This window comes from Microcoleus sp. CAWBG58, from assembly GCF_020883045.1.
Taxonomy (GTDB): domain Bacteria; phylum Cyanobacteriota; class Cyanobacteriia; order Cyanobacteriales; family Microcoleaceae; genus Microcoleus.
The window spans coordinates 2,909-52,265 of the sequence record NZ_JAHRFA010000025.1 but is presented as its reverse complement, the minus strand read 5'-3'; the positions used below and the strand labels follow the sequence as shown (position 1 = coordinate 52,265).

23 protein-coding genes and 1 tRNA gene are annotated in these 49,357 nt (G+C 45.0%); 11 read left to right on the top strand and 13 right to left on the bottom strand.

The genetic code is table 11. The features are described 5' to 3' along the window. Positions 1-576: 576 nt before the first annotated feature. Positions 577-1,314, top strand: a complete 738-nt coding sequence (locus QZ918_RS13440; RefSeq protein WP_527250407.1) for an ABC transporter permease — start codon at positions 577-579, stop codon at positions 1,312-1,314. A gap of 228 nt (positions 1,315-1,542) precedes the next feature. Here QZ918_RS13440 and QZ918_RS13435 read toward each other — a convergent pair whose 3' ends face one another. The 6 genes from QZ918_RS13435 to QZ918_RS13410 all read right to left on the bottom strand — a co-directional run bounded on the left by QZ918_RS13435 (position 1,543) and on the right by QZ918_RS13410 (position 21,987). Further along, positions 1,543-2,583, bottom strand: a complete 1,041-nt coding sequence (locus QZ918_RS13435; RefSeq protein WP_293151984.1) for a methyltransferase — start codon at positions 2,581-2,583, stop codon at positions 1,543-1,545. 201 nt (positions 2,584-2,784) lie between these two features. Further along, complete coding sequence (locus tag QZ918_RS13430; RefSeq protein ID WP_293151981.1) at positions 2,785-3,375, bottom strand: REP-associated tyrosine transposase; 591 nt, start codon at positions 3,373-3,375, stop codon at positions 2,785-2,787. Positions 3,376-3,586: 211 nt separating this feature from the next. Further along, positions 3,587-7,438: a type I polyketide synthase gene (locus QZ918_RS13425; protein WP_293335812.1), complete on the bottom strand. Its 3,852-nt coding sequence runs from the start codon at positions 7,436-7,438 to the stop codon at positions 3,587-3,589. Positions 7,439-7,699: 261 nt separating this feature from the next. Next, positions 7,700-13,183 (bottom strand): non-ribosomal peptide synthetase, encoded by a 5,484-nt coding sequence (locus QZ918_RS13420; RefSeq protein WP_293335809.1) that lies wholly within the window; start codon positions 13,181-13,183, stop codon positions 7,700-7,702. 567 nt (positions 13,184-13,750) lie between these two features. Beyond that, positions 13,751-19,423, bottom strand: a complete 5,673-nt coding sequence (locus QZ918_RS13415) for a trifunctional serine/threonine-protein kinase/ATP-binding protein/sensor histidine kinase (protein WP_293335806.1) — start codon at positions 19,421-19,423, stop codon at positions 13,751-13,753. 974 nt (positions 19,424-20,397) lie between these two features. Continuing rightward, positions 20,398-21,987 carry a glycoside hydrolase family 57 protein gene (locus tag QZ918_RS13410; RefSeq protein ID WP_293335803.1) on the bottom strand — a complete coding sequence of 530 codons (1,590 nt, stop codon included), beginning with the start codon at positions 21,985-21,987 and terminating at the stop codon, positions 20,398-20,400. A gap of 207 nt (positions 21,988-22,194) precedes the next feature. Between QZ918_RS13410 and QZ918_RS13405 the strand changes: the two genes are divergently transcribed. Beyond that, positions 22,195-23,412, top strand: coding sequence for an RNA-guided endonuclease InsQ/TnpB family protein (locus QZ918_RS13405; protein ID WP_293335800.1), 1,218 nt, complete (start codon positions 22,195-22,197; stop codon positions 23,410-23,412). A gap of 163 nt (positions 23,413-23,575) precedes the next feature. Here the strand turns inward: QZ918_RS13405 and QZ918_RS13400 are convergent, their stop codons facing one another. Further along, positions 23,576-26,746 carry an EAL domain-containing protein gene (locus tag QZ918_RS13400; RefSeq protein WP_293335797.1) on the bottom strand — a complete coding sequence of 1,057 codons (3,171 nt, stop codon included), beginning with the start codon at positions 26,744-26,746 and terminating at the stop codon, positions 23,576-23,578. Between the two features lie 326 nt (positions 26,747-27,072). Then, complete coding sequence (locus QZ918_RS13395) at positions 27,073-30,369, bottom strand: PAS domain-containing sensor histidine kinase (RefSeq protein ID WP_293335794.1); 3,297 nt, start codon at positions 30,367-30,369, stop codon at positions 27,073-27,075. A 358-nt stretch (positions 30,370-30,727) separates the two neighbouring features. On the opposite strand from QZ918_RS13395, the gene QZ918_RS13390 reads away from it, so the two are divergent. The 6 genes from QZ918_RS13390 to QZ918_RS13365 all read left to right on the top strand — a co-directional run bounded on the left by QZ918_RS13390 (position 30,728) and on the right by QZ918_RS13365 (position 37,818). Beyond that, on the top strand, positions 30,728-30,922 hold the full coding sequence (locus tag QZ918_RS13390) for a hypothetical protein (RefSeq protein WP_293335792.1): 195 nt from the start codon (positions 30,728-30,730) through the stop codon (positions 30,920-30,922). A 175-nt stretch (positions 30,923-31,097) separates the two neighbouring features. Then, positions 31,098-32,600 carry an Asp-tRNA(Asn)/Glu-tRNA(Gln) amidotransferase subunit GatB gene (gene gatB, locus QZ918_RS13385; RefSeq protein WP_293335789.1) on the top strand — a complete coding sequence of 501 codons (1,503 nt, stop codon included), beginning with the start codon at positions 31,098-31,100 and terminating at the stop codon, positions 32,598-32,600. Between the two features lie 1,252 nt (positions 32,601-33,852). Next, positions 33,853-35,019: a pentapeptide repeat-containing protein gene (locus QZ918_RS13380; RefSeq protein WP_293335786.1), complete on the top strand. Its 1,167-nt coding sequence runs from the start codon at positions 33,853-33,855 to the stop codon at positions 35,017-35,019. A 38-nt stretch (positions 35,020-35,057) separates the two neighbouring features. Beyond that, positions 35,058-35,642: a Uma2 family endonuclease gene (locus QZ918_RS13375; RefSeq protein ID WP_293151946.1), complete on the top strand. Its 585-nt coding sequence runs from the start codon at positions 35,058-35,060 to the stop codon at positions 35,640-35,642. Continuing rightward, positions 35,635-36,378: a Uma2 family endonuclease gene (locus QZ918_RS13370; RefSeq protein ID WP_293335783.1), complete on the top strand. Its 744-nt coding sequence runs from the start codon at positions 35,635-35,637 to the stop codon at positions 36,376-36,378. The genes QZ918_RS13375 and QZ918_RS13370 overlap by 8 nt, the downstream gene beginning before the upstream one ends. 231 nt (positions 36,379-36,609) lie before the next feature. Beyond that, positions 36,610-37,818, top strand: coding sequence for a pentapeptide repeat-containing protein (locus tag QZ918_RS13365; protein WP_293335780.1), 1,209 nt, complete (start codon positions 36,610-36,612; stop codon positions 37,816-37,818). Positions 37,819-37,971: 153 nt separating this feature from the next. On the opposite strand, the gene dpdE is transcribed toward QZ918_RS13365, so the two are convergent. The 3 genes from dpdE to trhO form a co-directional block, all read right to left on the bottom strand. After that, positions 37,972-41,307 (bottom strand): protein DpdE, encoded by a 3,336-nt coding sequence (gene dpdE, locus QZ918_RS13360; protein WP_293335777.1) that lies wholly within the window; start codon positions 41,305-41,307, stop codon positions 37,972-37,974. A 523-nt stretch (positions 41,308-41,830) separates the two neighbouring features. Then, positions 41,831-42,502 carry a glutathione S-transferase gene (locus QZ918_RS13355; protein ID WP_293335774.1) on the bottom strand — a complete coding sequence of 224 codons (672 nt, stop codon included), beginning with the start codon at positions 42,500-42,502 and terminating at the stop codon, positions 41,831-41,833. A gap of 302 nt (positions 42,503-42,804) precedes the next feature. Next, positions 42,805-43,752: an oxygen-dependent tRNA uridine(34) hydroxylase TrhO gene (gene trhO / locus QZ918_RS13350; RefSeq protein WP_293335771.1), complete on the bottom strand. Its 948-nt coding sequence runs from the start codon at positions 43,750-43,752 to the stop codon at positions 42,805-42,807. 227 nt (positions 43,753-43,979) lie between these two features. Between trhO and QZ918_RS13345 the strand changes: the two genes are divergently transcribed. Then, entirely contained in the window at positions 43,980-45,194 is a 1,215-nt protein-coding gene (locus tag QZ918_RS13345; protein ID WP_293335768.1) for a tyrosine-type recombinase/integrase, read from the top strand. An 86-nt stretch (positions 45,195-45,280) separates the two neighbouring features. On the opposite strand, the gene QZ918_RS13340 is transcribed toward QZ918_RS13345, so the two are convergent. Next, positions 45,281-45,352: transfer RNA gene (locus tag QZ918_RS13340), tRNA-Gly, on the bottom strand. A gap of 261 nt (positions 45,353-45,613) precedes the next feature. Continuing rightward, positions 45,614-48,658 carry an efflux RND transporter permease subunit gene (locus QZ918_RS13335; protein ID WP_293335868.1) on the bottom strand — a complete coding sequence of 1,015 codons (3,045 nt, stop codon included), beginning with the start codon at positions 48,656-48,658 and terminating at the stop codon, positions 45,614-45,616. On the opposite strand from QZ918_RS13335, the gene QZ918_RS13330 reads away from it, so the two are divergent. Together QZ918_RS13330 and QZ918_RS13325 are read left to right on the top strand one after the other, a co-directional pair. After that, positions 48,600-48,806 (top strand): hypothetical protein, encoded by a 207-nt coding sequence (locus tag QZ918_RS13330; protein ID WP_293335874.1) that lies wholly within the window; start codon positions 48,600-48,602, stop codon positions 48,804-48,806. The genes QZ918_RS13335 and QZ918_RS13330 overlap by 59 nt on opposite strands. Before the next feature lie 274 nt (positions 48,807-49,080). Beyond that, a complete protein-coding gene (locus QZ918_RS13325) occupies positions 49,081-49,257 on the top strand; it encodes a hypothetical protein (protein ID WP_293335765.1) in 177 nt (58 codons plus the stop codon). Positions 49,258-49,357: the final 100 nt, after the last annotated feature.

Genomic DNA, 49,357 nt, shown 5'->3' with positions numbered 1-49,357 from the left:
TTAGAACAGTGCAGCAGCCTCGATTATTTGGCAGCTTAACCTGATAATGATCGAGATGTAAAATCGTGTCCGCTCAATTACCCGCAATACAAAAGGTTTGTAGTGAGGACTTTAGTCCTCTCCAAATGCGGACTAAAGTCCTCACTACAAACCAATCTTAGTACGATCGTTAGAACAGTGCAGCAGCCTCGATTATTTGGCAGCTTAACCTGATAATGATCGAGATGTAAAATCGTGTCCGCTCAATTACCCGCAATACAAAAGGTTTGTAGTGAGGACTTTAGTCCTCTCCAAATGCGGACTAAAGTCCTCACTACAAACCAATCTTAGTACGATCATTCGATCGGACATGATATAATATTTATTCCCGTTAATTGACAGGACTCGATATCAATTCTGCAAATCACCGAATAGCCGGGGTTTGAAGCCTTTACTCAGGTCGGCAGATTGTGATAAGAACGGAGTTTAAATCTCCGTTCTTATCACTTCGCTGTCAACTGTCAACTGTCAACTGTCAACTGTTTAACTCGCCCAACCATGAAACAAACCTCAATTAAAACTCTACTAACAGACACAATGACCGTGTTTTGGGGAGAATGGCTAGATTTGCGAGTCCGAATCCTGCCAATTGCCGCTGCTGGTTTAACATCCCCATTAATTTACATTCTAGCTTTTGGTTTCGGATTGGGCAGTTCCATGCCTAAACCGGCAATTGGTGGCAATTATCTAGAATTCATGCTGCCGGGAATGGTTGCACTTTCATCGATGACAGTAAGTTTTACAGGCGCAGTATTTTCTATTTGTGGCGAACGCCTTTTTAGTAAAACATTTGAGGAATTGCTACTGCTGCCGGTACACCCCCTAGCTTTGCACGCAGGCAAAATGCTAGCCGGAATACTGCGGGGACTGCTAACTTCGGTTTCCGTGATTTTAGTAGCAGTTGTGTTTACTCAAAAGCTAGTATTTTTGCATCCGCTATTTTTGTTAGTGATAATTCTCAACTCCGCTGTATTTGCGGGCCTGGGAGTGATAGTGGGTTTAAACGTAAAATCTCTCGAATCAGTCGGATTGTACAACAATTTTCTGATAACTCCGATGTCATTTTTAGGTGCGACTTTTTTCGATCCCACGTCGCTACCGATCGCCCTAAAAGGCATAGTTTATCTGTTACCGTTAACTTATGCCAGCATTGGATTGAGGGCTGCTGCCTACGATATCGGCAAGTTTCCTTGGTACAGCGTACCTGTTTTGTTGGTGGCTGCGATCGCCTTTTCTGCGATCGGCGCCCGCCAGTTTTCTACCCAACAAGACTGAAGGAAGTCCGCACTCAAATCATCTCCCATCAATTACCCATTTCATTTGTCCGCAAGCGGTCTCAACCACTCAATCCTCACAGGAGTAGCTAACTAGGATTGAATATTACCAGAAAGAATTGGTTGAAAGTCGCAACCCTTGGGCGTAGAAATTAAAATCAGACTATTCATTACTCCAATCCTCTGACTTTTAGGTAGAGGTAGCTTTTAAACTGTCAACTGTCAACTGTCAACTGTCAACTGTTGAAGCCTCGATCGCACTTGCAGGGCCTTTTGTGGCGATCGTATCAGTCACCTTAAAGCCAGCAGAGGAAAGCAAATGATAAAATTCATCTTCCCTCCGCATAAAAGTACCGCCTATCACAAACAAAGTTAGGCTACCCATACCAATAAAAGGGGACATTTTGCCTGAAGGCAGCATAAAATCAACAATCAGCAGGCGATCGTTAGCTGTCATAGCTTCATAGCAACTTTTAAGAATTGTAATAGCACGCTCATCATCCCAATTGAGGAGCACACGAGAGAGTAAGTAAAGATCCCCACCACCCGGCACCGCCTCAAAAAAGCTGCCTCCAACGACTTGACACCTATCTGCAACTCCAGCCGCGTGCAAAACCTGAGGTGCATCCACAATCACATCTTCGCGATCGAACAAAATAGCTTGCATTTGGGGATTAGCATTTAGAATAACAGCCGTGAGAGTTCCAATGCCCCCTCCAACATCCACAAGCATCTTAAACCCAGAAAAATCATAAGCTTCAAGCACCGGAAGCAGCCACTCCCTTGTTGTCTCCTTCATCCACTCATTGAAATTTATAGCCGCCTCAGAATTCTGCGTCAAATAGCTATAAAAACTCATCTTAAAAGTATGTTCAAAAGCCGTTTCTCCCGTCTTTATACTGTACAATAAATTCCCCCATCCCTGATATAGTTCATCACCCATTGCCAGAACTGTACCTCGTAAAGAATCAGAAGTACCAGTCAAGAGATGCTTGCCCAAAGCATTCAAGCAAAATTTGTCATTATCTTCCATAGAAAACACACCAACACTTACCAGCATACGCATCAGGTGATAAATACCCTGAGAATTTACACCAGCAGCTTCCGCAAGTTCATCAGCAGTCTTAGAACCATCACTCAGAATATCTGCTATTTCAAGTTTAGCCGCTACAAAAAGAGCCTGGGATTTTTTAAATCCATACATCATTTCTAGTAACACTGACGATGATTTTTCGTTTTCAGCTTGGGTATTTTCTGTGTATAAAACCATTATTTCTCCAATTATAAGTATTTGGTATGTTGTTGGGCTTCAGCCCCAAGAGCTCTTTGGTATGTTGTTGGGCTTCAGCCCCAAGAATTCTTTGGTATGTTGTTGGGATGCGAGCCCTAAGAGCGCTGAAGCGCAACTACGTACCTCAGAGCGCTGAAGCGCAACTACGTACCTCAGAGCGCTGAAGCGCAACTACGTACCTTAATCATCCCATCCTTTTCCATAATCTCTTACCGGATATTCTGTCCATGCACTTCTTAGCCACTCTCTTCCTTGATACTCTAAATACCAATGTACGCTACTTGCTGACCAATCATAAGGAGATTTTGCCCAGCCATGTTTGACAGGATTGTAATTGATATAATTAATAGTTGTATAATAATGCCTTTCGGAACGAATAGCGCGATCGCTAAACGAACACCACACTTTACCTGTAAAATTATCCTCCCTATTCCATTGTCGAGCCAACGGGCCGTGAATCGAACGAAATAGCATACTTAATCGTCGCATATTAACATGATGGACTAAGAGATGATAATGATTTGGTAAAACTACCCAAGCATTAATTTCGATACCATCGGAAATAAACTTCTCAAAAATTGAATCTAAAAGTTGGTGACGGCGTTCCTGAGTATTAATCCGAGATTTATGCTCAAAACAACTAACTGTAAGATGATAAAATTCAAAATCTCGCACTGGATGAGGTGGAGAATGAGCAGGATATCCCTTAGCCAACCTTTCATTAACAATTTGCACCCGTTGTTCTAAAGTCAATTTCCGATATTCATACATAAAAGGTACGTTGTTGGGCTTTAGCCCTCAAAAGGTACGTTGTTGGGCTTCAGCCCTCCGAAAGGCACGTTGTTGGGCTTTAGCCCTCCGAAAGGCACGTTGTTGGGCTTTAGCCCTCCGAAAGGCACGTTGTTGGGCTTGGGAGCTCCGAAAGGCACGTTGTTGTGCTTCAGAGATCCGAAAGAGGGCTAAAGCCCAACAACGTACCTACCTAATCAATAAATCCTCTAAGTTGTTCGGCCATAACCTGAACATGAGGAGGGTAATTCATAGTAATATGATTTCCCGGTACCTCTCGAACCTCTATCCCTCCCCCAGCCACATCAATCCATGGCAATTCAGGATTTTTAGGATTAACTTCATTTTGTTCGCTAGCACGAAAAAAGATAATTCGACCCGGATAAGCTTGAGGGATGTAATTTCGCATAGCTTGACCGTGTACTTTAAACAGATGAAGAAACTCACGAATTTCAGGCAATCCAAAATCGGGAGGAACTACCCTATTAGCAATCTTTACTTGCTCCAAAAAGTAGAGAAGTTGGTCATCTGGCTCAAGCTGTTGGAGGACATCCAAAGAAAGAGACAGATCGAAACCAACACCTAGTATATAAACCAGAATAGCTGTATCATCTTCTCTCGCTAAAACAGGCATTTGACCGGGGCCAGGAGTATCTATCAGAGTTAGCAATGCTACTTTTTGACCGATCGCATTCAGTTGTTGCGCCATCTCAAAAGCAACCGTGCCACCAAAGGAAGAACCTCCTAGGAAATAGGGCCCTTCAGGTTGGCGAATCCGCAGCGCTTCGATATAGCGAGTCGCCATTTCCTCAACAGTAGTACAGGCATCTGTTTCATCAACCGCAGCAGGTGCTTGTATTCCCACAATAGGCCGCTCTGAAGCGAGATAACGTGCCAAATCCCGATAAATGTAAACGTGTCCGCCTACCGGATGCACTAAAAACAAAGGTTGTTTCAAACTCCCCCGCCGAATCTCCACTAATAAGGACTCAGAAGCTGACTGGGATTGCCGATTATCGCTCGCAGACAACCCGGAATCATCTTTAATTAATTCAGCCAAAGCTGCAATAGTTGATGATTGTAACAGGCTGTGGGGAGACAAGTTTTGTTGCAGTTTTTCGTTTAACTTAGTTATTAGTTGAACTGCTAATAATGAATCCCCTCCTAAATCAAAAAAGTCATCATCAATTCCCACTTGCTCAATTCCCAGAAATTCTTGCCATATCGCAGCAATAGTTTGCTCAGTTTCATCTCTAGGAACACTATAAGTATTTTGTAGATTCGGCCGAGAATGGAGTTGTGCTGAATCTACATTTGGGGAATTGTCATCGGGTAAAGATCCAATTTGAATCGGTTGCTCGATTCCTGGTGCTTCAATCCAGTAACGTTGGCGCTCAAACGGATAGGTTGGCAATGGGAGACGATAACGCTGCTCATCAGCATAAAATTGAGACCAATCTATTTGTACTCCTCCTAACCAGAGTTGACCCAATGTAGTAAGTAAGAAAGCTACATCTGAGTTTTGGTCTTGCGGATGGCGCAATGAAGAAAGTATAATCTGTTGAGATGGCTTATTTTGGTGTTGTTTTGCTAGCGCGTTCAATGTCCGTCCGGGGCCCACTTCTAGCAATATTTGATTGGGCTGGTTTAATAGCTGTTGTAAACCCTCTGCAAACCTTACTGTTTGACGCAGGTGTTGAGCATAATAACTGGGGCTTGTTGCCTCCCCTGCTGTAATCCAATTCCCAGTAACATTGGATATGTAGGGAATTTTTGGTGATTTGAGCTTGACTTTTTTCACCTCTTCGGTAAATGGCTCTAAAATTGGCTCCATCATTTGTGAATGAAAGGCATGGGATGTGTGCAACCTGCGACACTCTACACCTTTTTCTTTTAGTTTTTGTTCCAATTCATCTACGGCATCGATGGCACCTGAAATCACGCTTAGAGATGCTCCATTGATCGCAGCTAGATCCAGCTTATTGCCGAGTAAGGGTTTGACTTGCTGTTCTGTAAGTGGCACTGCCAGCATGGAACCAGCAGGCAGTTGTTGCATCAATTTACCTCGTGCAGCTACCAAGGATAAGCCCTCTTCCAAGGAGAATACACCAGCCAAACAAGCTGCTACATATTCGCCAATGCTATGACCAATCGTTGCTTGAGGATGCACTCCCCAAGACATCCACAATTTAGCTAAAGCATATTCGATCGCAAATAATGCAGGTTGTGCGATCGCAGTCTGTGTTAGTTGGTTGGTAGCTGCTGCTTCTGCTTCTGCTGCGCTTGGATAAATTACGTGGCGCAAGTCAAGGCCCAAGTAAGGTTTCAGTATTTCCGAACATAGATCCATCTGTTCGCGAAATGTTGGTTCAACTTGATAAACCTCCAAGCTCATATTGATGTACTGCGAACCCTGTCCTGAAAACATAAATACGACAGGTGGATTTTTGGACTCTTGGAAGTTGGTAAAAACTCGTTTTGACTCGAGATTCTCAAGGGCCGTAAAACCATCTTGACTGTCATTGCAAACCACTATGCGTCGATGGTTAAAAGCCTTGCGACCGACTTGCAGCGTGTAAGCCACATCAGCCAAATTTACATCGGTGTTTTGTTTTAAATACTTGCTTAAGTTGGCAGTAGCACTATCAAGTGCCGAGCTAGTTTTTGCCGACAAAACTAACAGTTGCGACGGGCGAGATTCTCCTGATGCTTCTACAAGAGGCGCTTCTTCAAGAACTACATGAGCATTTGTTCCACCAATGCCAAAAGAACTAACTCCAGCACGACGGGGTGATTTACCTGCTTTCCATTCGGAAAGTTGGGTATTGACATAAAAAGGACTGTTGGCAAAATCAATCTGAGGATTTGGCTGTTCAAAATGCAAGCTAGGGGGTATTAGCTGGTGTTTGAGAGCTTGGACAGTTTTAATTAAGCCAGCGACACCAGCCGCAGTATCTAAATGTCCGATATTGGTTTTTGCCGAACCGATCGCACAAAAGCCTTTTTTCTTAGTTTCTACAGAGAAAGCTTGCGTCAGTGCAGCGATTTCGATCGGATCGCCGAGGGGTGTTCCAGTTCCGTGAGCTTCTATATAGGTGACGGTTTCAGGGGGAATCTCGGCTAGTGCTAAGGCATCTGCGATCGCCTGCGCCTGACCGTCTATACTAGGAGCTGTGTAGCCAGCTTTCACAGCACCATCATTATTAATAGCGCAACCTTTGATTACCGCATGAATGCAATCTCCATCTGCGATCGCCTCCTCTAATCTTTTCAAAACCACAATTCCCACACCGCTACCGCTAACAGTTCCCTGTGCACTAGCATCAAAAGCTCTACAGTGCCCGTCTGGAGAAAGAATCATGCCCTCTTTATAAAAATAGCCTGTCTTTTGATTGACACCTATAGACACGCCACCAGCCAAAGCCATATCGCATTGGTAATTTAGCAAACTTTGGCAAGCCATGCCGATCGCAACCAATGAAGTCGAACAAGCTGTTTGGACAGTAACGCTCGGCCCCTTCAAGTTTAATTTATAAGAAACGCGAGTGGACAGAAAATCTTTCTCATTGGCGATCGTAAGTTGGAAATCTCCCACTGATTCTCTAAGCTGACGATTAGGATAAAGGTTATTCAAAAAATAAGTATTGAAACTCCCTGCGCCTGCGTATACCCCAATCGAACCTTCGTAAGTTTCGGAGTTGTAGCCCGCATTTTCTAGAGCCTCCCAAGCCGACTCCAAGAAAAAGCGGTGCTGCGGATCTGTGATTTCAGCTTCTCTCGGATTAAACCCAAAGAATGAAGCATCAAACAACTGAATATCTGCCAGTACCGCCCTGGCTTTTACATAGCGAGGATCGCGCACGACTGAGCGCTCAATCCCGAAAGATTCTAGTTCTTGTTCGGAGAAGAAAGAAATAGATTCCACACCATCACGCAGGTTTTGCCAAAATTCATCAACATTTTTCGCGCCAGGAAAGCGACCTGCCATACCGACGATTGCGATACCTTCTAGAGAAGATTGGGTGGTTTTTTCAGAGTTATCCATTTTGATGCTTTCCTGGTGACAATACTTTAGACAATTGATTAGGTACGTTGTTGGGATGCGAGCCCTCTTAGGTACGTTGTTGGGATGCGAGCCCTCTTAGGTACGTAGTTGGGCTTGAGCCCTCTTTGAGGATGGTATGTTGTTGGGCTTGAGCCCTCTTTCGGGATGGTATGTTGTTGGGCTTGAGCCTCCTTCCGGAGCGCTAAAGCGCAACTACGTACCTAAGAGCGCAACTACGTACCTCATTTGGAAAATTTAGAGTTATCGATTTTTATTCTTTCCCTTTAGCGCTTGTTTTTGCTTGTGGCTGTTCATGGCATCTTTTTGTTTTTTGATCCGCTCTTGACTTGACCCAACAGAGGATTGTTCCGCAGCCTCCTCACTTAAATATTTAGCCAAAGAGCTGATGGTTGGATATTTAAACATTTCAACGATTGACACATCTCTGTCCACCACTTCGCGCAGTTGGCTGTGAGCCTGAGCCATCAATAATGAATGACCTCCTAAATCGAAGAAATTATCATCTACACCTACTTTTTCCAAGTGTAATAGCTGTTGCCAAACAGTAGCGATAGTTTGTTCTATCTCAGTTTTAGGAGCCACATAAGTTGCTGACAACTCTGGGTTAATAGCCTCAGGTTCAGGCAGTGCCTTACGGTCTACTTTGCCATTGGGTGTAAGTGGGAAATTAGGCAAAAATACAAAGCTAGAAGGCACCATATAGTCGGGCAGTTTTTGCTTCAAAAAGTTGCGCCAACTGCCGATATCTGTGTGTTCTAGTCCGAGGTTGGAAATAATATAAGCGACTAAGCGCTGGTTGCCGGAGACATCGGAGCGGCTGATAACTAGAGACTCCTGCACATCTGGGTGTTGGCTTAATACCGCCTCAATTTCTCCTAATTCGATGCGGAAGCCCCGAATTTTTACTTGGCGATCGATGCGGCCTAGAAATTCGATATTGCCATCGGGTAAGTAGCGAGCTAAGTCGCCTGTTTTGTAGAGGCGAGAACCCGGTTCGTTGCTAAAGGGGTTGGGAATAAAGCGTTCCGCAGTTAGTTCAGGTCGGTTGAGGTAGCCCCGCGCTAAACCTGCACCGCCAATATAGATTTCTCCGGGAATGCCGATCGGCACAAGCTGCAAATGGGCATCCAAAAGATAAACTTGTGTATTGGCGATCGGGCGACCGATGGACGGCGGCTCTTGACTATCGGTACATTCGGCGATCGTTGCACAAACGGTGGATTCGGTCGGCCCATAAGCGTTAAAGAATCGACGACCCGGTGCCCACTTAGCCACAACATCGACGGAAACAGTTTCTCCCCCAACAATAATTGTTTGCAATGTAGAAAGCTCTTCAAAAGGAACAACTCCCAAGACTGCTACTGGTAATTCAATGTGGGTAATAGCTCGATCGTGCAATACCTCAATCAAATCAGAACCTGCCAAAAGAGCATTATTGATTGCGATACAGAGAGTTGCTCCCGAACACAAGGCAATAACCCAATCGGAAGTTGCAACATCAAAGCTCAAGGAAGCAAATTGGAGAACTCTGCTGTTCGGTTGTACGTCGAATATCTGAATCTGTGCTATAGCCAGGTTGCATAGTCCTCGATGCCCGACAAGTACGCCTTTTGGCTTCCCTGTAGACCCGGAAGTGTAAATCACATAAGCCAGGTTCTCAGAGGTTAAGCTGCATTCAGGATTTTCCTTACTCTGTCGCTCAATAATTTCCCAATCTGTGTCCAGACAGACAACTCGCGCTTGGTGTTTGGGAAGAGATTCAACTAACCGCCTCTGAGTCAACAGCACTGGTACTTGGGCATCTTCTAACATCAAGGCCAAACGCTCTGGCGGATAAGCTGGATCTAGTGGTACATAAGCCCCGCCAGCTTTGAGAATACCCAGCAGTCCCACTACCATCTCCAAGGAACGCTCTACACAAATCCCCACCATTACTTCAGCGGTGACACCTAATTTGCCCAGATAATGCGCTAACTGGTTTGCTCGTTGGTTCAGCTCTTTATAGGTAAGTTGTTGGTCTTCAAATACTAGGGCAATAGCATCGGGCGATCGCTCTACCTGCTCTTCAAACAACTGGTGTATGCACGCATTTTGAGGGTAATCGGTTGCGGTATTATTCCACGCTACTAACTGCTGCCGTTCCCACTCAGTTAAAAGGGGTAATTCTGAGATTTTTTGCTCTGGATTAGAGACGATTCCTTCCAGCAGGGTTTGGAAATGTCCAACCATCCGATCGATCGTGTCAGCATTAAACAAATCTATGCTGTACTCAAAACGACCGACTATGCCCTCCGATGTCTCCTGTAATTCCAGGGTTAAATCAAACTTTGCCGTTTCAGTATCAATATCTAACTGGCTCCAATTCAGAATCGAATTAACGCCTGACATTGGGGGTTGGAGAACAAAAGCAACTTGGAACAGCGGGTTTTGACCCAAATTTCGCTCCGGTTGCAGTGCTTCTACCAACTTCTCAAAAGGCACATCTTGGCAAGCAAATGCTTCCAAAGTAACTTCTCGCACCCTTTCGAGCAACTGCCGGAAAGTCGGGTTGTCCTTGAAATCGGTACGCAGTACCAAAGTGTTGACGAAGCACCCAATTAGCTGCTGAATCTCCGGCTGGTTGCGTCCTGCGGTGACAGTGCCTACAACAATATCGGTCTGCCCCGTGTAGCGATAGAGCAAGGTTTTGAACGCTGCCAGCAGTGTCGTGTAGAGGGTAACGCCTTCTTTCTGACTCAATTTCGCGATCGCCCCGATCAAAGTTTGAGGTAGCGCTAGACATTGCCTTGCACCCCGAAAAGTTTGGATTGGCGATCGCGATCGATCGGTGGGCAGTTGCAGCGTTGACAGATTCGCTAGTTGCTGTTTCCAGTATCTCAGTTGGTTTTCCAGCACCTCTCCCTGTAGCCATTGCCGTTGCCAATAGGCAAAGTCCGCAAACTGAACCGGCAGTTCTGGCAGGGGCGATCGCCAGCCCAAACAAAAGGCGCTGTAGAGTGTCGCCAGTTCCTTCATAAACAAGCTGTACAGAGAAACACCATCGATCGCGATGTGGTGTATGGTCAGGAACAACCTGTAATCCGCCTCGCCCAACCGCATGAGAGTACCCCGCAGCAGTGGGCCTTCGGTAAGGTCAAAAGGCTGCTGTGCTTCCAAAGTTGCCAGCCGTAAAGCTTCAGACTCCCGTTCCGCCTCTGGCAATTCCCCAATATTCACCACTGGCAGGGTGAAATTAAAGGCATCTTTAATCACCATCACTGGCTGCCCATCCACGAGAGCAAAGGTCGATCGCAAAATTTCGTGACGCTTGATGATTTCGTTGATGCTGCGCTCCAGAGCAGCAATGTTGGCGGGACCAGGTAGGCGAATGGTAATCGGTTCGTTATAAAAAGGTAGATCGGGAGCCAGTTGACATAAAAACCACAGTTGTTGCTGGCTGAAGGATAGAGGTAAGTCCCGATGCCGCGAAATCGGTTGAATCGAGGAAGGCTGGGGTGTTGGAGATTTTTGAGTGGCGATTTCCAGATTGCGAGCCAGATCGGCGACTGTGGCAGACTCAAACAAGGTACGCAAAGGTAACTCTACCTGGAAAGTGTCTCGGATTCGAGTTGCAATCTGCGTGACTAGCAGAGAGTGACCTCCCAATTCTAAAAAATTGTCGCGAATACCCACTCGCTCTAGTCCCAGAACTTCGGCCCAGATTCCTGCCACCACATCTTCCACAGGAGTTTGAGGTGCGACATAATCTTGTCCTAGTTCGGGAATTTTAATGGCAGGCGCTAGTAGCTTCTGACGGTCTATTTTGCCGTTGGGCGTGAGCGGCATGGTTTTCAGGAACACAAAGCTGGAAGGCACCATATAGTCTGGCAACTTATCTTTCAGGAAGTTACGCAACTTGCCCGCTGTCGTGCGTTGCAAAAATTTTAAGAAGCCTTGAGTTTCTAGGAGGTAGTCGATACTCTGCTGAATCACAGCTTTTTCACTCGCTGTGAGAGATAACTCAATTCCTGCCTGATTTCCTTGACACCAAGCGACAGTTCCCTCAAAACATCGCTCTTCGGTATCTCCCGGTAGCACGAGGCGCAAGTGCAGGCGTTTACCTTTTGACCAATTATCTGGCACTCCGATCGCGCAAATCCCACCGATCGATATATCCTCTGTTTCTAGCTTAACTGAGCGATCGCCATCAAATTCTGCTAAACACTCGCTTTTAAAGGGTATTCGTTCTGCGGTGACCTTGGAAACAACATAAGCGGCGATCGAGCGCTTCTGTCCGGGGACATCTTCTTGTACTGCTACCACTGCTACCTGCACGTCGGGGTGTTGTCCCAGCACCGCTTCAATCTCGCCTAGTTCAATGCGGAAACCGCGAATTTTCACTTGGTGGTCGATGCGGCCTATAAACTCGATGTTGCCATCCGGCAGATAGCTACCCAAATCGCCCGTACAGTAAAGCCGATCGCCTGTATGGGGATGAGTGATGAAGCGTTTGCTAGTCTTTTCCTCATCTCGCCAATAGCACCTGGCTAAACCAATTCCCCCAATATAAAGCCCCCCGACTACTCCCTCTTGACATGGTTCCATCGCTTCGTCGAGCACATAAAAATGCTGGTTGGTCATTGACCCACCGTAAGGGATACTTTTCCACGTGGGGTCTATTGTGTCGATGGGATATAAAATCGACCAAATGGAAGCCTCCGTTGCACCTCCTAAGCCGATGACAGCAGGGATTAAAGATTGGTCTAGCTGAGACCTTGAATCAAGGCACTGGCCGGGCTGGACGCCCGCCCTACTCAACTGAGGTTCAATATCTAAATCTAAACTTTGCGACACCCACCTAGTAGAAACTAAATTTTTGATTCGATCGGGCAAAGTCAAAGGTATCCAATCGCCGCTGAGAAGGACTAATCGCAGAGACGAAGATAAATCTTTGCTATGAACAGCCGCATAATCTACCAGCATCTGCATCAATGCCGGTGCAGAGTTCCAAATAGTGACTTGTGCTTGCACTATCAAATCGACCCAGTGAGCTGGATCTGGCGTTGCTGATACTTGAGGGATTACAACCGTTCCTCCTGCTACCAGCAAGCCGAAAATATCATATACGGATAGGTCAAAGCTCAGGGAAGATAGAGCTAAGACCCGATCGCCCGCTCCCACTTCAAAGCGTTGGTTGATATCGAGTAGAGTGTTGACAGCACCCCGATGTTCGATCGCTACTCCCTTCGGTTGACCAGTAGAGCCGGATGTGTAAATCACATAAGCTAAATTATCCGATGTCACCCCACTGTCTGGATTTTCCTCTCTGGAGCGATCGACAGTTTCTAAATTTCCATCCAAACAGATGACACGCGCTTGATGTGACGGAAGAGACCCGACTAAATGCTGTTGTGTAAGCAACACTGGCGTTTGGGAATGTTCCAACATAAATGCCAGTCTATTTGCCGGATAATGCGGATCTAGCGGTACATAAGCTCCCCCTGCTTTCAGAATACCTAATAGACCTACAACCATCTCCAGCGATCGCTCCACACAGGCTGCCACCAATACCTCTGGCCCAACACCCACAGTCTTCAGATAATGTGCCAACTGGTTAGCTTGAGAGTTTAAGTCCCGATAAGTTAGCTGCTTCCCTTCAAAAATTACGGCAATTGCATCAGGCGATCGCTCTACTTGGAACTCAAATAGTTCGTGAATGCACCTATCCGGGAAATTATCTAACATTTTATTTTTCCTTATATCGAGGTATACAGAGTTTTTTTTCTTTGTTTTCGTAACTATTGCTGAGTTAAGCTGATCCAGCCAAAAGGCTTAAATTATTAACAAAAATGCCGTCATACATAAGGGGTTAAACCCCTTTATACAAGCCCATAAACCTAGTCACTGGCATCGTTATATTTTAGTTGCTATTCCTAAACTCACCTATTATATTTCTATAAGGTTCACTTAGCGCTAATGTCCGAAAATTAAGTACGTTGTTGCGCTTTAGCGCTCTCATATATAAGCCAATACGGTTTACTTAAGATGATCCTTCGAGAGGAACGAAGCAATCTCCGTATCTATTTTTCATAGGGTTTGACCCCCAGGGCGGTATACCAGTAAACGGTATTGATATATAAGCTAGAGCGCTAAAGCGCAACAACGTACCTTTATTTAATGTGAAACTTGCATCCATGACTGATGTACCAAAACCCTTGAAAAAGGGTATTGCCAATAATCGAAAGACGAAAATGTAGAATGATTTTTAACTATCAAATTTTCAGAAAATTTATACCTGCTACCTTCTCCTTATTAAATTTTCTGCTGAATAGGAATCTCAATCACGAACTCCGCTCCCTTACCTCGTGCTGAAATACAAGTTAAGCTCCCCTGATGTTTTTCCACCACAATTTGATAGCTAATAGCTAACCCCAAACCAGTACCCGATCCCACAGGTTTCGTAGTAAAGAAAGGATCGAAAATTTTTCGACATACTTCCTCAGTCATCCCCGCTCCATTGTCGGCAATAGATATCTCCACTTTATTACGGTTTACGACTCTGGTGCGAATGCAAATTTTTCCTTTATTATGCGTCACAAATTCTTTTTTCTGTGCAGCTACTGTGGGAAAAACCGCAAATGACTCTTCTATCGCATCAATCGAATTGTTGAGTATATTCATAAATACTTGGTTCAAAAAGCCGGGGTAACACTCTACCCTAGGCAATTTTCCATACTCTTTAACAATTTCAATACCTAATTTTGAGGTGCTGGCTTGTAGCTGATTTTGTAACAGCAGCAGAGTGCTATCGATCCCTTCATGGATATCTACTGGTTTCATTTGAGCCTCATCCAAGCGCGAGAAATTCCGTAGCGACAAGATAATCTGGCGAATGCGCTCTGCCCCTACCTGCATCGAATCAATCAATCTAGGAAAATCTGAAATTATGAATTCGATATCAATATCTTCTGCATATTTTTGAATCTCAGGAGTTGCATTAGGCAATTGCTGCTGGTAAAGATTCAGCAACCCCAGCAAGTGATCGACATAGTCACTAGAGTGGGTAAGATTGCCATAGATAAAGTTAATCGGGTTATTAATTTCGTGAGCTATACCACCAACCAATTGCCCCAGACTTGACATTTTTTCAGTCTGAATTAGTTGAGTCTGTGTCGCTTGCAATTCCTGTAAAGCAAGTTCAAGCTCAACTGCTTGTTCTCTCAAAAGTCTATTTGTTTCTTGTAACTCCAGCGTCCTTGCTTCGACTTTCTGTTCCAGCCTTTGGTTGTAATCGTCTAATTGCTCGTTGGCTGTTTTCAATTTTTGAGTTGCGGCTTCCAATTTACCATAGAGCATCGCATTTTTAAGGGAGATAGCTATCTGTGAAGAAAGTATCTTCAGCAATTCCAGCCTCTCCGTTGTAAAGGCACCTACTGTCAGATTATTTTCTAAATAAAGAATTCCAATTAGTTTGCCTTGATTAATAAGAGGCATAGACAAGATTGACTTCGGCTTGGTTTTGATGATGTAAGGATCGTTGATAAATATTCCTGAAACTGCTGCATCATTTAATGCGATATTTTCTTTGGCAATGCGAACATAATTAATCATAGAAATAGGAATATTGTCACTTGTTTCAAATGGTGAGTCTGAATACAATACAACCGCATCACTATCCACAACACCTGTAGCTTCTATCAAAAGCTTTCCATCTTTTTCTAGAATCAGGCAGCTACTTGTAGCTCCGGCATTTTCCATCACAATTTTAAGTAACTTATTCAGCAACTTATCCAGCACTATTTCCTCAGCCAAAGCTAGAGATGCTTTGTTGACAGTAGACAAATCCAATACCGCCGAATTTCCTCCTGCGACCGATGTTGTTGTCCTATTAATCTCTAGGCCTATGGATTCTCGCTTTAGAATCTCGGAAAATACCAAAGGATATCTAGACTCTAAATCTTTAACTTTGGCATTGGCTCCCCAACGAATATATCCATAGTAAGCCTGTGTCAGATAAATTTGAGCAAACTTGTCTCTGCCCAGGGATAAATAAAACTCTGCCGCTAGTTCTGAAGCTAGTGCTTCTTCCTGAATGTATCCTTGTTCTTTAGCTCCCGTTATAGCTCGGTCATAATAGTCCATTGATTCTACAATTTGCCCTTGAATCCTTGCTTTTTCGGCCTCCACAAGTTCGTACTTATGCTGGAAGTTAAAGGGGGCATGGAATGCCCATTTCTGCATTTGTTGTTGATTAGCTTCTACCAAGCTCATATATTGTTGTTGTTCGGCCTGAGAAACTTGAGGATAAACAGCGAGTAGAGCAAGGGAATAATAGAAGTTATGAGGAGCAGAAACTACCATACCCATGACGTTACCTGCGTGTTCTGCGCCTAAACTGGCGCTGGCAAGAGCATTCTTAGGCTCTTTAAATAGATAAGAAAGAATTGTTTTGGCAAGATAGGAAACATATAGCAAGGTTCGATTGTTAGTTTCAATAAAAACAGGCAGCATTTGTGTTTCATTAAAACTTTCGCCAATCAACTGACATTTTTCTCCACTTCTATCTTCAAGATTTAGCGTCATTTGGTGGAATATTTTGATGTAGTAGATTGAATAGTCTTGTTTTAGCTTGATTGCCAAATCAAGATATTGTCTTTGCTTCTGATCTACAATATCTAATCGCTCCCCCGTCAAAAATATGCTCGCGCAATAAACAGTAATACAATAACCAGCATATTCTATATCTCCAGTTTCCAGTCCACTTTGTAGCCCAGAGAGTAAGGGTAACAACGCTTCTTTACCATGCGCTTTCCAATGTATAACCAAACCATAAAATATTTGATGTACTTTACATATAAGCGAGTTCGCATTAAATTTATCCAACAACTTTAAAGCCAAGTTGCCTGCATGATATCCAGCATCTATATCCCCGATTGCCGAACACAGTATTACACTATAAGAAACATACGCAACAGCACTAAGAGGGGAGTTGCCGTGTTCCAGGCAGATTTTAACCAAGCTCACTATAAGCAGGGGCAAAATTTCGGGATTAGCAGCAACAGCAGGAGAAACAAGGGATGTCATTATCCTTAAAGCCGCTATTTTGTAGGGGTCTGTCATTTCTGGGATATTTTCTAAGTCACTGAGCTTTGGTAACTCAAAAACAAAACCCCCGTCGCCCACTTCATTTGACAAGGAAACACCCAGCATATCCAATACTTGCAGACCCGTATCAATGGCTTTTAACATCTGATTTTGAGCCATATAAAACTGGATTTGGAGCTCGTATACCCTCACTCTTTCGAGCAGAGTATTTGCTTTTTGCAAAACAACTTCAGCCAGGGTTGCTGACCTTTCGTAATTGGTATTAAGATATTCCGCTTCTACGGCTTCTACATAGAGTGATAGTGTCATATTGTAGTTGGTCTGCCAACTGTTTTCTGCTAAGAGTTTTAACCCTACTCTTAGTTGTGTGACAGCAGCTTCATAAGCTGACGCTGCTTTGGCTTTCCGACCAGCTATTAAATTTAAGTGAGCCAGGTTATATTTTTCTTCTTGCTCGGTAAGGAATTCCACTCCGACATTTAGCTGGTTAACAATATCAAAGATATTGTCTTCTAGGATGTCTGGATTCATATTCTGTAACAAGAGTTGACCAATTTTCAGGTGCGTAGCTTTTTGCTGCTCAGCAGGAATCAGAGAATACGCCGCTTGCTGCACTCGGTCATGCAAAAATCTGTAGGAAACTTTGTAATTATTAATTTGTAATTGGGTTCCTTGAGTATTGGCTACTACCAAGGACTCATTACCCTGGCACAGTAACGGTATTTTGCAAGCACTTTCTCCCAAAGGCAAAATTAGACCAGTCTGAAGCCCCTCCCATAAAGCAGATGCCGTTTCTGATATAGATTTTTCATTGACTATTGCCAAAACATCCAAATCAAATCGGTTCCCAATACAAGCTGCTAACTTTAAAACTTTCTGGGTATCTGAAGGTAGTTTTTCAATGTTTCTGGCGATGAGTTCAACGACATTATAATCGGCGATTCCTACAGTTTGAATCTGTCCCATATCCCACTGCCATCTGCCAATGCTGAAGTCGAATGTCAACAGCTTTTCTGCGTAAAGGGTAGTGAGTAGCTGAGTTAAGAAAAAGGGATTTCCTTGAGTTTTATTGAAAACTAGCTCAGCTAGTAATTGCCATCTTTGTGTTTCATATCCATCGTTTCCTACAAGTAAACTTTCTTCCTCAAGTTGTTCTTGTTGAGCGAACAAGCAAGTCAGAGAAGATGCTGCTGATAAGAAGCTTTCACCCAAAGTATCAGCAACTAATTGACTGACGGTATTAAATGTCAACGGTTGAAGGATGATATTATTGACGATCGATCCAGATGAATAAATACTATCTAAGGTCTGCATTAAAGGATGAGCTGGGCTGACTTCGTTATTTCGATATGCTCCAATCACCAATAAATATTTGCTATCTCGGTCAGTTAGCAGCACATGAATCAATTTCAAAGAAGCAGAATCTGCCCACTGCAAATCATCTAAAAATAATACTAGGGGATGTGCTTTTTGGGTAAAAATATGAATGAATTGTTGAAAAACATGATTGAAACGGTTTTGTGATTCGCTTGCCCCTAGTTGAGTAACTTCGGGTTGCTCGCCAACAATTAATTGTAATTCGGGAATAACGTCAATTATGACTCTAGTATTTTGACCTAAATTATTTAAAATCTCCTGTTTCCAAAAAAATATTTTTTCAGAACTTTCTGTTAACAATTGTCGAATTAGTTCTTCAAACGCTTGAATTAAGGCTCCATAGGGAATATTGCGTTTAAATTGATCGAACTTACCAGCGATAAAATAACCCCTTGCTCTGACAATGGGTTTGTGGATTTCATAAACTAAGCATGATTTACCTATTCCTGAGTAACCGGAAACTAGCATCATCTCGGCTGTTCCAGCGCTAACTCTATCAAAAGCATCCATTAGATTGGCTACTTGTGTTTCTCGTCCGTACAGTTTTTGGGGGATCAGAAAATGACCTGATTTATCACACTTGCCCGGAATAAAGTTACAATCTTTTCCATTTTGCTGCAATTGATTTAGACATTGTTCTAGATCCGCCTTGAGACCATAACCACTTTGATATCTATCTTCAGCAGTCTTGGCTATTAATTTCATTACAATGTCAGAAATTGCTTTGAGAATCTCGCCATTTTGAATTTGAGATTTGGAGTAATCGCTGCTAATTTTTACTTTCCTATTTTGCTCTTTTGCACATATAATTTTCCAGGGCGATACAGGCTGTTTAGCGATATGGCAGTGAACTAATTCCATTGGATCTGTAGCTTTAAATGGCAGTTCACCGCACATCATTTCATAGAATGTGATACCTAAAGAGTAGAAGTCTGTGCGGTAGTCAATTGAGCGATTCATCCGCCCAGTTTGCTCTGGTGACATATAGGCAATTGTGCCTTCTAGTAAATTGGGATGGCTGAGTGTTTGGGTCGATCTAGACAATCGCGTAGCAATACTAAAGTCAGTAATTTTTACTTGGAGGGTGGCAGGATGGATGATGATATTTGTTGGTTTAATATCTTTATGAATAATTTGCTTGTCATGCAGCTTACCCAGAGTATCTGCTAACTGAATAGCGATTGATAAAAAATCTTTTAGTTTAAGCTTGTGATTGCTCAAAAAGTTTTTGAGTGCTTCTCCTTTTGAATCTTCTAATATCAATGCCAGACCATTGCGATGATTTTCTAATCTGTAGGGCTTGACAACACCTTCTAAATTGAGATTTCTAGAGAGTTCGTATTCATGTCTCAATTGCATAATCTCTTCGAGATTAGGATATTCTGCTCTCAAAATTTTGATGATTACAGCTTGTCGATCTTGCTTCCTCTGAGCCCGATAAACTACTGTATTCAAACCTTCGTTAATTTTTTCTATTAATTGGTAGTTAATCTTAATACTCATAAGTATTTAGTTAAATTAAATCTAGTGAGTGAATTATGTTATAATATACCACAGTCAAGCTAAAAGTGTGCTTTTCTACACAATATTTGAAGGCTTTTTCTGAGAGCTTTTTGCGAGTTTTTTGGTTGACTATGTTTGTCATACAGACTATCTTAACGTACTTGGGGTCTGATTAGAATCCGTAATTTCCACATGATTTTCATTTTATTGCTACTACCAAAAGCGATCGCAAGTTTTGCCCCCCTCTAAATACCAATAAAAAATTAGGATTGTTTATTGTATAGTTGGTTCGCTCAAACCTGATGTTCTTTTCGTCTGAACAAGTAAGCAAATTGGTATTCCTAAATTCGCGGTATAATTAGAGAACAAAATTAGGCGTTCCTGATTTGGAGTATGATTTGCCTCCGAAATTTAGAGTAGGGGCAATTCATGAATTGCCCCTACTCTAAATTTCGGAGATTGCCTAAGCGACTGAATCATACCTAAATTCAGCAACGCTCATAATTTTTTGATGGATAGGGAAACGGCTGATTAACGTTGATAAACGTAGTCTAAAGCCCTAGGGTGCCGATACATAAAAAATCTTCAATAAAAATCGACTTTTCGAGCAGCAATGCACCTGAAAAATAGTTGAGTAAACACACTTGAAACTAATTTTTTAGGATCAAAAATTGACACTAATTACGCATTTTAGATCGAATAAACAGGTTTTTCCCCAAAAGTTGTGCCTCTAGAGAATAATTTTTGTAAAAAAATCCGGTTTCAGACCACCAGTACGTAAGTCCTAATTGAGAGAAATGATATTAGTTAAGCCACCCCTGGCATGGTGCGTTGCTACTATATGGTTCGATTTGCTCGACATATTGTTGATGGCGGCGCACCCTAAGACTTACTACGAGCGGGTAAATTAAGATTTAATAAAAAAAACCCGCACTGGCGGGTTTTTTTGTGCGGGAAATTAGCTCGAAGTTGGCTTAAAGCGATCGATAAACGCGATAATTGATTTCGGGGAAGATGTTGTCGATCTCCTGAACCTTCTCCAACCAGCCGGAATCGACTTTGCCTTCTTTGACTTCATCGTACAGCTTGTGGAAGCGCATTAAGTGCGATCGCGTCCGCCGCACCGCATAGGGAACCATCGTCCCTGTACGCATGATAAATGCCCAGTCAGACGATTGAGCTAACAGCACTTCCCGCGCGGCTTGGTTCAAAGCCCGCAACTGCAACTCATCCTCTGCTTCCATGTTTCCCAATTCAATCATCCGTTCCGCGGCTTTGTGCAAGTGCGGGTAAATCCAAGCATTGGTATCGTTGAGCCAATATTCGTGGAAACCCCGGAAACCCCAGCTAGACTGGGACGGACGGCATACTTGTTGAGTGGGATTTCCCCGCAGATAATCGGCTAGGTGCGTCATGTCGTAGGTATTTTGGTCGTACCAACTCTTGCGGAACAGGTAGTCTAAGAACCAAGGCCCTTCGTACCACCAGTGACCGAAAAGTTCGGCGTCGTAAGGTGAAACGATAATCGGAGGACGCTGCATGATGCCGTTGAGGTGCTCGACTTGGCGTTCGCGATTAAAGGCAAAGTTGCTGGCGTGTTCGGCTGCTTTTTCCCGCGCCCAATACGGATCGTATAACTGTTTGTCGCCTAAACCCAATCCGCGACCGGTGATTTTGTGATATTTAATCCCGGTGTTTTTGCGCTGGCCGTTGGGCATGATGTAGGGTTTGATGTAGTCGTATTCGGCTTCCCAACCTAAGTCTTTGTAAAATTCGCGGTATTCGGCGGCGCCCGGATAGCCGACTTCGGATGACCAAACTTGCTGGGATGATTCGTGATCCCGACCGAATGCTGCTACTCCGCATTCGGTGAAAATTGGGGCGTAGCTACCGTAGCGGGGACGCGGGCGGGCGTAAAGGATGCCGTGACCGTCTGTGAGGAAGTAGCGGAGGCCGGCGTCGGCTAACATCCTCTCTAAGCCTTCGTAGTAGGCGCATTCGGGCAGCCAAATGCCTTTTGGGCGGCGGCCGAAGTTTTGTTCGTAGCTTTCGCAGGCTACTTGTATTTGCGCCCAAACTGCTTCGGGGTACATTTTCATCAGCGGTAGGTAGCCGTGGGTGGCCCCGCAGGTCATGATTTCAAGGTTGTTGCTGTCTTGAAATTGTTTGAAGGCTTTGACTAAGTCTCGATCGAACTTTTCCCAATAATTCCGAACTTGGGAGAAGTGGGCGGTGTAATGTTCGGCTAAGTACCGAACGTGACCTTTGTCGCTGTTGTGTTCAATTTCGAGTTCGGCTAGTTCTTCGAGTTTTGCTAAGTGGTCGTCGAAACGGTCTTGCAGCAAGGGGTCGCGCAGCATGGCTACCAAGGGCGGTGTCATGCTCATGGTAATTTTAAAGTCGATGCCGTCGCGTTTTAGTCCTTCAAAGACTTGCAGCAGGGGAATGTAGGTTTCGGCGATCGCCTCAAACAGCCATTCTTCTTCTAAAACGTAGTCGCTTTCGGGGTGGCGGACAAAGGGCAGGTGGGCGTGGAGAACGAGGGCGAGGTAGCCAATAGCCATAATGATTTGGATGACGCCTGTAGTTAGGGACAGCTTTAAAATATTTTAAGATTTTATCAAGAAAACGGGTTTAAAACCCCGTTCTAGAAGGACGGCTTTCTCTTCAAGCCTACGGTTAAAGCATGGTTCCTTGTAAAGATTTGCAACACAAGCAACAATATTAGTCTACCACTGGTAGCATAAGAAAATCGTGATGAGGTCGAAGTCATGCTAATTTTTGAGTTCAAAACTTACGGTAAACGAGAACAATTTAATGCTGTCGATGCAGCAATAAAGACTGTACAATTCATCCGTAACAAAGCAATTCGCTTTTGGATGGATAACGAAAAAGTTAACAAGTTTGACCTCAACAAATATAGTGCTGTCTTAGCGAAAGAGTTTCCGTTTTGCGACGAATTAAATAGCATGGCTAGACAGTCCAGTGCAGAAAGAGCCTGGTCTGCGATCTCACGGTTTTACGATAACTGCAAAAAGAAGACTCCCGGTAAAAAAGGTTTTCCGCAGTTCCAAAAAGACAACCGTTCCGTTGAATACAAGACATCGGGATGGAAACTAGCATCAGACAGAAAGTCTATCACTTTCACTGATAAGAAAGGAATTGGAAAACTGAAACTAAAAGGAACGCGCGATTTGCATTTTTACTCGTTGACTCAAATTAAACGAGTCAGATTGGTTAAACGTGCAGACGGGTATTACGCTCAATTTTGTATTCAAGTTGACCGCTCAGAAGTGAGTGAAATTACTGGGAATACTATTGGATTAGATGTCGGACTGAAAGAGTTCTACACTGATTCTAGTGGCGTTGCCGTCGAAAATCCACGATTTCTGGGGAAGGGAGAGCGTAGGTTAAAGAAAGCCCAAAGACAAGTATCAAAACGAGTCAAAGGGTCGAAGAATCGGATGAAAGCTAGAGGGATTCTGGGTAAGTGCCATCTCAAGATAAGTAGGCAACGTAAAGATTTTGCGATTAAATTAGCAAGATGCGTAATCCAGTCAAACGACTGTGTAGCCTACGAGGATTTGAGAATCAAGAATATGGTGAAGAATCACTGTTTGGCGAAATGTATTAACGATGTTTCTTGGTATGTGTTCCGAGTTTGGTTGGAATATTTCGGCAAGGTGTTCGGAAGAATAACGATTGCCGTTCCACCAAACGGAACAAGCCAAGAATGCTCTAGTTGCGGAACGATTGTCAAGAAAAGTCTATCAACACGAACTCATGTTTGTAGGTGTGGGTGTGTTTTAGACCGCGACGATAATGCAGCTAGAAATATCCTCAGGAGAGGATTGAGTACGGTAGGGCATACCGGAACTTGGGGTAATACCCATAACGCTTGTGGAGAATTGACCGCTACTGATTTAGAAGTAATTCTCGATCGGCAAGTCAATTCGCTGAAACAAGAATCCTCGTGTATGAAAGACTGAGGAGTGTCAATCTGAAATGAGACGCACAAAGTGCTGTGTTTTTTTACAGACAAGAGCGACCGGACTGAAGTCGGCACTACAAACGGAGCGAGCGGACTGAAGTCCGCACTACAAACGGTTTTTTATGGTAATCAAGCAGACATGGTATAAATCTTACTAAATTCTAATTTTGTGCTTGCTGCTGGATTAAGACTGCTGCTGTTTGAGAGTCTACTGGCTTTGAGAAAAAGAATCCTTGGGCGAACTCGCATTTTAATCCTTTGAGTATCGATAGTTGGGAGGCTTCTTCGACTCCTTCTGCTACTACATCCATTCCTAAATTGTGGGATAAAGTCACGATCGATCGCACAATTTCTGTGGGGTCAATGCCTCCTTTGCCGAGGTCGAAGTCGCCTCCCATCCTGCTGACAAAGGATCGGTCTATTTTTAAGGTATTGGTGGGGAAGCGGTGCAGGTAGGAGAGTGATGAATAGCCGGTGCCGAAGTCGTCGATGCACAGGTGTATGTTTCGGGCTCTAAGCTGCACCAGCATGGCTGTGACTGATTCGGAATTTTCTATGAGTACGCTTTCGGTAATTTCTAGCTTTAAACTGTTGCCGTCGAGGTGACTTTCTTCGAGAACTCGATCGATATATTCGATTAAATCTGGCTGAGAAAACTGTTTGACTGACAGGTTGACGCTGACGCTTAAGGGCGGGTTGCTTTGAAATAGCTGCTGCCACTGGCGGATTTGCTGGCAAGCTGTGCGGAGTACCCAGCGGCCCAGCGGTACGATCACTCCTGTTTCTTCGGCTATGGGAATAAATTCGTTGGGCGAAACTAAGCCTCGTTCTGGATGCTGCCACCGCACCAGGGCCTCAAAACCGATAATTATGTTATTGGCGATCGACATAATCGGCTGGTAGTGAATGATAAACTGGGGTGTTAGGGATAAGGGAGGTAAGCCCGATCGGGCTGATTGCACAGAGTCTTCTTCTCTAGCGGGGTCTCTAATTGATTCGATCGCCCGTCGCAGGTCATTTTCTAGCTGCAACAGCTTCAAAGCGTGGGCGTGCATAGAACTATTGAAAACTTCGTGTCGGGCTCTGCCGAGTTCTTTGGCGCGGTACATGGCGGTGTCAGCATCGCGCAGGAGGCTTGTCGGTTCCTCGTATTCGCCGGAGCTCAATGCAATGCCGATGCTGGCGGTGATAAAGACTTCGTGTCCGTCTAGCATGATGGGGGAGGTGATTGTCTTTTGCAATCGATTGACTATGTTGGTAGCTTCATTTACGCCGTCGATGTCTTCTAGCAACAGCACAAATTCGTCTCCTCCGAGGCGGGCCACTGTATCTCCGACTCTGAGACAAGCTGTGAGACGCTGCGCGATCGCCACTAGCAGTTGATCGCCGATCGCATGGCCGAGGGAATCGTTGACTACTTTAAATCGATCTAAATCGAGAAATAGCACTGCAAACATATAGTCTTTGCGCCGTTTTGCCAGCATCAAAGAGTGTTCCAGCCGATCGGTAAATAGCGATCGGTTGGGCAATCCGGTAAGGGCATCGTGAAAAGCGTCGTGCAGCAATTGCGCTTCGGCGAGTTTGCGCTGAGTGATGTCGTGGCAGTTGATCACGATGCCCTTGACTGCCGGATCGTGGAGTAAATTGGTGGCTACAGCTTCTACATAACACCAGGAACCGTTGCGGTGGAGCACTCTATACTCCAGGGGACACTGGCTTGTTTTGGGGTTTTCAATGGCTTTGTGGAGGGTTTGGGCGATCGCCGCGCAGTCGTCGGGATGAACAGTCCCTAGGGCGCTGCGCCCGATCGCCTGGTGGGGCGCGTAGCCTAAAATTCGCTTGACGGAAGGGCTGATGTAGCGGAATATGCCCTCGGCGTCGAGAATGATCGTGATGTCTGTGGCGTTTTCAATCAGCGATCGAAATCGCTGTTCGCTTTGTCTGAGGGCTGATTCTGCCTGTTTCCGATCGCTGATATCGAGGACTACTCCGTCTATAATGATGTCCCCGTTTTTGTTTTTGGAAAATCTGGCGCTGTCTTGCACCCACTTGACTTGGCCTGAATTCAACAGGATCCGGTACTGGCGATCGCAGGGCAACAGACTGGCACTCGATGCTGCTACGCTGCTGTCATAGGAACTTTTGTCATCGGGATGGATGATTTTGGTCAACAGTTCAGGGTACGCCATTGCTTCTTCTGGCCCGATCCCAGTAAGTTCGCGCACCCCCGGACTAATGTAGGGCATGGAGGTTGTGCCGTCTGGATGCAGCACGGCGCGGTAGACTGAACCGGGAATGTTGGCTGCCATTGTGGCTAGCTGTTGCTGGATGCCGCGGACTTCGGCTTCAGCGCGTTTGCGTTCTGCGAGTTCGGTTTGGGCTTGTTGGTAGAGTTCGGCTTGGTGGATCGCGATCGCACATTGATCTGCGATCGCTTTGAGTAGCGACAGTTCTTCGGCGCTCCAATAGCGATCGCGATCGCACTGATAGATGCTAATTCCTCCCAAAAATGACTGATGGTAAAGCAGCGGTGCGATCGTGACGGTGCGAAACCCTACAAACTCTGCTGATGCTTGCAGGGACGGACACAGGCCCGATAACTCTTCGATGACGACGGCTTCTCCTGACGCGAGGGAGGTTTGGTAGTGTTGGGCAAATACGCAATTTATTCCGATGAGTCCTTGTTTCTCTGCCGCTTTGCTGATATAGCGAACTATAATTCTGCCTTCAGCATCTGGCTGCAAGATCGCGCAGCCGCTGATTTCGAGAGATTCGTGCAGTTGATCTGCGGTAGTTTGCAGCACTTCGTCGAGTACCAGGGTTTCGCGCATGGCTTGGATGATGCGGTTGACGATCGCCTCACGAGTCGCTTGCCGCTGAATTTGGGCGATCGCGAATTGTTGCTGGCGGCGCATTTTGTATTCTTGGAGCGATCGTTCTAATACTGTTGGCAGCCTAAACAGCCGCCCTTTTAATACAAAATCGTTCATGCCGGCTTTGATGCACTCAACTGCCGCTTCTTCTCCCAAACTTCCCGTTACTAAAATAAATGGTATTTCTTGCCCTAATTCCTGCATTAATTTCAACACTTCTAAACCGTTAAACCCAGGGAGGCGGTAATCTGACAGCACAGCGTCGTACTTGCAATTGTGGAGCAGTTGTCTGCACTCTGTTGCTGTTTCGGCAGTATCGTAGTTAAAATTTACTCCCCCCGCTTCTAACGCGAGCACTATTAATTCCAGATCTTCTGCCATGTCTTCGACTATCAACAATTTTAACGTTGATTCTGATACTATTTTTAGTAAATAGTTTGTTTGAGTTCTATCTAACATACGGTATTGTGGAGTATTAAATTTGTTGTTCGTGTTTTGATAAATGTCACTTTTAGATTTAGTTTCCTTGATTTTAACTCGGGATTTTTAGCATAAATAGCTATATTCTTGAAACATTATTTAGAACTTGCAAGCGAGGGGTAGTCGCACGGACTGTGAGTTATTAAACTGTATAATAGTTTTAAATTCTGAATTCAAAACTACTATGGCGGTTTTCTTTTGAAGGGAGCTACGCGCTTAGGAGTTCGGAGGAAGAAAAGGAAGCACCAATGCCCTGTGCAGGCCAATGCCCAGGATCACCTAATTTACCTGACAAAGAGGATAATTTAAGAATCTAGATTACTGTTTGAGATTGTTTGCCCTAGTTTAAAGTAAAACGTGGCTCCTTGACTAGGTGAACTCGTGCCCCAAATCGTCCCGCCGTGGCGGTGAATAATCCGCTGGACGATCGCCAAACCGATCCCCGTACCTTCAAATTCTCTCTGGGAGTGCAGCCTCACAAAGGCTCCAAAAAGTCGATCGGCATATTCCATCGGAAAACCCACGCCGTTATCTTTGACAAAAATTGTTCCATCAGGTAAGGAATCAATAACTATTGTAGCCGGAGTGCGTCCGCGGCTGAACTTAACGGCGTTGCTAATCAAGTTGCTGAACACCTGTTGCAGCAAGGTGGGATCTCCCATCACCGTCGGCAAATCTCCGACGGCAAATTCAACGCTGTCGGGAGTTGGGGCCAGATCTCCGGCTGTTCGGGGTTTAGTCAATTTAATCGCAGTTTGCACCAGGCGGGTGAGATCGATCGGAATTTGCACTAACTCGGTGCGGCCCACCCGCGAAAGAGCGAGTAAACCGTCAATCAACAAACTCATTTTTTGGCTGCTGTCATCAATCACTTCCATGTAGTGAACGATTTTAGGATCGTTCAAGATTTCAGTTGATTCTAAGCGTTGTTTCAAAGCATTAACAAAACCTGAAATATGGCGTAAAGGAGCGCGGAGATCGTGGGAAACAGAATAGCAAAAAGATTCTAATTCTTGATTGGCAGCCTCTAATTGCTCAGTGCGTTGCGACAAAGCTTGTTTTGTCTCAACCAACTCAGTAATATCGCGAGAAGTGCCAATTAAAGCATAAACCTCGCCATCGAGATTCCTGAGAGGAATTTTAAAAGTGTCGAAGTAAACAGTATCGCCGGACAATACAAATTTTTCTTGCAAGTGTAGAGTTTCACCTGATTCAAATACCAGCAAGTTTTCACGCACAAATTTTGTGGCAACTTCAGGGGAAAAACACTCAGACACGGTTTTTCCTTGCATTTCTTTTCGGCTGTTGAACCCTGCCATTTTTGCCAAAGATTTATTGACAAAAACCTGACGCATCTCTTCGCTTTCTACAACAAAAATGCGATCGGGTAAAGCATCAAAAAAAGTCTCAAGTTCGGCGGTACGCTGGGCGACTTGAGCTTCTAAAGTTTCGTAGAGCTGTTTGAGTTCTGCTTCGGCTCGTTTGCGATCGCTGATATCTTGACCGATGCCGATGTGTCGGCCGTCGGAGAGACGAATATTTGCCCAAGTAGTGTCAATTATTCGCCCGTCTCTAACTGTTGTTTTGAAGTCTTTCCAGTTCTCAGTTGCTGCTTGGATTTCATCCAAAACGTATTGGCGGTATTCTGCCTGCGGGTAGCATTCGGCAAAGATATCGTAGTTTTTGAGTTCTGCAAAACTCCAGCCCAGCACTTTTTCCCAGTAGCGGTTTACCCACTCTATTTCACCGCTATGTCCCAAGAATGATAGCATGACTGGCACGTTGTCGAAGATTGTTTGCAGCACTTCGTTTTGCTCTTTTAAGGATTCTTCGGCTTGTTTGCGTTGCGTAGCTGCCACCACGGCATCGCTGATGTCGAGTATCGAACCGATAATTTGCTGAATTTGTCCCCCTGGGGTTCTTTTGAAAATTGTCGATCGATCGTGCACCCAGCGCCATTCCCCATTTTTGTGTTTGATTCTGTAGTCAGTGTCACTTGTAGCGTGAGGGTTGGTGCTGTTTGTCAGCAACTGCATACTTGCACTTAACTTGTGCAGATCCTCGGGGTGAACTAAGGTAGAAATAGCTTCTGTACCCAACTCTTGCATTTCTTGGGGAGTGTAGCCCAGGATGGCTGTGACGGCTGCATTGGCATAGATATTTTCCTGTGCTTCTGTGTCGTAAATGTACAGAAAGTTCGGGAGGGTTGTAACAATGCTTTCTAAAAGTTGTTGCTGTTTTTGCAGATCTAATTCAGCTTGTTTGCGCTGTGTCAAATCCAGCACAAAACTCACCCCAACTTCCTGGCTTCCTTCTAAAAATGCAGCGCCTAGCAGCACCGGAACGCGGCTGCCGTCCGAGCAGATGTATTCTTTTTCATAGGGAATAGCTGTGGTGGTAACTGTCATTTCTGCAAGTTTTTGTTCGTCTAGGCTGCGGTACTTTGGCGGTGTCATTTTTAGCCAGCTAATTTTTTTTTCAAGCAAATCGTGTCTTGTGTATTTTACTAGGTTTAAAAAAGCCTGATTTGCGTCGGTAATCTGACCGTTAATTTCCCAAAAAAATATGCCGATAATATTAGAGTCAACTACGCGCCTAAACCTAGCTTCGCTTTGACGCAACTGAGCTTCGACTTGTTTGATTTCTGTGATGTCCCGGGTGATGCTTAAAACTGTTTCTACTGAATTGTCCTCAGCAAATTCGGGAATTACTAGACTTTGATAGTATTTTGTCCCATCGGGAGTGGGAAAGTCAAATTCGATGGTTTCTTGTTTGCCGGTGCGACAAACTTTGACACACGCTTCGTCCCACAGGTTGCAAATGTGGGGGGACATTCCTAATTCTATGTTGCTTTTGCCAATAAATTCTGCGGGGGGTTTTCCGGTTGCTGATTCTACTGCGTGGTTGATGTAAATGTGGCGGAATTTTCGATCGAACCGCGCTATGATATCGGTAGCATTTTCCGCTAGGGCGCTGAAGGCCTGTTGGCGCTGGCGAAGTTGTTCTTGAGTGCGGTGCTGTTCGGTGATGTCTCTGGCAAAAGACAGAATTGAAACTAATTTTCCTTCTGCATCGAGCAGTGCAGAATTGTACCACTCGCAGTAAATTACCGAGCCATCTTTGGTAGAGTTGCGTTTGCGGCAAACGTTGCGGGGTTCTCTGCTGTAAAACATTTGATTTGCCGCAGCGCTGACTTGCTCGAAGTCTTCTGGATAAATTATTGAGCATTCGTGCCAGTATTGGCCGATTATTTCTGCTGCACTCCAGCCAAATATTTGTTCGGCCATTGGCGACCACCGCACTGCCCGCAGTTCGCTATCCCACTCTATAACTGCCATTGGCGAGTTTTCTAGGTGAAATTCCCGCTGCGAGTTGGCTTGTTTTATTTTGGTTTGAAGTTGCTGGCGGAGTTCCTTTGCTGCGACAAAGCGCTCGCTGATTTCCTGTGCGTTTGCTACGCCGGCTTTGGCTATCTGAGCAATGGTTTCTGCTGTTTGTTTTTCGAGTTCGTTCCAAGCGAGTTCGAGGGCTGATTCCGCCTGCTCTAGCTCAGTGATTCTGTTCTGAAATAGTGAGGCACTTTCCACTGGAATTTCAGCCATATTTTTGACAGTTAAGCAAGTGTTACGTTGAGACTTTTAAATTAAAATTTAAAAATTTAAAATGTGTAGTTTATTGTTTAAATTATACACTTTTAATTTTTAATTTGTGCGTGGCGCCGATTTTGAGTGGCGGCGGTGCTATTAACGCTCTTTTGTCACTCCAGAAAAATAAAAATTGCAGCCAACTGATGAAACTTATACTCAATGGGCAATCTGGCGATCGCAAACTGATAGGAACCCATACCTCAAGCTCAAAAGGGGAAAGTCTCTCGGTGTAAAAGTTCCAGGTTTTTATATGACGAGAGTGACGAAAGAGCGTTAAAGAGGGCAGGTATAGGTTTAGCGTGCAGATCGGCACTTGCGATCGATCGCCCCAAAACTTTCCTCACCCAAGTACGGGCGCACTCTGCTCTGTATATTTTTGCACAGGATTGTGGTTTTAGGCGATCGAAATAATACTGAGGCAGAGCTGTGCGCGAGCCGATCGCGCATCCGCAGTAGAGCATTGGGTGTGCCGATCGCCAGCAAGACGAGTCCGGCGGGCGAAAACTAACCCAGGAAAGTGAATTATTAGCCACCAGCGGCCCAAATGGTCGATCGATCTTGTTTGCGAACTCTGCCGGTGCGAAGTAAGAACCGTCACCGCCCGACCAATAATCTCAAGGCGGTTTCGTCAATAAACAGCTAAAATATAATCTTAAAGTTATTCAGTCTTTATTTGGTCGCTTATGACTGCTGCTGCACCCTCTTCGATAAAAAACCAAACTCAGTACGAAGCTGTTATCGGTCTCGAAACTCACTGTCAATTGAGTACGAATACTAAAATTTTCTCCAGTTCTTCTACGGAATTTGGCAATGCTCCAAATACTAACATTGACCCCATTTGTATGGGAATGCCTGGAGTGTTGCCAGTCTTAAATCAAAAAGTGCTGGAGTATGCAGTGAAAGCAGGGCTAGCTCTTAACTGCGAAATCGCACCTTACAGTAAGTTTGACCGCAAGCAATATTTCTATCCCGATTTGCCAAAAAATTATCAAATTTCTCAGTTCGATTTGCCGATCGCTACTAACGGTTGGCTAGAAATTGAACTGGTGGACGAGACGGGCAATTCTAATAGAAAAAAAATCGGCATCACTCGCTTGCACATGGAGGAAGATGCAGGCAAATTGGTTCACGGCGGTAGCGATCGCCTCAGTGGTTCTACTTATTCAATGGTAGATTACAACCGCGCCGGCGTGCCTTTAATCGAAATTGTTTCGGAACCGGATTTGCGAACGGGCGCGGAAGCTGCTGAGTACGGTCAAGAATTGCGCCGGATCGTGCGTTATATCGGTGTCGGCGACGGGAATATGCAGGAAGGTTCCCTGCGGTGCGACGTGAATATTTCGGTGCGCCCCGTTGGCAGAAAAGAGTTCGGCACGAAGGTGGAAATTAAAAATATGAACTCTTTTAATGCGATCGAACGGGCGATCGATTACGAGATCGAGCGGCAAATTCAAGCGATCGAGAATGGCGAAACGATCGTCCAAGAAACCCGGCTTTGGGATGAAAACAAGCAGTGTACTTTCAGTATGCGGGTTAAGGAAGGTGCGAGCGATTACCGCTATTTCCCGGAACCGGATTTGCCTCCGATCGAGGTTTCGGCAGATCAACTCCACGATTGGAAAGCTCAACTGCCGGAATTGCCAGCAGAAAAACGATACCGCTACGAAACTCAACTAGGTCTTTCTCCCTACGACGCGCGGGTTTTGACTGACGACAAAGCGGTGGCTGAGTATTTTGAAAAGTCGATCGCCGCCGGTGCTGTGGCTAAACAAGCTGCGAATTGGGTGATGGGCGATATCACTGCTTATCTGAAAAATGAGAAACTGGCGATCGCAGAAATTCCTTTCCAACCGCAGGATTTGGCCGAATTGCTGGGGCTAATTGATGCTGGCACGATCAGCGGCAAAATCGCTAAGGATATTTTGCCGGAGTTACTAGCAAACGGCGGTTCGCCTCAGAAGTTGGTTGAAAGCAAGGGTTTGATTCAAATTTCTGATACAGGGGCGATCGATCGCGCGATCGATGCCGTGTTGGCCGCCAATCCCAAGGAGCTCGAACAGTACCGGGCTGGCAAAACTAAGCTGCTGGGCTTTTTCGTCGGCAAGGTGATGAAAGAGACAGGCGGCCGGGCCGATCCCAAATTGACCAATGAGTTGCTGGCAGCCAAGCTTAACAGCCCAGCCTAAGCAGCCATTAAGGGTGTCGTGTAGCGGATAGAGTGGCGGGCAATCGGTTTTTCCTGATCCCGTCCTTCCCGCTTCATGGTAAATTTACAATTAAGTATACATTTCTTGACAATATCTTCACATTTGGGGGGTATCACCCCTCAGTCCTGTCGTGTTATATTGTGTTATGTAGATGCACCCTGATGGCAAAGAGAGTTACTTTCGTAGCTCTCTCTTTTTTTTGTCTTTTTTTTGTGGGACACGGACGTGAAAATACGGATGAGCGGTTTCTGGAAGGTTTCAATCATGATGTGTAGCCGATAGAGTGGCGGGCGATCGGTTTTTCCCGATCCCGTTCTTCCCGCTTCATGGTAACTTTACAATTAAGTATACATTTCTTGACAATATCTTCACATTTGGGGTGTCACCCCTCAGTCCCGTCGTGTTATATTGTGTTATGTAGATGCACCCTGATGGCAAAGAGAGTTACTTTCGTAGCTCTCTCTTTTTTTTGTCTTTTTTTTGTGGGACACGGACGTGAAAATACGGATGAGCGGTTTCTGGAAGGTTTCAATCGTGGTATCGTGTAGCGGATAGAGTAGCGGGCGATCGGTTTTTTCTGAGTCAGCCGCGCGATCGCCCGAAGCGCTTCATGGTAACTTTACAATTAATTCTATATTTCTTGACAATATCTTAATATTTGGGGGTATTACCCCTCATGCCTAATGTGTTATAGTCTGTTATGTAGATGCACCCTGATGGCAAGGAGAGTTACTTCCGTAGCTCTCTCTTTTTTTTGTCTTTTTTTTGTGGGACACGGACGTGAAAATACTGATGAGCGGTTTCTGCTTGGAAGAATCCCGAATTGTGGAACCGGGAGGACGCTTGTCACGAAGGAAGATACCTGAAGCAACTGCCAATCTTCAGCCCGCAAGGTTTAAATCGTTGCGCCAGCTATACTTTTTCATCAAAGCCTGACAAACTGGGCTTCGCCCCTCATTCTCAAGATGTTATATCATGTTAAAAAGATGCACCCTGATGGTCAGGAGAGTTACTGAGGTGACTCTCCTTTTTTTTTGTCTGAATGGGGAGAATGGGAGAGGGGGAGAGGGGGAGAATGGGAGAGGGGGAGAATGGCGAGAGTTGGTCATACTGATTGCTGATTGCCGATTGCCGATTAGCAATTACCCATTAGCAATTAGCAATTACCCATTAGCAATTACCGCTGGAAGTCGATTACTATCAATTTGAGTTATTAAGTAATTTGCATAGTATGAGCGAAGAAGCTAGCGAGCTAATCAAGCAAGGGATTTTGCAATATCAGGCGCACCAATTTGAGGAGGCGCTGGATTCTTGGCAGGAAGCCCTGACGCTGTATCGCTCAATGGACGATAAGCGCCGATCGGGTGCGGCATTGGGTAATATGGGCGTGGCTTACGAGGCACTCTTGAATTACGATCGCGCGATCGACTGTTATCAACAGCATTTGGTGTTAGCGCGGGAAATTGGCGATCGCCGGGGCGAGGCAAATGCTTTGGGAAATCTGGGCAATGCTTGCTGTGCCCTTGAGGATTTTGCGGGTGCTATGGATTACCAGCAGCAGCGTTTGGCGATCGCGCGAGAGACTGACGATTTTCGCGGAGAGTTGGAAGCTTTGGGCAATTTGGCCCTGGCTTGCGATGCTAATGGAAATTTGCCCGGTGCGATCGACTGTTATCAGCAGCAATTGTCGATCGCGCGCGCCCAGAAGGACGATCGCGTTGAGCGCAGTGCTCTCAAGAGTTTGAAGCTGGCTTACAAATATTTAGCCGATTACGAGAAAGCCGACGAGTACCGACAGCAGCAATTGGCGATCGTGCGGGAACTATTTTTAACCGATAAACATCAGGATTTTGTCCAACTTGCAGAAACAGTTGGTTTGAATCCCATCGAAGATTTTGCCGGAGCTGATTTAAGGAATTTTGACTTGAACTACGCTGATTTAAACGGTGCAGATTTGCGCGAGACCAACCTCCAAGGTGCAGATTTGACCTTGGCGGATCTCAGCGGTGCTTTGCTGAGTTCTGCTATTTTAATTGATGCTACTTTGTGCAATGCTAATTTGCGGGATGCTGAACTCAGCAGCGCCAATTTGAGCGGTGCAGATTTGCGAACCAAGTTGCCGAGGGCAAATTTAACCGGTGCAAATTTAACCGGAGCTAATTTGAGCAGTGCTTATTTACCGAATGCAATTTTAGTTAATACAAATTTGACAAACACTGATTTCAAAAATGCTGACTTGAGCGGTGTTGATTTGAGCGGTGCCAAGTTATGCGGTGCAGATTTGAGCCGCGCTGATTTAAAAAATGTGGTGGTGGAGAATGCCAGGTTTGTTGGTTGTTTGGGGATTTCAGAAGCGGTCAAAGTTGAGTTGACGGCGCGGGGCGGGATTTTCGAGTAAAATGGGAATGTTGGTAATTGTAGAGGGGAATAAAAGATATGACTGCCGTAACAGCAAAACGATTCTCGATCGCCGAATATCACCGTTTGGCAGAACTTGGTTTTTTTGAGTCCGATAACCGATTTGAATTGATTCGCGGAGAAATTATCAAAATGGCTGCTAAAGGTAGGCTTCACTCTATTTGCAATACTCTTTTAGTTGAGGAGTTAATCATTTTACTGGCAAGACGTGCTCGCCTGCGCGTACAGGAACCAATTATTTTGTGTGATGAGAGCGAACCAGAACCCGATCTAGTTATTGCCCGCCGTTCTGACAATTCTTTATCTCCTCACCCTCAATCTGCTGATATTTTGTTGGTAATTGAGGTTTCTAATTCTACTTTGAAATACGACAGGGAAACCAAATTATCTCTCTATGCTGAATCGGGAATTTGTGATTATTGGATATTTAATTTGGTAGATATTCAACTGGAAATGCACAGCGAACCTTATCAAAAACAAAGAGGTGGTTTCGATTATCGAGTCAAACGAGTGGTTTTGCCGAATGAGTTTGTGGTAATTCCAGGTTTCCCAGATTTGTCTCTCGATTTATCTGCGGTATTTCCCGCACAGATCGATGAGTGAAGGTGAGGAGTATGTAGGCATAAGCCGGGGCGCAGCCATCGCGCCGATTGATGGTATAATCCAAAAGTGCGATCTAACTACTCAGCAAAATACCGCTATGACCGCTGAAAATCTCACCTCGCCAGCCCAAAATATCCAGTTATCTGGCATCAGTTGGCAAACCTACGAAACCTTGCTTGCCGAATACATTGACCGGCCGCTTCGGCTGAAATACAATGGTGGCAATCTAGAGATTTTGGAACCTTCACCACAACACCAATTTTACAAAACAATAATCGCCAGATTTGTGGAAACCCTAGCTGAAGAATTCGGACTGAACATTGCAGCCGTCGGTTCCACAACTTTTAAGCGTCCAGAGCTCAGCAGTGCAGAACCCAATGAATGTTTTTACATCCAGAATTTCTCTGCAATTAAAGGAATAAAAAGAATTGACACGAATCAAAGTCCGCCCCCGGATTTAGTAGTGGAACTCGATCTCACGAGTTGTTCGGAAAATAGCTTGCAAGTTTATGCTGATGTCGGCGTGCCGGAAGTTTGGATTTATAACGGCGAACGCTTGATTATCAATATATTAGAAAACAGAGCATACGTTTTGTGCGATCGCAGTTTAGCATTTCCCACTGTACATATTTTAGAAATTGTCGGGTTTTTGCAACAGGCGGAAACAATGGATTATTTAGAATTAGTTCAAGCATTTCGGAATTGGGTAAAAAACGAAATACTACCAACCGATTAAGCTAAAGCGATCGCGGGTCAGAAAAATTAGGTACGTTGTTGGGCTTCAGCCCTCTTATCTTTGGTTATACGAGCAGTCAATTATACCTCATTTTTTTGACAAAAGCTATAAATTATCAAAATCATCAAAGATAAAATTTTGCTAAATAGTTTTGCTTAATAGTGATAAAATAAAATAAAGCACTCGTCAAAATCTCCATCACAGTCTGGCAGAGCCAGCACTTCTACCGATATGCGATCGCTAGAGTCTCACAACAAATACCCAGATTGCTTGTGGATGCAACTAGAAGCAATTCCAGTACCATCAGTTGCAGCCCAAACCCAGCAGCTCGACATTCACTTGAGCCTCAATTTTAACGAGCATTGGGAACCGCTGCTGGGCGGCCGCGTTAAATTTGGTCTGCAAGGCGGAACGCTCAAACTAAATCTGGAAAACTGCGAAATTCCGGTAGCATCGCGTCAGTTAGTCGGTGATTTTGAGCTGTCGCCCACCGACAGCAGTACAGAGGTTTTGTCAACCGCAAGTCAGCGGGAAGTTGGAGACAACGAGAAGGCGGAAAAAATTCAGGAAACTGACTGCACCTTTTGTCATGTTTCCACAATCGGCGACGACACAAAACCCGCTTGGATTTTTTCATTAAAACGGGGCAAACCAATATTAAAAGGTTTGCTAAAAAGTGTTAAACTGGGAGAATTTTCCGCCCAACCATTGCGGATTGCAGCGGCTTTTGAAGTTGCGAAAGAAGATATTTATCTCACAGATGCGGAGGGTTTGTGGCCGCACGATATTACGCCAAATCAACATTCGGTTTTAGAAAGAATCCTGACTGTATATTTAGCAAATAAGCTCCAACCGGCTCTCAGTTGGGCGCTATTGTCCTACAATTTGCCTGCGGTGGAACAGCCTGAGGTGGAAATTATCGCGCAGGCTGAAGATGAATTGCAGGAAATGGTCGATCGCATTATAGCTGCTGAAACCGATGATTTTGTAGAACTGGCAACAATCGCCAATCTCAATCCCGCAATGGATTTCGCGGGCGGTAGCTTGCGGGGGACGAGTTTAAGTGCAGTGGATTTTAGTAGTGCAAATCTCCCGGCGGCAAATTTCCGGGGTGCAAACTTAAACGATGCCGATTTTAGCGACGCCAACCTGCAAAATGCTAAATTTGGCGGTGCAGATTTGAGCGGTGCTTTCCTGGGAAATGCCGATTTGAGCGGTGCAGATTTGTACCGCGCCAGTCTGGCTTTAGCAAACCTCAGCGGTGCAGATTTGAGCCGCGCAAATCTACTGGAAGTTAACTTAACAAATGCTAATTTCAGCGGTGCGAATGTCAAGTCGGCCAGGTTTGGGAATAACTCGGGACTTGCGGATGATGTCAAGCTGAATTTACAGCAGCGGGGAGCTATTTTTGAGGAGGTGCAGTCTCTCCAACAACATTAATGATGGTAGAGGAAAGACTGCGTGTTCTTTTCAATTTAGATCGAATCTGGCTCTACCGGAATGATTAAACCACAGAGGCCGCAGAGGACACAGAGGGAGAGAAGAGAGGGATTAATCATTCCGATTAAGAGCAGATTTGATATTATAGCTAAATTATCCCTCATCCTCGGATTTCACAGGAGCGCGCCCAGAAATCACAATAAATCCTACTGACTCAAGAGTCAGGTGCGGTTGGCGAATTCCGGCTAAAACCGCTTGACTCAACAAACTTTCGGTACTAATTTCATCAGCCAAAACTGATTCTAAAAGCTGTTCCGATTTAGAAAGTCGATTCAAACGTAATTGCAATTGATTCACCCGATTTTTGAGTTGAATTGCAGCACTGGTAGCAGAATTATTGCACATTTCGACAAAAGCTTCACGCCCGCGCAGCAATTCCTCCGATACCACCCGCCCCTTCTGACAAAAATCATCCCAATCCAGGGAATCCACAAAATTGTCTATCAGCGACGTGCGATTTTTAGACAAATTGTAATCTCGATTCGGGCCGCCTTTCCCCTTATAACCGCGCTGCAATATTGCCAAAACTTCCGCATCTTCTACTAGAGACATTTGTTCGCTGCGAGCATCTACATACACAGTTTCAAAAGTTGGTAAAAACAGAGCATCGGCGCGCCGCTGCAAAGCTTTTAAATTGTAATTCTCGATGTTTTGTGCTTGCAAAACTCGAGCAGCAGGCTGCACATCAGTCTGGATTGAATAATTAAACTGAAAGCCGAACCATTCCTTCCCCTCCGCAGCATCCCAAGTTTCATCGTGACGCCACATCGCAAAAGCTTGGCCCCGATCGTCCCAGCGAACATAAGCGCCCAGTGCATCAATTAATCCCTCGCCAGTTCGATAAAGAACGACATCGGTATTTTGATGAGCAATGCGCCGATTGTAGCTACCGTACTGCTGACAATAGGGAACTAATCGAGTTGTCAAATCATTCGAGGGAATTAAGGTTTTTTGAGTAGGTTGATAGCGGACTAGCCCGGATATACTGGAATGTTCGACTTGCTTGAAGTGGAGGGCTTGACACAACCAACCTTCCGCCGCCCGCTGCATTTCTTTATGGCGTGCGTCGCAGTTATCGAGGGCTTCAAAATACTGAGATGCGCTGTCATCAAGAATATCAATTTCATCGAGGGCGTATTGTTCGTCGATTTTGATTTTCTCTTGTTCGATTTCAGTTTTAATCGATTCTATTTCGCTTGATAAGCCCTTCGCTCCTTCAGCAAACAACTTTTCTTCCAGTGCAATCAGTTTGGTTTCGGCATAAAACTGAAGGCTGGAAATAGATTTGTTGAAGATATCAAACCCGTTTTTTAAGACTTGAAACCAAGCTTCGTGGGGGCTGTCGGGCATATCCGGGCCTGCAAACAAACAAAATTGCACTCCCATTTTGCTACCAATGCGATCGACTCTGCTGAGTCTTTGTTCTAGTTGGTTGGGAAACCACGGTACATCGAAGTGCACTAACCAATCTATAAATTGCAGGTTGACGCCTGTTTGGGCCGATCGATCGCACACTAAGATAAAACAATGCGGTTCAGTCTTAAATCGCTTGAGACTCGCCTCCACATCATCCGCAGACTTGCTCGTGTCATGGCTGGCGATCGCCTTTTTACCAAAGATTTTAGCTAAATTTTCGGCAATCTCTTGACAAGTTACCGTAAAACTGGTGAAAATCACAATTTTCGGGAAACGCTCGCCCGGAATCGGCCGTTTAATTTGCTGCTGAATTCTCGATAGCAAATCGCGAGGATTGCTGTGATATTCGCGCGGAACCTTCAATGCAACTGCGAGAAATCGCAAAATAGCGATTCGTAACAAACCCGGTCGATCGAATCCTTCCTCGACCTTTGACACCGTGTTGAGCAAGGTTTCCAGCAGTTCCCTTTCTTCGGGAAACGGCGCTGTTTTGGTCAAAATTGCGGTGTCGCTTTGTCCGAATTCGCGATCGAGCTCTGGACTGGATTTTTTCTGCAAGCGAGCTTTGACAACCCGTTCCAAAACATTCAACCAAGTACCGGAAGCGCGGAAAAACAGCAGAAAAATTCTCTGATATTCGCTAGATTTGGGAGCAGCAGCGCGCCATTTATCGAGTACAGTTTGAATTTCAGACCACTGTTCGTCATTGAGATCGTACTCGGCTTTAGGTACTGTATCGCGATCGAAAATCACATCTTCCACCGCATCCCGGCGGTTGCGGAGAATGCGGCGGTGCAGGCGGTAGGTATCTCTAACGTGGGTGCGAATAGTTCGGATCGGGCGAGATATTTCTTCGGCTTCTTGGGTTTTCAAGCATTTTTCTAATTCCTTCGTCAATCCGATCAAATAATCATCTTTAGCAAAAAGAGTGCGAAGTTGAGCAAGTTTTGTTTGCAAAACCGCAGGCTGTGTTGTCTCTCGGAAATCGAGTAAAGTTTGACCGATTTCTTGACGGTTCTGCACCTGTGCTTTGAAACTTTCTAAATCGTCAACACGGTAGGTTGTGGGGTCTAGCAAGTGCAGCATCGTGAGAAAATCTTGCTCGCGGCCGATGACTGGCGTTGCAGATAATAACAATAAGTTTTTGCTTTTGTGAGCTAGTTTCTGGCAGAGTTCAAAGGATTGTTGTTGGTTGCGATCGATCGAATTAGCCATCGCTGCGAGTTCTTGCGCTTCATCAACAATCAGAAAATCTAGGTTAGCATTGCGGCTAATTTGATTGATTTCGCTCAACGAAACAAGCTGTACTCGATCGGCAAAATGAGACAAATAGAATTTATTTTCTAACTCTTGCCGCCACTGTTCGAGCAGGTATTTGGGAACGATTACCACAGCGCGCCCGTTAGCATCGTCTAGCAAGAATTGGCGGAGAATTGTTCCCGCTTCTACTGTTTTCCCCAGTCCTGCTTCATCTGCCAACAAATAGCGCACGATTGGGTCTTCTAGGACGCGCCGCACGACTTCAACTTGGTGCGGGTACAGGTCTATGTTGGCAGAAATTAAGCCAGTCATGCCGCGACTGACGGCGCGCTGTTCGATCGCAGATTGCACAAAAGCCAAGCGGCGATCGTGAAAATACGGGGTTTCTTGACCTTTGACTGCTAAAATGTCGATCGGATCGGCGATCGGGATATTGCAGCGAACGTAAAGTTCGGATTCAACAGCTTGCAAACTTTGGCTGTCGGGGAGATCGATTTCGTACTCTAGTTTATCTTCATCCCAGTCATAAACTCGACCAATTATCCACCTCTCGTGACTTGTACTCCAGAGGTAGCAGCGGGTTTGTCGCTGAAGTCGGGCTTCTTGCAGCAAAGCGAGGGGTACAGTTTTGCGGATGCGGTTTTTTACTGAGCAAAAATATTCAACTATGGCGTCTGGGTGGGATACCTCGACAACTTTTCCGATTCCCATATCGTTTTTGGGCGATCGAACTAATGAACCAACATCAATCATAATTTTAGCCTGACAATATCTGTTAGAATACACTAACGCCTGAGGGAATAGAATAACATTAGTTTGTAGTAAGGACTTTAGTCCTCTCTTGGATGCGGACTAAAGTCCTCACTACAAACCACAATGTTCGATCGTTCCGACTAAAGTCCTCTCTTGGATGCGGACTAAAGTCCTCACTACAAACCACAATGTTCGATCGTTCCGACTTTAGTCCTCTCTTGGATGCGGACTAAAGTCCTCACTACAAACCACAATGTTCGATCGTTCCGACTTTAGTCCTCTCTTGGATGCGGACTAAAGTCCTCACTACAAACCACAATGTTCGATCGTTCCGACTTTAGTCCTCTCTTGGATGCGGACTAAAGTCCTCACTACAAACCACAACCTTCGATCGTTCCGACTTTAGTCCTCTCTTGGATGCGGACTAAAGTCCTCACTACAAACCACAATGTTCGATCGTTCCGACTTTAGTCCTCTCTTGGATGCGGACTAAAGTCCTCACTACAAACGGCTTGATAAGTAATTACGATCGCCCAAAAACAACGGCTGCATTCCCCGATTCCCATTTCGGGTATTTCTGCATCACACTAGCGTAAATTTCCGAGTCGGTGAAGGCTGTCAACCAAGCTTGTAGGGGAATCCAAGGCTGTTCCTCGAACCAAATTTTATCGGTATGGGCGAATTGACGGACAAAAGGTGCGATCGCCATATCAGCCAATGCTACATTATTACCAAACAAATATTTATTCTTAATTAATTTAGCATTGAGTTTCCCCAGATATAAAGCACATTCATCCCGATGTGCTCGGGCATCAACACCAGCATAACGCTCGGGGTATTTATAACGATCGAGATGATATTTAAATCCATAATCAAATTGAGAAATAAGTTCGAGCATTTCTGCAACAGAACCTTCCTGTGGCCTCAACCATTTTTCAGGATCGTGTTGTTCCAGCGCCCACAACATGATATCAATACTTTGATCGAGTACGCGGCCGCCAACATCAATCAATATCGGTACTGTACCTTTCGGAGATATATCTAACATTTCTTGTGGTTTGTCTCGCAAAACAACTTCCCGCAACTCACACGGGCGATTGCTAACCATCAGTGCCAAACGGGCGCGCATAGCATAGGGACAGCGGCGGAATGAATATAAAATTGGATATATTTGTGACATACAGTCAGTTGTCATTAGTCATTAGTCATTTCTTGGTACGTAGTTGCGCTTCAGCGCTCTTGGGGCTCGCATCCCAACAACATACCTTTCTTGGTACGTAGTTGCGCTTCAGCGCTCTTAGGGCCGGGGCCCAACAACATACCTTTCTTGGTACGTAGTTGCGCTTCAGCGCTCTTGGGGCCGGGGCCCAACAACATACCTTTCTTGGTACGTAGTTGCGCTTCAGCGCTCTTGGGGCCGGGGCCCAACAACATACCTTATCTTGGTACGTAGTTGCGCTTCAGCGCTCTTGGGGCCGGGGCCCAACAACATACCTTTTAGTCGATCGCGCGATCGAATTTTTCCTTAGCATCATAGCACGCGCCAATATGTACTTGGTTGCGACGCTTAGCAAGCTCAATCTGATGCTGCCTCTCTAATAAAGCTTGTTTTTTAGCTTCGGTTTTCGAGTCATGACAATGAGGACAACTCACGCCCAGTACAAAAAATTCCGAAGCCTTATCTTCCGCACTAATCGGATGACGACAACCGCGACAAAGTTCATAGTTACCAGGTTTTAAATCGTGAACAACAGAAACCCGTTCATCAAAGACAAAACATTCACCTTCCCAACGACTTTCTGCTTCCGGAACCGTTTCCAAATATTTTAAAATTCCGCCTTCGAGATGATAGACTTCCTGAAAACCTTGCGATCGCAAAAAAGCAGTAGATTTTTCGCAGCGAATGCCACCGGTGCAAAACATTGCTACCTTAGGTTTATCGCGCAAAGCAGTTTCTTGCTGCACCCATTCAGGTAACTCGGAAAAGCTTTTGGTTTTGGGATTGATAGCGCCTGCAAAAGTACCCATAGATACTTCGTAGTCGTTACGCACATCAACTACGACAACATCAGGATCGTCAAGCAATTGATTCCACTCATCGGGCTTGACATATTTGCCAGCCATGAGAGATGGATTAATATCGGGTATTCCCATGGTGACGATTTCGCGTTTTAAGCGGATTTTCAGGCGGTAAAACGGTGCTTTTTCTGAGAAAGATTCTTTGTGAACCAAATCAGCAAAACGCGCGTCACTTCGCAAGAATGCGAGCACTGCGCGCACGCCCTCGGATGAACCTGCGATCGTACCATTGATGCCTTCGGCTGCTAACAAGATGGTGCCTTTGACGTTGTTTTTGTTGCAACAATCGATTAGCGGTGCTTTCAGCTCAGCAAAATCGGATAGTTCAACGAATTTATATAATGCAGCGGTTAAGAAATTAGCCATAGATCGAATTGATAGCACTAATTAATTTTCATACAAGTATGAAAATTCAGTTAAAGCGGGCGGTGGGGCTCGAACCCACGACGTTCAGCATGGGAAGGTTATTTATCATAGCACTCAATCCCCCTAATAGTCTAGTCTGTGATAATATGTAACATTTAATTATATAAATATTGTATTCATCTTATGTTCAAAATGATTACACTAGGGGCATTGAACTGGTAAGGTTTATGGCAAATTTTCTCAAAAAAGCTCAAAATGGGACTGTAGTGGTGCAGTCCAACGAGGGAAGGCTGAGACTGCAACTGCCAATACATCTGTTTGACGGCAAGCAAAAATTTATTTATCTGAATATGGCTGATACGGTCGAAAACCGAGAACTTGCTCAAGCTAAAGCACAAATAATTGAGGCAGATATTAAGTTTGAAGAGTTTGACAGCACTCTTAAAAAATATAAGCCACCGACTTATTTAACCGTTGTGGAGTCGATCGAACCCAAAGCTGAAATAACATTTTCTGATTTGTTCCAGCGGTACTTGCTATTCAAAAAACCTACCTTAAAAGAAACCACTTTTAACTACTTAATTAAAAGTATTCAAGTCTATATTGACCGCTATCCTCATACTATTATTTCTGATGAGAATGCTTTGGAAATATGTCAATGGTTGCTAAAAAATACGACAAACAGCATGACAAAGCGGGTACTTACTCACTTGAACGCAGCTATTAAGTGGGGAATTAAATTCAATTTGATTAGCCTTAAAACTTCCCCCCTTGAAGGGATGGCACAAGAGTTACCCAAACATAACTGGGAAATTGACCCGCAGCCCAATGCTTTCACGCCAGATGAAAAAGCAAGGATTATTAAGGCTTTTGAAGAACATCAAGGCAACTGGAACGGCAGAGGCTTTTCGGGGATAGCTTATTCTCACTATGCTCCTTTAGTGAAATTTTGGCTTTATACTGGTTGCCGACCTAGTGAAGGAATTGGACTCACTTGGGGGCAGATAACTCCTGACTGTGGAAAAGTTATTTTTAACCAAGCTATTGTCACGAATTATGGCAAAACAATTGCGGTACAAGGTTCTAAAAATCACCATTTCCGCAAACCCCGTACCTTTCCATGCGGTGCAAAATTGTGCCATTTGCTGATGTCAATCCGCCCGGAAAATCCCGACCCAAAAGCGCTAGTTTTTCCGTCTCCCGAAGGCAAAGCAGTTAATCAGAATAATTTCCGAAAACGCGCTTGGGAAAAAGTGGTAAAGCCCATTGTCAAACGCAATAGCACTCCTTATTCCTGTCGCGATACGTTTATTACAGAGCAAGCACTTAAAGGTATTAGTTTAGCTGTAATCGCTGGTTGGTGCGATACTTCAGAAGGAGAAATTCGCAAAAACTACTTTGATGAAAAACTCTTAGAACACATAAGACCGATCGATAGTTAGCTGCAAAATTCAGAAACACCATAGCAACGAGTCTTATAAACCATAAAACTATTGATAAATCAATAGTTTTGTGAAAATTCAGTCAAAGCGGACGGTGGGACTCGAACCCACGACGTTCAACATGGGAAGCTGACATTCTACCACTGAATTACGCCCGCGCTTAGTCTGTTTTACTGGCTTTTACTTTTTAGGGATTGCGGTAAACCATGACTAGATAAACATTATACGACGATTTTGTGATTTTGAGTCAATGATTTTGAAAATTAATTTTTGGGTGTTGTCGATCGCCCATGGCGGCAAAATTAAGAGGGTGCGTCACTTGAGAAAGCCGGAATTTTTCGGACAAACCTGAGATCTGACGCACCGTACACTCCAAAAGCCGTCTCCTGACGCAGGAGGAGACGGCAGTACCCGTTTCCCTACCCGGAGATATTCGATCGCCCTTGGCCTCTTTTCTTCCCCCGCACCCGATCGAAAATCCAGACTTGCAAACCATCCATATAGGTATAAACCACCGGAATTACCACCAAAGTTAATAGCGTAGAAGTCATCAAACCGCCAATTACCGCCATCGCCATCGGACTCCGCACCCCAGATCCCGCGCCAATTCCCAGCGCGATCGGCACCATCCCAGCTATCATGGCGATCGTTGTCATCAAAATCGGCCGCAACCGCGCTACACCAGAATCTAGTGTCGCCTCATACATCGGTTCGCCTTCCTTCTGATTCATAATCGCGTAATCAACCAGCAAAATCGAATTCTTTGTCACAATTCCCATCAGCAAGACTACACCAATCAAAGCGTACAAACCGAGAGATTTTTGTCCTACCAAAAGTCCCAACAGCGCGCCACCCAAAGATAAAGGTAATGCCGCCATAATTGTGATCGGATGCAAGAAATTGGCAAACAACAGCACCAATACACCATAAATAAACAGTACCGCCGTTCCCAAGGCCCCCGCAAAACCGCTGAAAATATCCTGCATAACTTTTGCATCGCCCGAAGATTCCTGTTCCACTCCCGGGGGTAAAGGATTCATTACAGGCAATTTTTTCACCGCAGCAACAGCTTCTCCTAAAGTCGTACCTTGCAACAAATTGCCTTCTACAGATACTTGACGAGCTCTGTCATAGCGATCGATCTGAGAAGGCCCGCTACCCAAAGCAATATCCGCCACTGCCCTCAACGGTACCAAAGTATTATTTTTACCCGGTATTTGCAGATTCTTAATTGTTTCGATATCGCTGCGAAACTGCGGCGCTAACATCACATGAATCGGAATTTGTCGATCGGGCAAATCAAATTTAGCAAGATTTGAATCAATATCTCCAATCGTTGCCAAAGAAGCAGTTCGAGCAATTTGCTGCACCGAAACACCCTGATCCGCCGCCCGAAGAGGATCGGGTTTTACCAAAATTTCTGGCTTGACTAAACTCGCGCTAGATTGTACCTCAATCAGTCCCGGAACTTGCCTCATTTGTTGCGTCAGAGTTTCCGCAGTTTTGGTTAAAGCTTCGGCATTTTCGCTCTTGAGGACGATCGACATTTGCTTCCTACCGCCGACGCGCCCTTGAGCAAAACTCAGGCGCACGCCGGGAACATCGGCAAGTTTCGGCCGCATTTCTTCCTCAAACTTCTGTTGCTTAATTCGCTTATCGGCGGGTTTCAATTTCACATATAGACTGGCTGTATTTACGCCGCTAGCGCCCCCTCCACCACCACCTGGGCCCCCGGATACTGTCGGAGCGCCTTCGGTCTCCAAAACGCTTTCTACGGCCCGATGGGCGAGCAATAATTTAGTTGCTTGCTGCACTGCTAAATCTGTCTGTGACAAGGTGGAACCGGGCGGCAATTCAATGGAAACAGTCGAAAGTCCGGTATCATCGCGATCGATAAAACCAGTCGGAATGAAAGGTATTAACTGAACGCTGCCAAAAAACAAAGCAACAGCTAAGATTAGGACGATCGCCCGATGCTTCAGCGCCCAAGTCAAAAGTCGGCGGTACTGATAGGAAAGTTGGTCTTTTTTGAGTTCCGCCTCGTGTCCGCTATCCTTAAACAAATAAGCCGCCATCATCGGAGTTACAGTGCGGGCTACTAACAGCGAAAATAACACCGAAGCCGAAACCGTCACGCCAAAAGGTCGAAAAAACTGACCGGGAATTCCCGGCATAAAAGCCACCGGTGCAAACACCGAAACAATCGTCATCGTGGTAGCAACGACAGCTAAACCAATTTCAGCAGAAGCATCCAAAGCAGCTTGATAAGCCGTTTTCCCCATCCCGACGTGCCTTTCAATATTTTCAATTTCGACGATCGCATCATCGACTAATATACCCACCACCAGCGACAGCGCTAACAAAGTCATGCCATTAAGCGTATATCCTACCATCCTCAGCACAGCAAAAGTAGGAATTGCCGACAGAGGTAACGCCACAGCAGCAATCAAAGTCGCCCGCCAATCCCGCAGAAATATAAAAATCGTGACAATCGCTAAAACCGCCCCCAAAACTAAAGCATCAACAGAAGCTTCATAGGAATCTCGGATGTGATCTGCTAAAGTATAAATAAGTTCCAGCTTGACATCCGGCGGCAAAGTTTTTTCCATTTTCTTAACAGTTGCCCGCACCGCTTCTTCCACAGTCACGAGAGTGCTGCCGGTGCTGCGGAGGATAGCAAAAGCTACAACAGGCTTGTTATTGAGCCGCGCACCCTGACGCGCTTCTGCATAGCCTTCCTCAACTTTTCCTAAGCTAGAAAGCGGCACAAAACCGCCTTTCGGCAAAGTAATTTGATAAGCTTTCAACTGTTCGATATTTTTGGCACTGCCGATGGTGCGGACTGTTTGCTCGGAATTGCCAATTTCAGTGCGTCCCCCTGGCAGATTGATGTTGAAATTGCGAATTTGGTCGTTAACTTGGGTAGCTGTAATCCCCAAACTTTGCAGTTGTTCGGGGTTTAAATCGACTCGAATATCCCTGTCCCTGCCTCCAATGCGCTGCACTTGAGCGACACCTTTGACCGACAACAGGACGCGGCTGATGTTTTGGTCGATTAATTCGCTTAGCTGTTCTACCGTTTGGCGATCGGAAACGACGGCGTAGGACATAATGGAACTACCGGCAAATTCCACCCGCTTGACGACTGGATCGTTGATGTCTTGGGGCAGGCTTTGGCGAATTTGGGCGATCGCATTTCTGACATCATTCGTAGCGCGATCGCTATTTGTGCCCAACAAAAAGTTAACTGTCGTATTAGAAGAACCATCATTAACAGTAGAAATAATGTGGTCAATATTGCCCAAACCTGCCACTGCGTCTTCTACTTTTTTCGTAACTTGAGATTCAAGTTCCGCTGGATCTGCCCCCGGTTGGCTGACAGATATGGAAACTGAAGGCACATCGATGTTAGGTGAATCATCAATACCTAAAACGGGAAAGGATACTAATCCCCCGATTGTCAAAATCAAGAATAAAACAATCGTCGGGACAGGCTGTTTGATCGACCAAGCCGAAATATTAAAAGACATAATTGGAATGGGGAATTGGGAATGGGGAATTGGGAATGGGGAATTGGGAATGGGGAATTGGGAATGGGGAATTGGAATATAGTTTTTATTATTAAAATTCTTGTGGAGTGGGCATCTTGCCCGCTTCAAATATCTACTAACTAACTAACTAACTAATCTTATTCTTCTTTAAATTATTGTGGAGTGGGCATCTTGCCCGCTCCAAAAATCTATAGCTGTTCTCAGAAAGATGAGGTATGTTGTTGGGCTTTAGCCCTCTTAAAATATATAGTAACTAACTAATCATAAGGTGCGTCAGGGGAAAATTATTAGTCTGTCGTCGCCACATTCTCACCTGACGCACCCTACAATCAATAATGACTACAATAAATAATGACTGTCAACTGTCAACTGTCAACTGTCAACTGTCAACTGAATTACTGACTGCTGACCTTAATTCGATCGCCATCCTTAAGATAACCCGCTCCAGCAACAACCACTTTATCGCCCGCCTTCAACCCCTTTTTAAGATGAGGTATGTTGTTGGGCTTTAGCCCTCTTAAAATATATAGTAACTAACTAATCATAAGGTGCGTCAGGGGAAAATTATTAGTCTGTCGTCGCCACATTCTCACCTGACGCACCCTACAATCA

Coding starts and splice junctions, on each gene's coding strand:
- QZ918_RS13440 (WP_527250407.1), top strand. CDS start 577: ATGACCGTGTTTTGGGGAGAATGGCTAGATTTGCGAGTCCGAATCCTG.
- QZ918_RS13435 (WP_293151984.1), bottom strand. CDS start 2,583: ATGGTTTTATACACAGAAAATACCCAAGCTGAAAACGAAAAATCATCG.
- QZ918_RS13430 (WP_293151981.1), bottom strand. CDS start 3,375: ATGTATGAATATCGGAAATTGACTTTAGAACAACGGGTGCAAATTGTT.
- QZ918_RS13425 (WP_293335812.1), bottom strand. CDS start 7,438: ATGGATAACTCTGAAAAAACCACCCAATCTTCTCTAGAAGGTATCGCA.
- QZ918_RS13420 (WP_293335809.1), bottom strand. CDS start 13,183: ATGTTAGATAATTTCCCGGATAGGTGCATTCACGAACTATTTGAGTTC.
- QZ918_RS13415 (WP_293335806.1), bottom strand. CDS start 19,423: ATGAGTATTAAGATTAACTACCAATTAATAGAAAAAATTAACGAAGGT.
- QZ918_RS13410 (WP_293335803.1), bottom strand. CDS start 21,987: ATGGCTATTGGCTACCTCGCCCTCGTTCTCCACGCCCACCTGCCCTTT.
- QZ918_RS13405 (WP_293335800.1), top strand. CDS start 22,195: ATGCTAATTTTTGAGTTCAAAACTTACGGTAAACGAGAACAATTTAAT.
- QZ918_RS13400 (WP_293335797.1), bottom strand. CDS start 26,746: ATGTTAGATAGAACTCAAACAAACTATTTACTAAAAATAGTATCAGAA.
- QZ918_RS13395 (WP_293335794.1), bottom strand. CDS start 30,369: ATGGCTGAAATTCCAGTGGAAAGTGCCTCACTATTTCAGAACAGAATC.
- gatB (WP_293335789.1), top strand. CDS start 31,098: ATGACTGCTGCTGCACCCTCTTCGATAAAAAACCAAACTCAGTACGAA.
- QZ918_RS13380 (WP_293335786.1), top strand. CDS start 33,853: ATGAGCGAAGAAGCTAGCGAGCTAATCAAGCAAGGGATTTTGCAATAT.
- QZ918_RS13375 (WP_293151946.1), top strand. CDS start 35,058: ATGACTGCCGTAACAGCAAAACGATTCTCGATCGCCGAATATCACCGT.
- QZ918_RS13370 (WP_293335783.1), top strand. CDS start 35,635: ATGAGTGAAGGTGAGGAGTATGTAGGCATAAGCCGGGGCGCAGCCATC.
- QZ918_RS13365 (WP_293335780.1), top strand. CDS start 36,610: ATGCGATCGCTAGAGTCTCACAACAAATACCCAGATTGCTTGTGGATG.
- dpdE (WP_293335777.1), bottom strand. CDS start 41,307: ATGATTGATGTTGGTTCATTAGTTCGATCGCCCAAAAACGATATGGGA.
- QZ918_RS13355 (WP_293335774.1), bottom strand. CDS start 42,502: ATGACAACTGACTGTATGTCACAAATATATCCAATTTTATATTCATTC.
- trhO (WP_293335771.1), bottom strand. CDS start 43,752: ATGGCTAATTTCTTAACCGCTGCATTATATAAATTCGTTGAACTATCC.
- QZ918_RS13345 (WP_293335768.1), top strand. CDS start 43,980: ATGGCAAATTTTCTCAAAAAAGCTCAAAATGGGACTGTAGTGGTGCAG.
- QZ918_RS13330 (WP_293335874.1), top strand. CDS start 48,600: ATGTTAGGTGAATCATCAATACCTAAAACGGGAAAGGATACTAATCCC.
- QZ918_RS13325 (WP_293335765.1), top strand. CDS start 49,081: ATGACTACAATAAATAATGACTGTCAACTGTCAACTGTCAACTGTCAA.